Here is a 57,671-nt window from a genome sequence, read left to right as displayed (position 1 = left end):
GGCTGCGCGCCCAGCCAGGTGACGTCGGCATCGGTTGGCGTCGGCTCGTCGGCGACGACGACCACGCGTGCGTGGATCTGGTGGGCGCTTTCATCATCGGCCGCGTCGATGAAGAGCAGGCTGGCCGCCATCCCGGCACGCAGCGGTGTCGTCGGCTCGATGCGCTCGACGCTCATGCCCGCGGCACGCAGGTACTGTTCCAGCGCGCTGGCGGTCGGGGCGGATGCCAGCCGCACGACGGCGTGCCGGCCGTGCAGGCTGGCGGGCGCGTCGGTGGCGCGCTCCGCCACGGGCAGCCGCAACTGCACAGTGACGGTCGTGCCCACGCCTTCCTCGCTGCGCAGCTCGATGTTGCCATCCATCAGTTGCACGAGCTGTTGGCAGATGGCCAGTCCGAGCCCGGTGCCGCCGTAGCGGCGGCTGGTCCAGGTTTCGGCCTGGGCGAACGGCTTGAACAGGGTGTCCTGCTTGTCCTTCGCGATACCGATGCCGGTATCGGTGACGCTCAGCGCGAGATGCTGTTGCGCGCCGTTGTCGCCCAGCACGTTCAGCGTGGCGCTGACACTGCCGCGATCGGTGAACTTGATGGCGTTGTTGAGCAGGTTGATCAAAATCTGCCGCAGGCGCTGGCCGTCACCACGAAGCTGGCCTGCCACCGCCGCATCCGTGGCAAGGCGAAGATCCAGCCCCTTCGCGCGTGCCGCCACCGCCATCGTGGCGACCGCGCCATCCAGCCACTGGCGTGCATCGAACGGTGCCGCGTCGAGCCGCAGGTCGCCTGCCTCGAGCTTGGAGAAATCCAGGATGTCGTTGAGGATCTGCAGCAACGCGCTGGCGGATTCGTCTACCGCGCGCAGCAGCTCGCGCTGTTCACCGTTCACCGGTGTGCGGCCCAGCAATTCCAGCATGCCGATGACGCCGTTCATGGGCGTGCGGATCTCATGGCTCATGGCGGCAAGGAAATCCGCCTTCGCCTTGGAGGCGCGTTCGGCGACGTCGCGGGCGATGCGCAGCGCTTCGCTGCGCAGGTTCTGCTCAGTGGTGTCGATGAAATAACCCATCAGGCCCAGGCTGCCGTCCGCCATGCGGCGGCTGGCGAAGGTGGCGTGCACCCAGCGCAGGCCATCGAGGCCGAACGCGCGGAAGTCCACCGCGCGCGTGGCCGCTGAGTCGTCGCCGGGTGACAGCAGGGGCGACAACGCCGGCCAGTCGTCAGGGTGGATGCGCTCGCGCAAGGCATCGAGCCGGAAGGCATCGTCGGGATCGCGCAGCTCGCCCGCGTCGATGTTGAATAGCGCACGTGCATCGCCCGCCAGGAACGCGACCTGCGCGGCGCCCGGCGAGGCGATGCGCATTGCGATCACCACTACTGGCATGCGCTGCGCCATGTCACCCAGGCGTTGCTCGGTCTGCCGCGCGGCCTGTTCGGCGTCGCGGAATTCGCTGACGTCCAGCAGCGTGCTGGCGTAGCCGCGCGCCTGCCCGCGCTCGTCGCGCAGAGCGTGTATCCACAGCTGCGACGCGTGCGTTTCGCCATCGGGTGTGACGATGTCCAGGTCGTGCCGCAGCGTTTCGCCTTGCAGCACCTGGTCTTTGCGCGCGATGAACACCGTGCTGCGGATCGGATCGGCGACGGCCTCGTTGCGCGCGGCCACCGCACGCCCGGGCGGGTTGGCGGCGACTGCCTGTCCGTCTATCCCATGCAGCATGACGGGGAACGGCAGCGCATCGAGCGTGGCTTGCTGGAGCGCCTGTTGCGCCTGCAACTGCGCCTTCAGCTGCCGGTTTCGCCGTACCTGCGCCTGCAGCAGCCACGTCAGCACAAAGGCCAGCACGGCCGTTGCCATCAGCAGGATGGTGACGACCACGGCGACCGGCGAAAGCGCGGTGGCCTCGTTGCTGAACCAGGGCATGGCCAGCACGCCCAGGGCTGGAGCATGGCGGCATGGCTTGGCGGTGGCAGGCCCTGGATCCGGGCTGGAACGAACGACGGTAAGCATCGCGCTGGCCCGGTCGGCAGGAAAATCCATGCGGCTGAATGGTTGGGCGTTCATGCTACCTTTGAAGCAGGGCAGCCACAAACGGCAGTCATCATCAAGCCGGACATTGCATCAAAGATCGTCAGGTATGTGCTGTTTGCAGTGGAAGGATATGTAGGAGCGAAGGGTGCGGGTCATAATCGCCGATGATCATCCGGTCGTCCTGATCGGGCTGAAGACCTCGCTTCGCGACTACGGCAACGGGCTGGAGGTCGTCGGCGAGGCACGCAATGGCCAGGAGCTGTTGGAGCGGCTGGCGCGAACCCCCTGCGACCTGCTGATCACCGACTTTTCCATGCCAGCGGACATCGAAGGCTACGACGGCCTGTCCCTGCTGCAGCGCGTGCGCGAACTCCATCCGGGGCTGCCCATCCTGGTGCTCACCATGCTGCGCAATCCGGCGCTGGTGCAGAACATGGTGGGCATGGGCGTGCGTGGCGTGGTGGACAAGATGGCGATGGCCAAGGAGCTGATGCTGGCCATCGACATGATCCGTGCGGGGCGAAGCTACCTCAGCGAGCGCATGCGGCGGCAGATCGAAGGCATGTACCCGACCGGTGGCGAGCCCGTCATGTCGCGTCGCGAGGTCGAGGTGATCCGTTTCCTTGCGCAGGGGCTTACCGTGTCGGAAATCGCTCGACGGCTGGAACGCAGCGTGAAGACCATCAGCCAGCAGAAGCGCGATGCCATGCGCAAGCTGAATCTCGAGAGCGATAAGCAGCTGTACGACTACGCCCGGTCCATTGGCTTGCTCTAAGCGGCTGATCAGAATCCAGCTCCAGCTCCAGCTCCAGCTCCAGCTCCAGCATCCAGCTCCCAGCTCCCCTCACCGTCATTCCCGCGAAAGCGGGAATCCAGTGCCTTTTTCCCGTGGTGCCCAAAGGCTCAAGGCACTGGATTCCCGCTTTCGCGGGAATGACGGTGAGGAAATTTGAGAGGCGAGGGTGATCGTGAACAGATGCCATACCCAGGGCCCTTGTCCCGCGCAAAATGACCCGAGTAGGAATGTTCTGATTCCGCCCGCGCGTCGCACATCGTCCAATGCCCCCCACGAACATGGGGTTTACCGCTCGCCGCGCGACGCGATTCCCATGGGGGTTTCCCGCATGTCATGGATGACATGTGTCGGTGAGTACGCCGGCGACAAACCGCGCCACCCCTGATCGGTTTGTCGGGATCTTAGGTAAGGGCCGCCCGTTGTCCACGGCCTGCATTCACTGGAATGCAGGCCGTGGCCCGGCAGCCTCTGCGCCCTTGCGGAACGTCGCGAGGGCCGCGCTGCGCGCGCCACGAGGCGCCGCGTACAGTCCATGTCACGGGAGAGGTCGATCTATGGCGGAACACAGTCTGCTGGTGTGGCTCATCATCGGCGCGCTGGCCGGTTGGTTTGCGGGCCTGATGGTGAAGGGCAGCGGCTATGGCCTGTTCATCGACATTCTCATCGGCGTACTCGGCGCCTGCCTTGGCGGGTGGGCTGCCCACGTCGCTGGCTTCGCCGTGGGTGGCGGTTTCGTCATCTCCCTGGTGGTGGCGACGCTGGGCGCGGTGGTGTTGCTGGTGATGCTGCGCATGCTCAAGCAGTGGATGCACTGACGTCTTCGCCGTGCACCGGCCGTGAGGGATAAGCCGACAGTGGCGCTGCGCCGCCAGAGCGTCTTCGTGCCACGCGAACCCGGCGAGGTGTTCGCGCTGGTGGACGACGTGGCGTCGATGCATCGATGGCTGGATCGCTGCATCCGGGTGCAGAAGTACCACGGTGGCGAGAACGCCGTGGGCGACGCCCTGCGCTGCGTTTACCAGGGCGTGACACGCCATGGCGTGCTGACCGGCGCCATCGTCGCGCGCGAGCCCCGGCGCAGCCTTGCCTGTGAATATGCGGGCCGCTTCATCCACGTGGCGCTCGATTTTTCCCTGTCGCCGCGTGGCGAAGGAACCTACCTCACGCACACGGTGCAGGTCACGCCCACCAGTTGGCTCGCGCGATGGTCGCTGCCGCTGATCCGTCGCCTGCTGGATCGCCATGTGGCCGGGACCGTGCACGCACTGCGACGCTGCCTGCTGGCCGCGCCGGAGGATTTGGTGGTCATGTCCCCTCGGTAGGACTTTTCTGATTCCCGCCTGACGTCTCCTTGAGCAAGATCTTCCCTGGGCAATCAGCAGGGCGCCTCCCGGCTCACCGCGCGTCCCCAGTCTTCACACCACGGTGTTCCTGTCGCGCCTCCGCGCCTGCCCGTCGTCCCCCGCATGGACGCTCCGCCGGAGCGTGGCCGTGCTTCGGGTGGACCCGCTGGAGAAGTGAGATGGTCAAGCGAAGTTTCAAATGGCAGACCCGCTGGTCCCGCGGCTCACGCAGGGCGGCTGCCCTGATGCGTTCGCGCAGGCACGCCATTCGTGCGCAGGCGAAGCGTCGCCATGGGCCGCAGCCGGTGTACATCGGCGCCCCTTCCCTCAAACTGCGCGCGGAGCGTGGCCAGGGATCCGCGCCGGAACATTTCGACGCCAGCATGTTGATCGGTCCGCTGGCCGCCTCGTTGCAGGCCTTGTACGACGCCGTGCCCGTGGCCCTGGGCGTGATTGATCGCGATGGCTGCTATGTGGGCGCCAATGGGGCTTACGCGGCGGTGCTTGGACTGACGCCGGCAGACATCATCGGGCGCCGGGTCGGCGAGTATCTGCCCGGTGCGGAGGAGCAGCTGCGCAGGGACATCGCCAGCTTCGATGCAGGCTTCGACGTGACGGAGCGCGAGGTGGCCTGCCATGGCCGGTATTTCCTCGTCGCCCTGCAGGCCGTGCGCGGCGAGGATGGCGGCGTGCTCGGCGTCACTTCCGCGCTCGTCGACATCACGGTGCGCAAACGCATGGAGGAGGCCTCCGAGCAGGCGCGCCGCCACTGGCAATTCCACGCCAGCCATGACCATCTCACCGGACTGGCCAATCGTCGCCGCCTGGACGATGCCATCGCGGCGGAAGCGACGCGGTGCATGCGCAACGGCGCGGCCCTGTCGCTGCTGATGATGGATGTCGACTGCTTCAAGTCCTACAACGACCACGTGGGCCATCAGCGCGGCGACGAATGCCTGCGCGCCATCGCGACGCGGCTGCGGGGCTGCATCCGCCGTCAGGGCGACCTGGTCGGCCGCTATGGTGGCGAGGAGTTCATCGCCATCCTGCCGGATACCGATGCAGCCGGCGCACAGGTCGTGGCCGGGCACATCCTGCAGGCAATACGCGAGCTCGCCATCTGGCATCCGGGCAGCCCGTACCAGCGCGTGACGATGAGCATCGGCGTGGCGAGCCTGGAGGATCTTCCGCCGTCCCGCCTGGGCAGTCGCGAAGCCCTGCTGCATTGCGCGGATCGCGCGCTGTACGCGGCGAAGGCGGCGGGACGTAATACCGTCTGCGTGTATCCAGCGATGCCCTGAACGACAAAGGCCGCCCGAGGGCGGCCTTTGTGCGGTCGATGGCGCGCGGTGATCAGCGCTTCATCGAGTTGAAGAACTCGTCGTTGGACTTGGTGTTCTTCATCTTGTCGAGCATGAACTCCATCGCGGCCAGCTCGTCCATCGGATGCAGCAGCTTGCGCAGGATCCAGATCTTGGAGAGCAGGTCCGGCTCGATCAGCAGATCCTCGCGGCGGGTGCCGGAGCGGTTGATGTCGATGGCCGGGTACACACGCTTCTCGGCGATGCGGCGGGACAGGTGCACTTCCATGTTGCCGGTGCCCTTGAACTCTTCGTAGATCACCTCGTCCATCTTGCTGCCGGTGTCGGTCAGCGCGGTGGCGATGATGGTCAGGCTGCCGCCTTCTTCCACGTTACGCGCGGCGCCGAAGAAGCGCTTGGGGCGCTGCAGGGCGTTGGCGTCCACACCACCGGTGAGCACCTTGCCGGAGCTGGGCACCACGGTGTTGTAGGCACGGGCCAGGCGCGTGATGGAGTCCAGCAGGATCACCACGTCCTTCTTGTGCTCGACCAGGCGCTTGGCGCGCTCGATCACCATTTCGGCCACCTGCACGTGGCGCACGGCCGGCTCGTCGAAGGTCGAGGAGATCACTTCCGCACGCACCGTGCGGGCGATTTCCGTCACTTCTTCCGGGCGCTCATCGATCAGCAGCATGATCAGATGGACGTCCGGATGGTTGTACTGGATGGCCTGCGCGATGTTCTGCAGCATCATCGTCTTACCGGATTTCGGCTGGGAGACGATGAGGCCACGCTGGCCGCGGCCGATCGGCGCGACGAGGTCAAGGATGCGGCCGGTGATGTCTTCGGTCGAACCATTGCCGCGCTCGAGCTTGAACGCCTTGCGCGGGAACAGCGGCGTCAGGTTCTCGAACAGCATCTTGTTCTTCGACGCCTCCGGCGGATCGCCGTTGATGTCGTCGACCTTGAGCATCGCGAAGTAACGCTCGCCTTCCTTCGGATGGCGCACGCGTCCGGTGATGTAGTCGCCGGTACGCAGGTTGAAGCGGCGGATCTGGCTGGGCGACACGTAGATGTCGTCCGGGCCGGCCAGGTAGGACTCATCCGCCGAGCGCAGGAAGCCGAAGCCGTCCTGCAGGATTTCCAGCACGCCCTCCGCCCAGATGCCGCCGCCGGAGCGGGCGTGCGCCTTGAGGATGGAGAAGATCACGTCCTGCTTGCGCGCGCGCGCCACGCCTTCCTGGATGCCGAGCGATTCGGCGAACTCCACCAGCTGGATCGCATTTTTGCGCTTGAGCTCGGTGAGGTTGATCAGGCGGTCGCTGCTGCCGGCATCGGCGTAGTCGTCGTCCACCGGCAGGCCATTGTTGTTGCGCGGGTGCTGCGGATTGTTGCCGCCACCGCCACCGCCGCCCTGGCCACGCTGCTGGTTGCGCTCGTGACGACGGCGGCGACCACGACCGTCACGGTCATTGCGGTCGTTGCGGTTGTTGAAATTCGGGTTGCCACCGTTCTGCTGGCCGCCCTGCTGCTGGCCACCCTCACGGGCTTCCTGCGGCTGGCGCTGGCCACCGTCGTTCTGCGGCGCCGATTCGGCGGCCGGGGCAGGGGCAGGCTCGGCCGGTGCGGCGCGCTCGATCGGCGGCAGCGGCGGCATGTCGAGCTGCGGCTGCTTGTCGGCCTTTTCGGCAGCAGCCGCGGCAGCTGCAGCGGATTTGCGCGGCGCGCGCGTGCGGGTTTCAGCCACAGGCTTGGCTTCGGCGCCCTTGGCGTCGTTGGTTTCTTTGCTTTCGATATCAGACACGGGCAAACCTCTGCGGGGCGCCGTTGAAAAAGGAGGGAAGGTTGCGTTGCGCGGACGGCGCGGGGGACAGGACTGTCCCAGCGGACGCATGAAATCTAGCACCGGGTCCGCGGCGGCGTAAAGCGCCGCGGCCGGCAAAATTCAGAAAAGTTTTTCCGGAGCGGAAATTTCTGAGACGGCCTTAGATGGCCTTGTCGATCATCTGGGTCAGCGCGCCCTTGCTGACGGCGCCGATCTGGGTGGCCTCGACCTTGCCGTTCTTGAACACCATCAGGGTCGGGATGCCGCGCACGCCATAGTTGCGGGGCGTCTTCTGGTTGTGGTCGATGTTGATCTTCGCGATGCGCAGCTTGCCCTGGTACTGCTGGGCCAGCTCATCGAGGATCGGGGCGATGGCCTTGCACGGGCCGCACCACTCCGCCCAGAAGTCCAGCAGGACAGGGGTATCGGAATTGAGCACTTCCTGCTCAAAGGCGTCATCGCTCACATGGGTAATCAGGTCGCTCACCGGGGTCTCCGAAGGTAAGGCGGGTAAGGGTTTCACGACCGCGCGCCCAGCATCGGCTACACTGGGGCGCCCATGAAGCGCGGGGTCGTACCGGAAGGAAGTCTTTTGGCCGTTGCGGCAGGCCTCCATTCCAACGTAACTCGGGGCACGATTCAAGCGATTCAAGGGAGGCTGTAGGCGCATTCTGCATATTGAATGCGCCGGTCTCCTACAGGTGGCCAGGGATGGTTCCGTTGACATAGGTGAAAGGGTTTTCCTTGATTGTCAGTGGCTTAGCCATTGCAGTCCTTTGACCTATGCCAGCGGAGCCGTCGCACGCCGCCGCTCCCGCCGGCCCAGCCAAGGACACGTGCCGCGGGCATGCGCGATCCGATCCGGATCCCGCCTGCCGCCACGTCCCGGCCGCGCCGACCATCCACCCGTTCCTTGTTTGCGTCTCACCGGCAAGGAGCCAGGCGGCCGCCCCTGGGGCGCTGTCTGCACCAAGACACCCAATAGCAATGTCTCAGACTGTTCTCACTGATACTTTTTTCACCAACTTCGACCTCCATCCGCTGCTCCAGAAAGGCCTCGACGAGGCGGGTTTCACCCGCTGCACGCCGATCCAGGCGCTGACCCTGCCGGTCGCGCTGACGGGTCGCGACGTCGCCGGCCAGGCACAGACGGGCACGGGCAAGACCTGCGCCTTCCTGGTGGCGATGATGAATCGCCTGCTGACCACGCCGGCCGTAGCCGAGCGCAAGGACAGCGACCCGCGCGCCCTGGTCATTGCGCCGACCCGCGAGCTGGCCATCCAGATCGAGAAGGACGCCAAGTCCATCGGCCGCCACACCGGCCTGCGCACGGCGCTTATCTATGGCGGCGTGGACTATGACAAGCAGCGCCAGCAGCTCAAGGACGGCTGCGACATCATCATCGCCACGCCGGGCCGCCTGCTCGACTACTACAAACAGCACGTGTTCGGCTTCGAAGGCGTGGAAGTGATGGTGATCGACGAGGCGGACCGCATGTTCGACCTTGGCTTCATCAAGGACGTGCGCTTCATCTTCCGCCGCCTGCCGACGCGTGAGCAGCGCCAGGTGCTGCTGTTCTCCGCCACGCTCAGCCACCGCGTGCTGGAGCTGGCCTACGAGCACATGCACAACGCCGAGAAGCTGGAAGTGGAGACGGACAACGTCACCGCTGACCGCGTGCGCCAGGTCGTCTACTTCCCGGCCAAGGAAGAGAAGATGCCGCTGCTGCTCAACCTGCTTGAGCGCACCACGCCCACGCGCAGCATCATCTTCGTCAACACCAAGGCCGCCGCGGAAAAGATCACCGACCGCCTGAAGCGCCAGGGTTACCGCGTGGGTGCACTGTCGGGCGATGTGCCGCAGCTCAAGCGCCAGAAGCTCTTGCAGCGCTTCCAGGAAGGCCAGCTGGACATCCTGGTGTGCACTGACGTTGCCGCGCGCGGCCTGCACATCCCGGCGGTCAGCCACGTGTTCAACTACGACCTGCCGCAGGATGCCGAAGACTACGTGCACCGCATCGGCCGTACCGCGCGCCTCGGCGCGGAGGGCGACGCGATCAGCTTCGCCTGCGACCTGTATGCGATGAGCCTGCCGGATATCGAAACCTATATTGGCCAGCGCATCCCGGTGGCCAATATCGAGGCCGACATGCTGGTGATGCCCAAGCCGCGCGAGCAGGACGCCCAGTACATGGCCGACGTTGCCGCCGACAGCGCGGCCTTTGGCGACAAGGTCGAGCAGCGCGAGAAAGACGGCTCGCCGCGCAAGGGTTCGCGCAGCGGCGGTGGCCGCGGTGGCGATCGTCCGCGCAGCGATAAGCCGCGTGAGCCGCGGAAGCCGCGTGCCGACGCTCCCGCTGAGGGTGCGGAAGCCCCGGTGAAAACCGAGGCTGCCCCGGTCCCCGCACCGGGCGAGTCGGCCGATGGCGTGGAGCGCAAGCGCCGCCGCCGTCGTGGTGGCCGCAACCGTCGCCGCGAAGGCGGCGAGGCACCGGCCGCCCAAGGCGCTGGCAGCAACACCGCGAACGAGGGTCAGCGCGAGCCGCGCGGTGAGCGTCGTCCGCCGCGTGAGCGTGGCAACGGCGACAACAACCATGCCCGTCCCTCGCGCCACGTGGCCATCACCTCGACCAAGCCGGCCGAACAGCCGGCGCCGGAGAAGCTCGGCTTCTTCCGTCGCGTGAGCCGCTTCTTCTTCGGGCACTGATGCTCGGGGAATGGAGCGCCACGGCGCGCTCTTGATCGTCGTCCCGGCGCAAGCCGGGACCCAGCGCCCCGGTCCAGTGAAAAGGCGATGAGATCCATCGCCTGACTGAAGGCTGACGCCACTGGATGACCAGCTTCGCTGTTGAGAAGCTCTTCCGGCCTGCGACGCAAAGCTAGTCCCCGCGGGGCGCCGGAATGACGGCTTCGATGAGGCGCGTTCGGGCGCTGCTTCTCCGAGCATGGAGCGCCACGGCCCGCTCTTGATCGTCGTCCCGGCGCAGGCCGGGACCCAGCGCCCCGGTCCAGTGAAAAGGCGATGAGATCCATCGCCTCACTGAAGGCTGACGCTACTGGATTCCGGCCTGCGCCGGAATGACGGCTTCGATGAGGCGCGTTCGGGCGCTGCTTCTCCGAGCATGGAGCGCCACAGCACGCTCTTGATCGTCGTCCCGGCGCAGGCCGGGACCCAGCGCCCCGGTCCAGTGAAAAGGCGATGAGATCCATCGCCCGACTGAAGGTTGACGCCACTGGCTTCCGGCCTTCGACGCAAAGCTAGTCCCCGTGGGGCGCCGGAATGACGGCTTCGATGAAGCGAGCTGCTCCCGGGCTGAATCCTCCCCAGCATGGCGACATAAACCAACTGACCTTCACGCGTGCATCCCTTATCCTTCCGTCATCCAGGATCGGGGACACGCGGTGATCCGCTTCGACCAAGTCAGCAAACGCTATGAAGGTGGCCACGAGGCCCTGTCGCAACTCTCTTTCGAGGTGGCAGCAGGTGAGATGGCCTTCGTCACCGGCCACTCCGGTGCCGGCAAGAGCACGCTGCTCAAACTGCTGGGCCTGATCGAGCGACCCTCGCACGGCGTCGTCACGCTGGAGGGGCAGAACCTCGCCAAGGTGGGGCGCGCCGGTATTCCCAAGTTGCGCCGCCGCGTCGGCATGGTGTTCCAGGACCATCGCCTGCTGATGGATCGCACCGTGTTCGCCAACGTCGAGTTGCCGCTGATGATCGGCGGCATGGCGCCCCATGAACGCAGCAAGCGTGTGCGCGCGGCGCTGGAGAAGGTGGGCCTGCTTTCCTACGAGCGCCAGCTCCCGGCCACGTTGTCCGCCGGTGAGCAGCAGCGCGTGGGCATCGCCCGCGCCATTGTCGCCAAGCCGATGCTGCTGATCGCCGACGAACCCACCGGCAACCTCGACCCCACGCTCGCCGTGGAGATCATGGGCTTGTTCGCCGAATTCCAGGGCGTGGGCACCACCGTGCTGATCGCCAGCCACGACCTGCCGTTGATCAAGAAGATGAAGAAGCGCGTGATCGTGCTCGACCACGGCCGCCTCGTCGCCGACGTGGCCGCACAGGAGGTGCTATGAGCACGCAGCCTGAATTCCCGATGGAAAGCCCGCTGCTTTCCGACCAGTCGCGCGGTATCCGCACCAAGGCGCGCCCCGTGGCGAGCTGGCGCGAGCATCACGGCTGGAGCGCCATGGCCAGCCTGCGCCGCCTGATGTCGCGACCGGTGGGCACCCTGCTTACCGTCGCCGTCATGGCCATCGCGCTGGCCTTGCCGCTGACCTTCTATCTGGTGCTGGGCAACCTGCAGAAGATGGGTGACGCGCTGGGCCAGAACCAGACCATCAGCGTGTTCATGCAGCCGGGGCAGGGCGTGTCCTCGGCGGACATGATGGCCAAGAAGCTGCGCGAACGCAGTGAGGTCGCGGACGTCAAGGTGAAGTCCCCCGACCAGGGCATGGACGAGCTGGCGAAGATGCAGGGTTTCTCCGGTGCGCTGCACACGCTGGACGCCAATCCGCTGCCGTTCGTGCTGGAAGTGCAGCCCCGTCCGGGCGCGAGCGCCGACAGCGTCGATCATCTCGTGGCCGACATGCGCGGCATGCAGGGCGTGGACCAGGTGCAGGATGGCGGAACCTGGCGGCAGCGCCTGGAAGCCATGCTGGGCGTGGGCCAGCGCATCGTGATGATTCTGGCTGCGCTGCTGGCGGTGGCCGTGCTGCTGGTCGTGGGCAATACGGTGCGTGTGGATATCGCCAGCCGTACCGAGGAAATCGGCGTGCTCATGCTGGTGGGCGCCAGCCGCGCCTTCGTGCGCCGTCCGTATCTTTATGCCGGCATCTGGTACGGCTTGCTCAGCGGCGTGCTGGCGGTCGGCTTTGCCGTGCTGGTCGAACTGGCGCTGGCCGAACCGGTGCAGCGGCTGGGACAGGTTTACGCAGGCAAGCTGCAGGTGGACGCCTTGCCCCTGTGGTTGCTCGGTGCCGTGCCGGTGGCAGCGGCCGTGCTCGGCTGGCTGGGCGCCCGGCTGGTCAGTGCGTGGCAGCTGCGCAAAGCCGTCTGAAGCGTGCGCGGGCTCACGCCCGGCGCAACAAGGTCATGCAAGGTTTGCGCGCATGGTGCAGCATGCCGGCGCGAGGTAGCCCGGCGCCCGGAGGGGGCGTCGGCAAGGTGTCGGCAGGGAGCGTCGGCCAACACGTGGGTGATCGGGGATGAGTGGAAGTTTCAGCAGTCGAGCAGTAGGAACGGCGCCCAGGGTGCTGGTGGTGGATGGCTCCAAGGTGGTGCGCCAGCTGATCGCCCGCGTGTTGAAGAGCGAGTTGCCGGACAGTGACGTGGTGGGCGCCGGCAGCGGCGCGGAAGCCAAGGAACTGATGGACGGCGGCGCCTTCGACTTCATCACCATTGCCTTGCGCCTGCCCGACATGGATGGGCTGGAGCTTGCGCGCCACGTGCGTGAATCCGCCGCCCAGGCCTACGTGCCCATCGTGGTGGTATCGGGCGACGTGGATGGCCGCCTGCACAGCCGCACGCTGGGTGAGCACGTCACCGACTATTTCGACAAGTCGCTGGGTTTCCAGGCGTTGGCGGAGTTCATCCGCGGCTACGTCAAGCCCGCCGATTCCGCGCAGGGCGAAGTGCTCTATGTGGAAGACAGCCGCGTGGTGGCGCTGGCGACCCGCCGCATCCTGGAAAAACACGGCCTCACCGTGCACCACGTGGTCAGCGTGGAGGACGCGCTGGTCCTGCTCGACAAGGCGAAGGACGCCTCCAGGGTCGGCGCGGACATCGTGCTCACCGACGTTAGCCTGAAGGGCGAGCTCACCGGCGGCGACCTGCTGGAACGCATCCGGCGCGAATACGGTTATGGCAAGGGCCGGTTGCCGGTGCTGGTGATGACCGGCGACGAGAACCCGGCTAACCAGGCCGCGCTGCTGCGCGCCGGTGCCAACGACCTGGTCGAGAAACCCATCGAGGAAAAACTGCTGATGACCAAGCTGCTGTTCCAGCTGCGCGTTTCCCAGCACCTGCGCGAGCGGGGCGAGGCGGCGTGACCGAGGATCGGATCAAGCTGGAGCCTTCGTGGAAGGCCCGCATCGGTGACTACCTGGCCCGACCCGACATGAAGTCCCTGTCGGACTTCCTCCGCAACGAAAAGCATGCCGGCAAGGTGATCTACCCGCCGGGCCCGGAGATCTTCGCCGCTTTCGATCACACCCCGTTCGACGCCGTGCGGGTGGTGATCCTGGGGCAGGACCCGTACCACGGCCCGAATCAGGCCCATGGGCTGTGCTTCTCGGTGCGGCCGGGCGTGCAGACGCCGCCGTCGCTGCAGAACATCTTCAAGGAAATTCACCGGGACCTGGGCTACAAGGCCCCCGACCACGGCTGCCTGACCCCCTGGGCAGACCGGGGCGTGCTGCTGCTCAACGCCACGCTCACCGTCCAGCAGGGCATGGCCGGCTCCCATCAGGGCAAGGGCTGGGAAGGGTTTACCGATGCCGCCATCGATGCCCTCAACCGGGAGCGGGAGGGGCTGGTGTTCATGCTCTGGGGTTCCTATGCCCAGAAAAAGGGCCAGCTGATCGATGGCCGCCGGCATTGCATTTTGCGGTCCGTGCACCCATCTCCTTTGTCAGCGCACCGCGGTTTCATCGGCTGCGGGCACTTCTCGGCGGCTAACCAATACCTGGAGAGCCGAGGGGTGGCACCGGTGGACTGGTCCCTGCCCATGCGCTCGGAACTCGCCTGAAACCGGCCTTTCACGGCCGCTGAACCGACAGGGCGGCATAGTGGCACCTCCCCTGGGGTGCCTCGCTGGACAGTTGCCCCAAATTCCTGTACTATTCAGTTCATCAAAGGTCCCGGAACCTTTCGGGGCCTTTAGCACTCTCACTACCCGAGTGCTAAGCTGATCCCCTATTCAGGAGGTTCCAACATGTCTCAAGCTTTGGTGACCGCCAACCTGCCGGTGCCGAGTGTCGTCGGCAGTCTGGATGCCTATATCTCGGCGGTCCATCGGATTCCGGTGCTCAGCCAGGACGAGGAGCAGACGCTGTCGCGTCGCTACAACGAAAAAGAAGACCTGGAGTCGGCCCGCAAGCTGGTGATGTCCCACCTGCGCTTCGTGGTGCACGTGGCTCGCGGCTACAGCGGCTACGGCCTGCAGATGGCCGACCTGATCCAGGAAGGCAACATTGGCCTGATGAAGGCCGTCAAGCGTTTCAACCCCGATCAGGGCGTGCGCCTGGTGAGCTTCGCCGTGCACTGGATCCGTGCCGAAATGCACGAGTTCATCCTGCGCAACTGGCGCATCGTGAAGGTCGCCACGACCAAGGCGCAGCGCAAGCTGTTCTTCAACCTGCGCAAGAGCAAGAAGCGCCTGGGCTGGATGAACGCCGAGGAAGTGCGCATGGTCGCCCAGGATCTGGGCGTGCCGGAAGCGACCGTTCGCGAGATGGAATCGCGCCTGTCGGGCCGTGACATCGGCTTCGAAGCCCCGGCGGATGCCGAGGACGATGCCAAGCCGGCGCCGGAAGCGTTCCTGATCGACGAAGGCGCGGACCCGTACGACAACGTGGCCGATGCCGACCAGGCCGACAACCAGCTCGACACGCTGTCCACGGCGCTGCGGAACCTGGACGAGCGCTCGCGCGACATCATCCAGCGCCGCTGGCTCAACGAAGAAAAGGCCACGCTGCAGGATCTTGCGGACGAATACGGCGTCTCCGCCGAGCGCATCCGCCAGGTCGAGGCCAACGCGATGAAGAAGATGCGCGGCCTTTTCGCCGCCTGATCTTCGACGTCAGCGTAAGATGACAAACGGCCCCCATCGGGGCCGTTTGGCTTTGCGGGGACATGGCTGACTCCGCGCTCCCGCCACTGGATCCACGGTGTTATGGCTGCCATGCCCCAAGTGCTGGTCATCGAAGACGACGAAACCACCGCGCGCGAGATCGTCGCGGAACTCAGTGCGCACGGCATGCAGGCCGACTGGGTTGCGAACGGTCGCGACGGCCTGGCGCATGCCACGCAGCGCGAGTACGACCTGATTACACTCGATCGCATGCTGCCAGGCATGGACGGCATCGACGTGGTGGCCGAGCTGCGCCGCGCGGGACGCGACACGCCGGTGCTGATGATCAGCGCGCTGAGCGATGTCGACGAGCGCGTGCGTGGATTGCGCGCCGGTGGCGATGACTACCTCACCAAGCCTTTCGCGCCGGATGAAATGTCCGCACGCGCCGAAGTGCTGTTACGCCGACGCCAGCCGCAGGCCGTGGTGCAGCGCCTTCGCGTGGCCGATCTTGAGCTGGACCTGGTGAGCCACGTGGCCTATCGCGGCGGCCAGCCGCTGACGCTGTTGCCCACCGAATATCGCCTGCTCGAATTCCTGATGCGCAATTCCGGACAGGTGCTCACCCGCACGATGATCTTCGAGACGGTGTGGGGCTTCCATTTCGACCCGGGCACCAATGTGATCGATGTGCACATCGCGCGCTTGCGGCGGAAGATCGACGGCGCCGGGCAGCCGGCGTTGATCCACACGGTGCGTGGCACCGGCTACATGATCGCGGCCGCCAACGAAGCCGCCACGGTGGTGTCATGAACGGACGTCCAAACAGCTGGCACTCGACCACCTCGCGGCTGATCCTGATCTACGGATCGCTGTTCGTCGTGTGGGGCGCGGTGCTCGTCGGGGTGATCCAGTGGGAAACCACGCGTTACCTCAATACGGTCATCGACCAGATGTTGCAGCAGCGCATGCACTACATCGCCTCCACCGAGCCGTCCCGGCTGGCGACGACGGTGGATGCCGCGGCGGCGATCGACCCGCACGGCATCATGTCGGTGGGGCTGTTCGACAAGGATCACCAGCCGGTAGCGGGCAATATCGACCATCTGCCGGCCTCGCTGCTGCGTGACGGCCAGGTGCATTTGCTGAGACACGGCTTGCCACGACCCGACCGCGATGCGGAGCGCGTGCGCGCGCGCGGCCTGGCGACCACGCTGCCCAACGGCGACATCCTCGTCATCGCCAAGGACATCAGCACCATCGATGGCATCGGCGCGATCATCCGTCGTGCGCTGCTGTGGGGGCTTTCGCTCACCATCATCCCCGGCCTGCTCGGCGGCTTCCTGTTGCGTCGCGGCCCGGAAAAACGCATCCGCGAGCTGCAGGCGGCGACCGATCCCATCCGCCAGGGCGACCTGTCCAAGCGCTTGCCGGTGAGCCGGCGCGGCGATGAACTCGACCAGCTGGCCGGCATCGTCAACACGATGCTGGGCGAAATCGAGCGCCTGATGAATGAAGTGAAGGGCGTATGCGACAACATCGCGCACGACCTGCGCACGCCGCTGACGCGCCTGCGCGCACGGCTCTATCGCACGCAGCAGCAGCTGGACGGCGAGCCGGAAGCCGCGCTGGTGGAGTCGTGCATCGTCGATATCGACGAAGTGCTGACGCGCTTCCGCGCGCTGTTGCGCGTGTCGGAGCTGGAGGATCGCCACCGCGCGGCCTGCTTCGACGAAGTGGACGTGGGGCAGGTGCTGCGCCAGGTGCACGAGTTCTATGCACCGGTGGCGGAGGATCGCGGTCAGGCGTTCGAGCTGGATATCCAGCCACTTACTCCCGTGCGTGCCGATGCGCACCTGTTGTTCGAGGCGCTAGCCAATCTTGTCGGCAACGCGATCAAGTTCACGCCGTCGGGCGGCAAGGTGAGCCTGCGCGCCAGTATGGACAAGCGCGGCCCGCGCGTGGACGTGATCGACAGCGGCCCGGGCATTCCCGCCGACGAGCGGGACGCGGTGACGCGGCGTTTCTATCGCGGCGACAATAGCCGCACCACGGGCGGTTCGGGCCTGGGCCTGAGCATCGTCAGCGCCATCGTGCGCCTGCACGGCTATGCGCTCGATATCGGCGACACCGGCAGCAGCGGGGCGCGCCTCACCTTGTACTGCTACACGCTGGGGCCGGACGACAAGGTGGGCACCTGCCTGTCGCGCTCTGTGCCAGAGGTCACGCCGATGACGGTGTGACGTGCGCAGAGGAGCCTGCGCCTCGGGCTCGCGCGACGTCTTACACCCCTCATCATCCCTAATCCCACACCGGCATTCCGGCGAGGATTGGAATGATGGTGAGGGGTAGCGGGGCATGAAGTCGGGAGCACGTCAGGCATGCACCACATGAAGATTTCTTCATCCGTGCCCGTACCGCGCTTTCATTAAACAACATGAAATTATCTTCATCCGCTGGCCCCTCCTTGCGCCAGCGGGCCCGTGCGAAAATTTGTGGCGACGCATCATTTCGCGCACGGAAATCCCCCGCATGCTTGGCATCGTCCGGATCGCGCTTACGCGGCCCTATACGTTTGTTGTACTCGCGCTGACCATTCTCATCTTTGGTGTGATGTCGGCCGTACGCACGCCCACCGACATTTTCCCGGAGATCAACATTCCGGTGATTGCGGTGGCCTGGCAATTCACCGGCATGACGCCCGACCAGATGGCCGGACGCATGAACACCCCGTTCGAGCGCGTGCTCACCACGACCGTCAACGACATCGAGCACATCGAGTCGGAGTCGCTCAATGGCATGGGCATCACCAAGATCTACTTCCAGCCGGGCGTGAACATCGCCACCGCGAACGCGCAGGTGACGGCGGTGGCGCAGACCTTGCTCAAGCAGATGCCGCCCGGCGCGACGCCGCCATTGATCGTCAACTACAACGCGTCGACGGTGCCGATCCTGCAGCTGGCACTGTCGGGCAAGGGCCTGTCCGAGCAGCAGCTGGGCGACCTTGGCCTCAACCAGTTGCGCCCGCAGCTGGTGACGGTGCCGGGTGCGGCCATCCCTTACCCGTTCGGCGGCAAGACGCGCCAGATCCAGCTGGACGTGGACCCCGAGGCTTTGCAGGCGCGCGGCCTGTCCACGCAGGACATCGCCAATGCCCTGGCCAACCAGCAGCAGATCAGCCCGATCGGCACGCAGAAGATCGGCAAGTACGAATACGTGATGGAGCTGAACAACGCGGCCACGCACGTGCAGGAACTGGAAGACCTGCCGGTCAAGCAGGTCAATGGCACGACGATCTACGTGCGCGACGTGGCCCATGTGCGTGACGGCAACCCGCCGCAGACCAATATCGTGCATGTCGATGGCGTGCGTTCCACGCTGCTGTCGATCCTGAAGAACGGTTCGACCTCCACGCTGGCCATCGTGGCCGGTGCGCGCGACAAGGTCGCGCAGATGAAGGACGCGTTGCCCGACAATCTGACGGTAACGCCGATCGGTGACCAGTCGCTGTTCGTACGCGCGTCGATCGACGGCGTGGTGCGCGAGGGCATCATCGCCGCCGCGCTCACCAGCCTGATGATCCTGTTGTTCCTGGGCAGCTGGCGCTCCACGCTGATCATCACCACGTCGATTCCACTCGCCGTGCTGGGCTCGGTGTTCACGCTGTCGGCCATCGGCCAGACGCTCAACATCATGACCCTGGGTGGTCTGGCGCTGGCGGTGGGCATCCTGGTGGACGAAGCCACGGTGACCATCGAGAACATCAACTGGCACCTGGAGCAGGGCAAGGACGTCATCACGGCGATCGTGGACGGTTCGGCGCAGATCATCGTGCCGGCATTCGTGTCGCTGTGCTGCATCTGCATCGTGTTCGTGCCGATGTTCTTCCTGCCGGGCGTGGCGCGCTACCTGTTCGTGCCGATGGCGGAAGCGGTGATCTTCGCCATGATCTTCTCCTTCATCCTGTCGCGCACGCTCGTGCTGACGATGGCGAAGTATCTGCTGCACGAACACCCACCGACCGTGGATGAGCACGGCCAGCATCTGCCCCTGCCGCCGCCGACCTCGGCCCTGGGCCGGTTCCAGCGCGGTTTTGTGGATCGCTTTGAAACCTTCCGCGCCGGCTACAGCGGCTTGCTCAACCTGGCGTTGCAGCACCGCAAGGTGTTCGTGACGGGGTTCCTGTGCTTCGTGGTGCTTTCGTTTGCCTTGATTCCGGGCCTGGGTCGCAACTTCTTCCCGGACGTGGATGGCGGCCAGATCCTCGTGCACGTGCGTGCGCCAGTCGGTACCCGCGTGGAGGTGACGGCGGCGGAATTCGCGGACATCCAGAAGGCGATTCGCCAGGTCATTCCGCCGAACGACATCGAGGCCATGGTCGACAACATCGGCCAGTACGCCAGCTCGATCAATACGATCTACAACAACACCGGCGAAATCGGCGAACAGGATGGCGACATCCAGATTTCGCTGAAGGAAGGCCACCGCCCGAGTGCGGAATACGTGAAGATCCTGCGTGAGAAGCTGCCGCGACAGTTCCCCGGTTCGACGTTCTCGTTCCCGCCAGCGGACATCGTCAGCCAGATCCTCAACTTTGGTTCACCGGCACCGATCGACCTGCAGATTCGCGGTTTCCATCTGGACAAGAACTTCGCGTACGCGAACGAACTGCTCAACAAGATCCGCCAGATCCCGGGCGTGGCGGACGCACGCATCCAGCAGTCGCAGGCCCAGCCGACGTTCCGCATCGACGTGGACCGCACGCGCGCCCAATTGCTCGGGCTGACGGAGGCGGATGTCACCAGTAGCCTGGTGGCGGACCTGTCGGGTACGTCGCAGGTCGCGCCGACCTTCTGGCTCAATCCCGACAACAACGTGACGTATCCCATCTCGGCCCAGGTGCCGCAGTACCAGCTCGATTCGCTGGCGCAACTGAGCAACTTGCCGATCACCGCCAAGAGCGGCGGCAATCCGCAGGTGCTGGGCGCGCTCGCCGACATCACGCGTACGCATCGCAACACCATCGTCAGCCAGTACAACATCCAGTCGATGGTGGAGATCTTCGCGACCACCCAGGGGCGTGACCTTGGCGCCGTGGCCGGCGACATCCGGCAGGTGCTCAGCGACACCGAGAAAGACAAGCCCAAGGGCGCGAACATCGCGCTGCTCGGCCAGGTGCAGACCATGCACGATGCCTACTCAGGCTTGCTGTTCGGCCTGCTGGGCTCGGGCGTGCTGGTGTACCTGCTCATCGTGGTGAACTTCCAGTCGTGGACCGATCCGTTCGTGATCATCACGGCCCTTCCCGCCGCGCTCGCCGGTATCGTGTGGATGCTCTTCGTCACGCACACCACGCTGTCGGTGCCGGCGTTGACGGGCGCGATCATGTGCATGGGCGTGGCCACGGCCAACTCGGTGCTGGTGGTGAGCTTCTGCCGCGAGCGCCTGGCCGTGCACGGCGATGCCGTGCTGGCGGCGCGCGAAGCGGGCTTCGTGCGCTTCCGCCCGGTGTTGATGACCGCCCTGGCCATGATCATCGGCATGGTGCCGATGGCGCTTGGCCTGGGCGATGGCGGCGAGCAGAACGCGCCGCTGGGTCGCGCGGTGATCGGTGGCCTGCTGTTCGCCACCACGGCCACGCTGATCTTTGTTCCCGTCGTCTTCTCCATTGTCCATGCGCGTTACAAGCGCACGGTTGATTCCGATTCGGCTGACCATGCCGGAGTACCTGCCCATGTCTGAGCACCTGCATACACTCCCTGAGTCCACGCCCTCGCCGCGCCGGCTTCGCCTGGCCGCCGTGATCGGCGCCGTCCTTTGTGGTTCGATCGTGGTGATCGGCGTTGCCTCCCGCCTGTCCGACGCGCGCAACTTGCGCCAGTGGACCGACGAGCAGGCCATCCCCACCGTGGTGATCTCCGAGCCGGAATCGGCCAACGGATCCTCGCCGCTGGAACTGCCGGCACAGATGGACGCGTTCACCAACGCGCCGATCTACGCCCGTACCAGCGGCTACCTGAAGTCCTGGGACAAGGACATCGGTGCGCCGGTGAAGGCCGGCGACGTGCTCGGCATCATCGACACGCCCGACCTCGACCAGCAGCTGCTGCAGGCCCAGGCGGACCTCGCCACGGCCAAGGCCAATGCTGCCTTGGCCGCCACCACCGCCAAGCGCTGGCAGGTGCTGCGCCAGACCGATCCCGATTCGGTGTCGCAGCAGTCGGTGGATCAGTACAACGGTGATCTCGCTGCCAAACAGGCACAGACCAGCGCCGCGCAGGCCAACGTCGAGCGGCTGAAGGCACTCAAGTCGTATGCCAGGCTGGTGGCGCCGTTCGATGGCCGCGTGACCGCACGCAATACCGACGTCGGTGCGTTGATCACGGCAGACAGCAGCGGCACCGGCACACCGCTGTTCACCGTGTCCGACACCAGCAAGCTGCGCGTGTATGTCCGCGTGCCGCAGGTATACGCCCCCGCCATCCATCGCAACGACGAAGCCACGCTTACCGTGCCTGAGTATCCGGGCAAGTCGTTTACCGCGAAGGTCGAAGCCGATGCGCGTTCGATCACGCCGACCTCCGGTACGACCTTGGTGCAGCTGCTGGTCGACAATCCGGACGGCAAGCTGCTACCGAGCAGCTATGCGAGCGTGAAGTTCAAGATCGGTTCGGGCGCGCTGGGCCTGCGCGTGCCGGCCGAGGCGCTGATCTTCGACGACAAGGGCCTGCACGTGGCCACGCTGGATGCGAACGATCATGTGCACTTCAAGCCGGTGACCATTCGCCGCGATTACGGCAAGACCATTGAAGTGGGTTCGGGCCTGGCGCCGAACGATCGGGTGGTGATCAACCCGCCGGACGGCCTCGCCAACGGCGACGAAGTGCGCATCGCGAAGAACCCGCAGGCGGGCAAGCCCCATGACAAAGCCTAAGCATCTGGCGGCGGTCATCGCGGCGGCGCTCCTGCTGGGCGCATGCTCGATGGCGCCGACGTACAAGGCGCCAGAGGCGCCGGTCGCCGGGCAATTCCAGCCGGCCGGTCCCTGGACGACGGCACAGCCGGCCGACCAGTTGCCGCGCGAAGGCTGGTGGAAGCTGTACGGCGACGAGCGCCTGAATGGCCTTGAGCAGCAGCTGATCGACCACAACGCCGATCTCGCCGTGGCGCTGGCGAGCTACCGGCAGTCACGCGACGTACTGGCGCAAGTGCGCGCCGACCTGTTTCCGCAGGTGTCGGCAGGGGCGGGCGCGACCCGTAACCGGGTATCGCTCAATTCGCCGCTGCACGGTGCAAGCGCGCCCGAGTACTACGACCTGTACTCGGCCTCGGCGCAGGCATCGTACGAAGTGGACCTGTGGGGCCGCGTGCGCGACAACGTGGCGGCCGGTCGCGCGGAAATGCAGGCATCGGCCGCTGACCTGGCATCGACGCGCCTGAGCCTGGAAGCAACCCTGGCCGATACCTACCTGCAGCTCGTTGGCGCGGACCGGCAGGTCGACCTGTTGCAGAAAACCGTCGATGCCTACCAGCGTGCGCTGCAGCTCACCACGACCCTGCATGCGGGTGGAGCGGTGTCCGGCCTGGACGTGGATCGCGCGCAGACGCAGCTGTCGTCTGCCAAATCGCAACTCTCGCAGACCAAGGCGCAGCGCGAAGTGTTGCAGCACGCGATCGCCGTGCTGGTCGGGCAGTCTGCTTCAACGTTCACCATCGATGCGAAGACCGATCTTCCGACCCTGCCGGTGATCCCGGTAGGTGTGCCTTCAACCTTGCTGCAGCGTCGGCCTGACATCGCTGCCGCCGAGCGGCGCACCGCGGAGGCGAACGCGCAGATCGGCGTTGCGCGCGCGGCATTCTTCCCTTCGCTGACGCTGAGCGCGGGTGGTGGCTACCAGAGCGGTGCCTGGGGCAACCTGCTTACCGCTCCGAGTGCGGTGTGGGCGCTGGGCCCGAATCTGTTGCTGGATGTGTTCGATGGCGGACGTCGTCGCGCCAAGGTGGCGCAGGCGCACGCGGCGTTCGACCAGGCCAGCGCGCAGTATCGCGGCACGGTGCTCACGGCGTTCCAGCAGGTGGAAGACAACCAGTCGTTGATCAACAACTACGGCAATGCGCTGGTGGACCAGAAGGATGCGACGGCCGCGGCCGATCGCTCGCTCAGGCTTTCCACCGCGCTGTACAAGCAAGGTGCTGACAGTTACCTCGACGTGGTGACGGCGCAGGTGGATTCGCTCAATGCGAACCTGAGTCTGCTGTCGCTGCAGACGAATCAGCTGCGGGCGAGTGTGCAGTTGGTGCGTGCGTTGGGTGGTGGGTGGCAGGTGGATGATGTTTCGGTGTCGCATCTGGCGGAGGATGCGAAGGCGCGTGGGTTGAAGTGAGGCGTTGATCTGGCCTCGCCTTTTCATCAGAGCCGTCATCCCGGCGCAGGATGGCCTCAAAAGAGCCGTCATCCCGGCGCAGGCCGGGATCCAGTTTCTGTCGTGGTCGGTCGTCGCTTCAGGCCTTCCCGCGATCGGGCCGCCTACGCAGCGGGCGTTTCGACCTTCTGCCGAAGGCCGAGTCACTTTTCTTTTGCTGGCCCAAAAGAAAAGTAACCCAAAGAAAATGGCCTAAAGAGCCAGAGCTGGCAGCATTCTGTGGGGATAAGCCCGAACGCCTGAGGGAAGTCGTTGCTTGGCCACCTCCGCCTCTACACAGCAGGTACTTCCAAGCGCTTCGCAACGCGCCCTGGCGATGAGGACTTAAAGCGGCGCCTCGCTGCGCTTCGGCGTCGACGGAACCCGCACGGTCGCCCGCTTTTCTCTTTTCTGTGGGAGCGCACCCTGTGCGCGACAACCTAACGGAGCGGTGACCACGAGACGCCGCGGTCGCGCACAGGGTGCGCTCCCACAAGGGACTCGCCTCTTTGGATGCTTCGCCAACGGCTCGGGTTCTTGCTTCGGCTTTTGGCTTTGGCTTTGGCTTTTGACCTACCGGGTCCCCGTATGACGCGGCGGGCGGGTGGAGATCAAGCCCCGCAGGGGTGCCAGGGAGGGATCCCTGGCACTTTTCGTCGGGGCAGGAGCCCCGTCGAAAAGCCCGGAACCCGTCCGCGCACCTGGAGGGCGAAGCCCGGAAGGCGCGTCATCCGGGGGGCCCTTTCTTTGGGTTACTTTCGACGCGAAGCTAGTCCCCGTGGGATCTTTACTCCGGGCATCCTGCCCTCCGCCCTTCGGGCCGGCTTCGCCGTTCGCATGCGCTCCTGCGCATGCGTGGGCAAGCAAAGAAAAGTGACCCGCCCTCCGGCAGGAGGGCGGAAGCCCGCGGCAGGCGAGCCAGGTCGCGGAATCGCTAGAACCAAGCCGTGTTGCCTAAGGCGACGACCGACCACGACAGAAACTGGATGACCAGCCATGCGGCTGTTGAAAAGCGCTTCCGGCCCTTGCCCCCTTTTTGGGGTGCGCCGGGATGACGGCTGAAGGACGAGGCGGTGAGGCAAGGTGGCAGCCCTCACCTCAACCCTTTCCCCTCTCCCCAAAACCGCGGCCATGGATGGCTGCCCCGGCATGCCTCAAGGGAAGCAAGAGCCACCACAAGCCAGCCAGCTCGCATCAGCCCAACCACGACGCGATAGAAAAAGGGCCGGCTAACGCCGGCCCCTCTAACCCTTTACAACTTCTCCGTCAGCAGCTTCTCCAGCTTCCGCTGGTCCACCGCAAACTTGCGGATGCCATCGGCCAACTTGTCCGTCGCCATGGCGTCTTCGTTATGGCCCCAGCGGAATTCCGCCTCGGTGATCGGCCTGGGCTTGGCCTTGGTGGCGTCGGTGTCATTCAACGCGCGCGGCAGCGGCGAAGCGTCCTGGTCGAGCTTTTCGAGCAGGTCCGGGCTGATGGTGAGGCGATCGCAGCCGGCAAGGGCCTGGATCTGGCCGATGTTGCGGAAGCTGGCGCCCATCACCACGGTCGGGAAGCCGTGTTCCTTGTACCAGGCGTAGATGCGGCGCACCGACTTCACGCCCGGGTCTTCTTCCGGCGCGTAGCTCTTGGTGCCGGTGTTGGCGACATACCAGTCCATGATGCGGCCGACGAACGGCGAGATCAGGAACACGCCGGCCTCGGCGCACGCCACGGCCTGTTCGAAGGAGAACAGCAGGGTGAGGTTGCAGTTGATGCCGCGCTTCTCCAGCTGTTCCGCCGCGCGGATGCCTTCCCAGGTGGAGGCCAGCTTGATCAGGATGCGGTCGCGCGTCACGCCGGCGTCGGCGTAAAGCTGCACCAGGCGCTCGGCCTTGGCGATGGAGGCGTTGATGTCGAAGGACAGGCGCGCGTCCACTTCGGTGGACACGCGGCCCGGCACGAGTTCGACGATCTTGCGGCCCACGGCCACGGCGAGGTGGTCGCTGGCGTCCACCAGCTGTTGCTCGCGCGAGTTGCTCCTGCCCTTGGCCCACGCCACGGACTCCTCGATCACCGGTGCGAACGACGGATTCTCAATGGCCTTGAGCAGCAGCGACGGGTTGGTGGTGGCATCCACCGGGCGCCAGCGGGCGATGGCGTCGATGTCGCCGGTGTCGGCGACAACGGTGGTGTATTGGCGCAGCTGTTCGAGTTGGGAAGACACGGCGTTGTCCGATATGGAAAGCCGTAATTGTCCACCCTAGGCGTCCCGGGGCAAAGTCGTTTGTGCGTCGCTCCGTTCATCGATACCAGTGACGATGCGGGCGTGGCGCTGGTAGGTCCAGTACGCCCAGGCCCAGTCCAGCATCACCACCATGCGGTTGCGGAAGCCGATCAGGAAGGCGATGTGGACGATCAGCCAGACCCACCAGGCGAGAATGCCGGATAGCTTCAGACGTCCAAACTGCGCGACGGCGGCCATGCGGCCGATGGTGGCGAGCGCGCCGTCGTCCCTGTAAGCAAAGGGTTTGATGTCCGTCTGCCCGCGCCAGCGTGCCTTGAGCAGCGCGGCCACGTAGCGTCCCATCTGCTTGGCGGCGGGTGCGACGCCGGGAACCGGTTTGCCATTGGCCTGGGTGACGGCGGCGAGGTCGCCGATGACAAAGACGTCCGGGTGTCCGGGCAGGCTGAGATCGGGTTCCACCAGCACGCGGCCCGCGCGATCCACGGGAGCACCGAGCTTGCGGCCCAGGGGCGAGGCGGCGACGCCCGCCGCCCACAGCACGGTGCGTGCGGCGTAGGGCGTGCCGGCCAGCATCACGCCGTCTGCGTCGATGGCGGTCACGGCCGTGTCCAGGCGCACCTGCACGCCAAGCTTTTCAAGCTGCCGGTGCGCCTTGTCCGAAAGGTCCGGGTCGAGTGCGGGCAGCAGTCGCGGCCCTGCTTCCACCAGCAGGACATTGGCGCGGCGCGGGTCGGCGCGGCGGAATTCGCGCGGAAGAGTATGGCGAGCGATTTCCGCCACGGTGCCGGCCAGCTCCACGCCGGTGGCACCGCCGCCGACGATGACGAAGTTGAGCCAGGCCTGGCGTTGCGCCGGGTCTTCCTCGCGCTCGGCTCGCTCGAAGGCGACGAGCACGCGCCGGCGGATGGCGAACGCGTCTTCCAGGGTTTTCAGGCCTGGCGCATGGTTTTCCCATTCATCGTGGCCGAAGTACGCGTGCGTGGCGCCGGTGGCCACCACCAGCGCGTCGTAGGGCATGTCGCCGCGCGCCAGTTTCACCACCTTGTGGTCAAGGTCGACATCCCGCGCTTCGTCCATCAACACGGTGACGTTGGCGTGCTTGCGCAGGATCTGCCGCAGCGGTGCGGCGATGGACGGCGCGGAAAGTCCCGCCGTGGCCACCTGGTACAGCAGGGGCTGGAAGAGATGGTGGTTGCGCCGGTCGATCAGGGTGATGCGCGCCTTCGTGTCCGCCAGGTCGTGCGCCACGGCGAGGCCGCCGAAGCCGCCGCCGAGGATGACGACATGGGGACGGGTGTCTGACGATGCGTTGCCTTCCATGTGATGCCTCTTGCGAAGTTAAGAGAATCATCGGAGGTCTCGCGTCGTCCCGGCTCAGTAGAGGTCGATGGGATCGACGTCGAGCGACCATCGCACGCGACGCGCCGAGGGCAGCGTCGACAGCGATGGGTACCAAGGTCTCAGCGCGCTGTGCAGCGCGCTGCGTGTTTCCGCTTCGATCAGCAGCTGGCCGCGATGGCGCCCCGCGCGCAACGGCATGGGCGCGGGCATCGGGCCGGCGAGCTGCAAGGGTGCGCCACCCAGCGCATGCGCGGCGTCAGCAAGGAAGGCGTCGACGTGCTCGCGCTGGTGCGCGTCGGCACGCAGCAACACCTGATGGCCGAACGGCGGCAGCTGCACGCTGCGCCGTTCTTCCAGCAGCGTGGCGGCGGAGGGGCCATAACCCTGGGCCAGCAACTGGCGCAGCAGCGGATGCTCGGGATGGTGGGTCTGCAGCAGCACGCGGCCGGGCTTCTTCGCGCGGCCGGCGCGGCCGGCCACTTGCACGACCAGTTGGGCGAGCCGCTCGCTCGCGCGGAAATCCACGCTGTGCAGCCCTTCGTCGACGCCCACGATGGCGACCAGCGTGAGATTCGGCAGGTCATGGCCCTTCGCCAGCATCTGCGTGCCGATCAGGATGGCAGGGCGATCCTCGTGCAGGCCTTCCAGCAATTGCTCGAAGGCGTCGCGGCGACGCGTGGTTTCACGGTCGATGCGCAATACGGGCACATCGGGGAAGTGCACGGTGAGCGCTTCTTCCAGCCGCTCGGTGCCTTGCCCCTGCGGTTTCAGTTCCGGGGAGAAGCAGGACGGGCATTGTCCCGGCATGCGCGTGGTGTAGTCGCAGTGATGACAGACCAGGGCGCGGCGTCCGGCGTGCAAGGTCATCGGGTGTTCGCAACGCGGACACTCCGCGTGCCAGCCGCAGCTGTAGCACAGCAGCACGGGCGCGTAGCCGCGGCGGTTGCGGAATACCAGCGCCTGTTCGCCGCGTACCACGGTGTCGCCGACGGCGGCGAGCAGGGCGGGCGAGAGGCCGTGTTCAAGGCGTTGGGCACGCATGTCCACGATCTGCACCTGCGGCGGGCGGATCGCGCCGGGCCGCGCGCGCAGGTGCAGGGCGCGATAGCGGCCGGCCTGCACGTTCGCCAGCGACTCCAGCGACGGCGTGGCCGAGCCGAGCACCACCGGCACGTCGAGCGCGCGTCCGCGCAGGATGGCGAGGTCGCGCGCGTGGTAGCGGAAGCCCTCCTGCTGCTTGTAGGCGCTGTCGTGCTCCTCGTCCACCACGATCAGGCCGGCCTGCGGCAGCGGGGTGAAGATGGCCGAGCGCGTGCCAAGGATGACTTTCGCCTCGCCGGACCGCGCGCGCAGCCAGGCGCGTGCGCGGTCGCCTTCGGCCAGGTTGGAATGCAGTACCTGCACGGCGACACCGAGGCGCTCGCGCAGGCGGCGCACGGTTTGCGGCGCCAGGCCGATCTCGGGCACCAGCAGTAGGGCTTGCTTGCCCTGGGCGATGACTTTCTCGATCAGCGCGAGATAGACCTCGGTCTTGCCGCTGCCGGTGACGCCGTCGAGGAGGAAGGGCTGGAAACGGCCAAGCCCTTCGCCGATCACCTCCACGGCCTGCCGTTGCTCATCGCTCAGGGCGGGCGCGGCGGTGACCGGTGCCGGCTCGGCGGTGTGGGCGCGCGTGCGTTCGATCAGGCCGGCCTCGTCGAGCCGTCGCGCCGCGTCGCGCCAGCCGGGCAGCATCTCGTGCAGCAAGTCGGCGGTCTGGGCGCCGCGCGCCAGCGCTTCGAGCAAGGCGCGGCTGCCCCCGCGCCGGCTGCCGGCGTCCAGCGCGCTGCGCCCCGCGGCCGTCAGCGCCCAGGCTTCTTCGTGCAGGTCGGGGAGCGGGCGGTCTTCGCGCAGGGCCAGGGGCAGGGCGTTGGCGTAGGCCTCGCCCGGGGCGCCCAGCCAGTAGTCGGCGGCGCGGGCGAGGGTGGCCATCAGTTCGGCGTCGAGCAGGGGGGCGTCATCCAATACGCGGAGCACGCGCTTGAGTCGGGCGTTGCCGACGGCCGATTCCACCCCGGCCTCCACCACTACGCCCACCGCCTTCTTGCCCTTGCCGAACGGCACCAGCACCCGGCTGCCCGCGACCGCTTCGCCCGTGGCCGGCGGCAGGTAGTCGAACAGGGTTGGCAGGGGTACCGGCAGGGCAACGCGAAGGACAGCGGGCATGAATACCTCTCGGCCATGCAGTGTAACCGGGCCGTTGCACCGGGCGGAATTCCAGCCGGGTGAAACGCATCGACCGGCCGATGGGCGGATTGGCGACGGCTTGCGGGGGCTTGCTGCCCCGTCATCTAGAAAGGGCAGCTAAGTGACTATCGGCAGGGGGCTTTTCCCGTTATCCACAGCCTCTGTGGATAAGTCTGTGGATGGGACGTTGAGGGAGGCCCCCAGGGCGCATGAAAACGGCCTTCCGTACTCGCTGTTCAAGTTTTAGCCAGCATATAAAATTCAATAAATACAGCATCTTGCATTTATCGATTGGCCGTGGTTCATGCAACTGCCATAGGCACGGGACTTGCCTTGACAGCCGTGTGACGCTGTGCAAAACCCCGCTCGAAAGCACTTTTGGGGTACCGCCAAACCGCGCGGCTGCGCGGTTTGTGTGTGATTTGTGTCACAGATAAATCGCAAGTTCTGCGATCAGTTCGTCATGCCCAGCACGGCGGCGAAAGCGAATGCGACGGCGGCCATGATGGAGTAGCACCAGCCGATAAACAGGTATTTCACCGTGGTCATGAACCGGCCCTGCCGGTAGACACGCTTCTGCATGAGGAACAGGTAGGCGAGGGACCAGATCACCAGCGCCCAGCCGAGCAGCCGCAAGGGCAGGCCAAGCCAGGCGGCGTGGGGTACGGCCCAGCCGTACAACCCATAGAGCAGCATGCCCAGCAGCAGGGACAGGAACAGGAAGGCGTGGCTGTGCAGCGCCACGATCAGGTGCTCCATATAGAGCCGGCGCTTGAAGAGGTAGGTGAACTTCAACAGCAAGGCGAACAGCGGCATCAGCACGAACAGGGTCTGCGGCAGCGCATGGAACACGGAGCCGATCACGCGCTCTTCCGCCACCTTGGCGCGATCACCGCCAGTGCGCATCTCCTGCACGTTGGCCACGAATCGCGCCCTCGAGCGGTCCAAGCTCTGGTTGATGGCGGCGGGCAGCCACGGGATGTTGATCGTCATCGAGGTCATGTCGTCGTCCATCAGGACTTCGGGCATGGGCGGCGCGTGAAGCTCGACCAGCCGATGGTTGGCATGGTCGCGCTCGGCGGTGATCAGCTGGTTGTAGCGTTTCCCCTTCTGATCGCCTTGTCCCTTGGACTTCTCGATGTCCTGGCGCATTTGTTCGAAATGCGCGTGCACCGCCTCCGCCGTGTTGTCCTGGCCGAAAGCGCCCGTGCCGGCGCTGGACTCGTTGCCAAAGTGCAGCGGGTCGTAGTTGCCCACCGCCAGATGGCACGCGAAGAACGCCAGCAGGGCCAGCACGAACATCAGGCGGAATGGCGCCACATAACGCTGGCGGCGGCCGGCGAAGTATTCCAGGGTGAGGAAGCCGGGCTTGAGGAACAGTGGCGGCAGGGTGTGGATCACGCGGCCGTCCACGTGCAGCACCATGTCCAGCGTGTCCTCCACCATGTGGTGCATGGGACGCAGCACGGTGTGGATGGACTGGCCGCACTCATGGCAGAACTCTCCCTGCATGGGCGCGCTGCAGTTGGCGCAGTGCACACCCTCGAACGACACGATGTCCTTCTTCATGCCCCCTCCCCGGGAATAATCAGCCGACGATCTTGGCACAAGCGGGTTTCGCTGACAGCTGCCGTGGTCTTTTGTCTGCCATGCGTGCAGGCAAGGCTGGCGACAGGAGTGGGTTAGACTGTCCGTCCAGGAGTCCCCATATGCTGTCTTTCCGCCCCGATCGCGCCAGGGTGGCGCACGAGGTCGGCGCCACGGTGCGCCTTGCCCTTCCCCTGATCGCCGCGCAGCTTGCCGCGGTGGGTCCCAACTTCGTCGATGCCGTGCTTGCGGGGCATCTGAGCGCGCACGTGCAGGCCGCCGTCACCACGGCGGTGAGCATCTGGGCACTCGCGCTGGTCTGCGGCCTGGGCATGATGATGGCGGTGCCGCCGTCGGTGGCGCAGCTCGATGGCGCTGGCCGTCGCCATGAAGTGGGTGCGGTGTTCGTGCAGGCACTGTGGCTGGCCTGGGGCATGGGCATCGTGCTGTGGTTCCTGGTGCGCCACGCGACGCCATTGCTCGACTGGATCGGCGTGGTGCCGACCTTGCGCACCGACGTCATGCACTTCCTGCACGCCATCAGCTGGGCGGCGCCGGCGATGACCAGCTACTTCGCCATCCGTGGCCTGTCCGAAGGCCTGTCGCTGACGCGCCCGTCGATGTATTTCGGTTTTGGCGGCCTGCTGGTGCTGGCACCGCTGGGCTATGTGCTGATGTACGGCAAGTTCGGTCTGCCGGCGCTGGGCTCGCTGGGCAGTGGCATCGCCACCGCCACGGTGCTGTGGCTGGAGATGCTGGCCTTCCTGTGGTTCGTGATCAAACACCCGGCCTACAGCGAGGCGAACCTGCGCGGCGGGCTGGCCTGGCCCCAGCCCCGGATGATCTTCGAGCTGCTGAAGGTCGGCGGCCCGATGTCGATCACGTTGCTGGCCGAAGGCGGGCTGTTCGTGGCCGTGGCGCTGGCCATCGCGACGCTGGGCGAAACGGTGGTGGCGAGCCACCAGGTGGCGCTGAGCGTGGCGACCATCGCCTTCATGATTCCGCTGGGCCTGTCGATGGCGATCACCGTGCGCGTCGGCAACGCGGTCGGCCGTGGCGACGGGCGGGGCGTGCGTTACGCCGGCCTGTGCGGCGTCGGGCTGGCCTTGTGCATCCAGGCGGTCTCATCGACGGTGATGTTGACCCTGCCGCATGTGCTGGCGCGTGCCTACACGCACGATGCCGGGGTGATCGCGCTGGCCGCGCAGCTGATGGTGCTGGCGGGGCTGTTCCAGTTCTCCGACGGTATCCAGGTGACCTCCAACGGTGCGCTGCGCGGCCTCAAGGACACCCGCGTGCCGATGGTGATCACCCTGTTCGCCTATTGGGGCGTGGGCATGCCGGTGGGCTGGTGGCTGGCGTTCCGGCACGACATGGGCGCGCGCGGCATGTGGATCGGCCTGATCGCCGGCCTGACCATGGCGGCCATCCTGTTGTTCACGCGCTTTTGTCGCAACGCCTTCCGGGAACGCTGGCAGCGTCCCGGTTGAGCTGCCGGGTACCCCGCGCCCGACCCCTGCAGGGCGTTGGGCGGCGGGCGGCGCCATGTGCCGCTTGCCCTACATGACCTTCGTCCCGCGAACAGCTACGCTGTCGCCGACCTCTTGAGGAACCAAGCAATGGCGGAGCCCCGTTCCAACGGTTTTTGGGCCTTTCTCTGCGTCCTCGGGCGCGGCATCAACATCGTCAGGCTGACCATCCTCAACCTGATCTTCTTCGCCTTCCTGTTCGTGTTCCTGCTGGTGCTGATTGTCGGCTTTGCCGGCACCCGCGCCGACCACGCCATCCAGAGCGACAGCGTGCTGGTCATCAAGCCCAAGGGCGACCTGGTCGAGCAGTACAGCATCGATCCGATGCAGCGCGCGCTGGCCAGCCTGTCGGGCAACCCGCCCAAGCAGATCCAGCTGCGCGACCTGGTCGGCGCCATCGACGCGGCCGCCAAGGACGCGCGCATCACCCGCATCCTGCTCGAACCCGGCGAACTGCAGGGCGGCGGCTTCGCCGCGCTGCGCGAAGTGGGCGCGGCGCTCGATCGTTTCCGCGCCGCCGGCAAGCCGGTTGTCGTGTGGGCGCCAAGCCTGGACCAGGGCCAGTACTACCTCGCCGCGCATGCGGATCGCGTGCTGGTCGATCCGCAGGGCGGCGTGATGATCACCGGCCTGGCCAACTACCGCCTGTTCTACAAGGATCTGCTCGACAAGCTGGGCGTGGACGTCCACCTGTTCCGCGTCGGGCAGTTCAAGAGCGCCGCCGAGCCATACATCCTCGACCACGCCTCGCCCGAGGCGAAGGAAGCCGACAGTTTCTGGATGGGTGGCCTGTGGGACAGCTACATCAACGAAGTGGCCAAGCTGCGCAAGCTCGATCCCGCCACGCTGCGTTCGGACATCGACACGCTGCCGGAGAAGATCGCCACCGCCAAGGGTGACCTCGGCCAGCTTTCGCTGGAACAGCATCTGGTGGACGGCGTCGCCACGCCGGCCGAACTGGACGCCATGATGCGCAAGGAAGGCGTGCCCGCCGGCAAGAAGGGCGAGGGCTTCCGCCAGGTGTCGCTCCAGCGCTATGCCGGTACGTTGAGCGAGGATGTGTCGACCTCGCCGGGCGTATCCGTGGTGGTGGCCGAAGGCGAGATCACCGGCGGCAAGCAGCCGCAGGGTTCGGTGGGCGGCGATTCCACCGCGGCGCTGATTCGTGCGGCGCGCGAAGACAAGCGCACCAAGGCGCTGGTGCTGCGCGTGAACTCGCCGGGTGGCGAAGTCTATGCCGCCGAGCAGATCCGTCGCGAAGTGGCGTTGACGCGCGAGGCGGGCATTCCGGTCGTGGTATCGATGGGCAACGTCGCGGCCAGCGGCGGCTACTGGATCTCGATGAATGCCGACCGCATCTACGCCGAGCCCAACACCATCACCGGCTCCATCGGCATCTTCGGCATGGTGATGACCGTGCCGGGCACGCTGGACAAGCTGGGCGTGAAGAGCGACGGCGTCGGCACCAGCCCGCTGGCTGGCGCGTTCGACATCACCCGTCCGCTCGATCCCAAGGTGGGCACCGTCATCCAGGCGACCATCGAAAAGGGTTATCGCGATTTCGTCGGCCAGGTGGCCAAGGCACGCGGCAAGCCGTACGACGCCATCGACACCATTGCGCAGGGCCGTGTGTGGACCGGGTCGCAGGCGCATGAACGCGGTCTGGTCGACCAGCTCGGTGGCCTCGGTGAAGCCGTGGCCGACGCCGCCCAGCGCGCGAAGCTGGGCAAGGACGCGCCGGTGCGGTACGTGGAAGAGCCGATGGGCGGATTCGAGCAGTTCCTGATCAGCCTCAACGAGAACGCCATGGTGCAAGTGGCCGAGTCGTATGGCGTGCACTTGCCCTCGTGGGTCGCGCACATCGACACGATGGCGCCGGAGCTGAAGCTGCTGCGCACCGCGCAGGCCGGACGGCCGAACGTCTACGCGTACTGCTTCTGTTCGCCGCGCTGAACCCTTCGCGCAACGGATGAACAAAGGCCCTGGTTTCCGCCGGGGCCTTTGTTTTTCACGATGGCCTATGCGATGGCCGCGCTGAAATAATCACCGTGGCGCTCCACGCACACGGGCATGCCGAAGGTCGCGGAGAGCAGGGGGCCGGTCAGCACATCGGGCTTGGCGCCTTGCCGCAGCAGGCGTCCATCACGCAACAGCACAACCTGCTGGATCTCGGGAAGAATCTCCTCCACGTGATGCGTCACCAGCAGCAAGGTGGTGCCGTGTCGCGCAAGGCCGCGCAGGTTTTCCAGGAAGCGGCGACGGCTGGCCATGTCCAGCCCGGCGCAAGGCTCGTCGAGCAGCAACGCACGCGGCCGGTGTACCAGGGCGCGTGCAATGAGCACGCGCCTCGCCTCGCCGGTGGAAAGGCTGGCCATGCTGCGTCCGAGCAGGTGCGTGGCACCGGCCTGTTCGAGCGCTTCGGCCGCGCGCTCGCGCATGGCTGGCGTCACACGATGATCCAGACCCAACCGCTGCGCGGCAAAGAAACTCGACAACACAGCTTCGGCAACCTCCAGCGTCGCATCGCTGGTGCAGTCGTGCTGCAGCGAGGGCGACACGATGCCCAATAACCCGCGCAGATCGGAGACATGCCAGCGATCGCGCCCGAACACGCGCATCGCGGTGCGGCCATGCCCCGGTGCGAGCGGATAATGCTCACGCGTGATCAGGCGCACCAGCGTGGATTTGCCCGCGCCATTGGCCCCGAGGATGGCGGTGTGCTGGCCGGCATCGATGCGCAGGCTGAAACGATCGAGGATCAGGCGGTCGCCCCGCATGACGCTGGCATCGTCGATGTCCAGCAGCGGGGCGCTGGCGAGTGCATCTTGATGGACGTTCATGCCGGACAAGATGCACGTCCGGACGTCCATTTGCCAAGTCCCGCGGCGCCGGGCGATTTACTGCTGCGTCGCCTCGAGCTGCTGTTGCTGCTTCTTGGCCTGTTCTTCGCTTGCCTTCTGCACATCAGCGGCGCGCTGCTTGTCCTTTTCCATGCTGTCCCACGGCGTGGCGACGCGCGAGGTGCTGGCAGCGGCCGGCGTGGACTCGGGGGCAGGGGGCTTGCCGGAGCAGGCCGTCAGGGTGAGCAGGCAAAGCAGGGGAACAAGCCGTTTCATGGTGGACCTCGCCGGTGGATGGAAGCCATGCTACTTCGCGCATGGTAGCCGGTGGCGCTTGGCGTGGAACGTGGACAGGTTCTAAGCTCAACGCATGAACGCACGCATCGACGCCTGGCAGTTGCAGGGACACACCGCCTTGATCACCGGTGCCAGCAAGGGCATCGGCTACGCCACCGCCCGCGAACTGGCCGGGCTCGGCGCCAACCTGCTCCTGGTGGCCCGCGACGGCGATTACCTGGAGCAGGTGCGCGTGGAGTTGCTGGATGACTTCCCCGGCATCGAAGTGCTCGCCTTCGATGCGGACCTGGGTGAACAGGAAGATCGCCTTGCCGTGTTCGACTGGGTGGCCGATCTCGGTGCACCGCTTTCGCTGTTGGTGAACAACGCTGGCGGCAACCGTCCGGCGCCGACGCTGGCGTATCGCGAGGAGGAATACCGCGCGATTTTCGAGCAGAACCTGTTTTCGGCTTTCGAGATGTGCCGCCTGGCGCACCCGCAACTCGTGCAGCACGCCAACGCGGCCATCGTGAACGTGGGTTCGGTATCGGGCGTGACGCATGTGCGCACGGGGTCGCCCTATGGCATGACCAAGGCCGCTTTGCATCAGCTTACGCGCAATCTTGCCGTGGAATGGGCGGCGGATGGCATCCGCGTCAATGCGGTGGCGCCCTGGTATATCCGCACGCAACGCTCGGAACCGGCGTTGGCCAACGATGAGTACCTGGATGAGGTGCTCGACCGCACGCCGTTGCGGCGGATTGGCGAGCCGGAGGAGGTGGCGGCGGCGATTGCGTTTCTCTGCCTGCCGGCGGCGAGTTATGTGACGGGGCAGGTGTTGGCGGTGGATGGCGGGTTTTTGAATTACGGGTTTTGAGTGGTGCGTGATGCGCGTTGCTGGTGTGGGTGGGAGTGGTTTTGGGTTTGCGCGTTTGGCGTCGTTTTTCCCGCGGGGCGTGCGGGTGGCGGATCTGGATAGCCGTCGCTTGGAGTGGCATGGGGAAGTTGAGGTGTGGGGCCAATCTCGCCTCCTTCCTCCTACCCGTCGTCCCGGCGCATCTAGCAAAAGAGCAAAGGCCGGAGTGCCCCCTCGGCGTTTCATTCTTTAGCCGTCATCCCGGCGTACCCCGAAAAGGGGGCAAGGGCTGGAGGCGCTTTTCAACAGCCGTATGGCTGGTCATCCAGTGACTTTGCTCTTGGCCTCCGGTTGCCGTGATTCCGCGACCTGGCCGCTTACGCAGCGGGCGTTTCGACCTTCTGCCGAAGGCCGAGTCACTTTTCTTTTGCTGGCCCAAAAGAAAAGTAACCCAAAGAAAATGGCCTGAAGAGCTGGCAGCATGTCGATGGGATAAGCCCGAACGCGTGAGACAGGTCGTTGCTTGGCGACCTTCGCCTCTACACAGCGGATACTTCCAAGCGCTTCGCAACGCGCCTTGGCGATGAGGACTTAAAGCGGCGCCCTGCTTCGCTTCGGCGTTGATGGAACCCGTACGATCGCCCGCTTTTCTCTTTTCTGTGGGAGCGCACCCTGTGCGCGACAACCTAACGGAGCGGCGACTACGAGACGCCGCTGTCGCGCACAGGGTGCGCTCCCACAAGGGACTCGCCTCTTTGGAAGCTTCGCCAACGGCTCGGCTTCTTGCTTCGGCTTTTAGCTTTTAGCTTTTAGCTTTTAGCTTTGGCTTTTGCCTTTGGCTTTTGGCTTTTGACCTACCGGGTCCCCGCATGACGCGGCGGGCCGGTGGAGATTAGGCCCCGCAGGGGTGCCAGGGATGGATCCCTGGCACTTTTCGTCGGGGCAGGATGCCCCGTCGAAAAGCCCGGAACCCGACCGCGAACCTTCCGGGCAACGCCCGGAAGGCGCGTCATCCGGGGGGGGCCTTTCTTTTGGTTACTTTTCTTTGGGCAAGCAAAGAAAAGTGACCCGGCCTCCGGCAGGAGGTCGGAAGCCCGCGGCAGGCGAGCCAGGTCGCGGAATCGTCCGAGGCGACGACCGACCACGACAGAAATTGGATGACCAGCCATGCGGCTGTTGAAAGGCGCTTCCGGCCCTTGCCCCCTTTTCGGGGTACGCCGGGATGACGGCTAAAGAACGAAGCAATGAGGCCAGTCTGCTCCACTCACACCAACCCTCTCCTTGCTCCCCATCACCTCTTTTGCCGTGCACGGCTGAAAGCGTCGGAGGAGCAAAAGCAAGCGAGCCACATCACGCCAAAGCGGCCACTGCATCACTCGATACAAAGCCCGCGACATCCACGTTTTCCACAGCACATGTGGATTCCACCGTGACAACCCTGTGGATAGACCACGCAAGTCCCCGCCACTACAAACCTTTCATCATCATGCGCAATGTCTCGGCACCCTTGCCGCGTTTTCCACAGCACATGTGGAATGCCATGGGGCAAGCCTGTGGACAGATCGCGCAAGTTCGCGTCAGTACGAGAGTTTCACCATCGTGCGCAGATTTTCGACAACACCTCGCGCGGATGACGCAAGGTGTTTTCCACAGCACATGTGGAATGCCATGGGGCAAGCCTGTGGACAGATCGCGCAAGTGCACGCCAGTACGAGAGTTTCATCATCGTGCGCAGACTTTCGACAACACCTCACGCGGACAGCGCAAGGTGTTTTCCACAGCACATGTGGAATGCCATGGGGCAAGCCTGTGGACAGATCGCGCAAGTGCGCGTCAGTACGAGAGTTTCACCATCGTGCGCAGACTTTCGACAACACCTCACGCGGACAGCGCGAGGTGTTTTCCACAGCACATGTGGAATGCCATGGGGCAAGCCTGTGGACAGATCGCGCAAGTGCGCGCCAGTACGAGAGTTTCATCATCGTGCGCAGACTTTCGACAGCACCTCATGCGGACGACGCAAGGTGTTTTCCACAGCACATGTGGAATGCCGTGGGGCAAGCCTGTGGACAGATCGCGCAAGTGCATGCCAGTACGAGAGTTTCATCATCGTGCGCAGACTTTCGACAACACCTCGCGCGGACAGCGCGAGGTGTTGTCCACAGCGACTGGGGAAACCCTGGTGGCAAGCCTGTGGACAACCGGCGATGCGCCTTGCGTAGCGCGCACTTGCATGACATTGCGCAAGATTTGAGCAGCCCGCTCTCAACAGTTGCGCAGTTGTGCGCGCAAGGTCTGCTCGCGCTGCTCCAGGGGAGGCTGGTCACTCTTGAAGGCGCGGCGCAGTTTTTCCTCGTTGTCGTCGAAGGCGTCGCGCAGCGCGCGGCAGGTTTCGGCACGCGTCAGTTCGCGGCATTGATCCTGCACCCATACATAGTGGTTGGCGACGAGGCCGGGTGTTATGCGTCCGCGATTGAGCTCGGGCGCCGAGGCGCCCGCGGCGCCGGGGCCTCCGTACACCTGTGAGAGCGGCAGCTGCGTGGCGCCAAGGATGCCGTAGGGAACCTGGTAGGGCTGGGGTTCGCCGTTGTCGCTGGTGTAGGTCTTGCCATCGGTGGCGCGCACGCAGGCGTACATCACAGGCAGTGGGGCGGATGGCTGGGGAGCCGGAGCCGGTGGCGCGGCGGTTTCGAATACGGGGCTGTTCGAGGTGTCTGGCGGAGGTGTCGCGATGGGCTGGGTATCATCCAGGTGCAGCATCTGCTGACGCTGGGCTCCTCCGCAGGGTTTGTCCTGGAAGGACACCTTGCCGCTCGCATCCGTGCACTGGTAGGCCGTGCCTGCCACGGCGGGCGAGCCCAGCAGGGCGAGCGCGACAAGCAAAGACAGGCGGATCATGCGAACCCTCCTGATGGCTCCTGCTCTCAGAACTCGGCCACGTGCTCCTCGGCGGCAAAGCCGAGCGTCACCGCGCCCTCGCCCACGTTGACCATGCCGGTGATGCTCATCGGCGCTTCCAGCAGCTCTACGCCGCACTCCTCGCAGGCGGCGCGCAGGCGGTCGTAGCCGGGCAGTTGGGGCAGGTCGGCGAGGTCGCCGCCGTAGCTCACGCAGACCGCCGGCACCAGCAGGCCGGCGCGGACGCGCTGTGCCGTGTAGTTGAACAGCGTCTCCGCGCCGTGTTCGAAACCGCGCACCTTGCCGACCGGCCCGGTTTCACCGCGATAGCCGCGCAACAGAGGCTTGATGTCCAGCGCCGAACCGAGCATCGCGCTGACCAGGCCCACGCTGCGATCACCTTTTTTCTTGGCGCGGGCGCGCAGGTAGTACAGGTCGCGCGGCAGCATGTAGCCGTAGGAGTTGTTGGCGATATAGGAAAGGCGTTCGCGGATGGCGGCCGGCTGCTCGCCCGCAGCGATCAGGCGTGCGGCTTCGACGACGGCCGGTCCAGAGCCGGCGAACAGGGTGCGCGTGTCGATCACGCGCATCAGGAACGGGCCGCTCAGGTTGTGCTTTTCGCGTGCTTCGCGGTAGTGCTTGAGCACGGCGAAGCTGGCCTTGTTCACATGCTCGTTGATCGCGCTGCGTGTGGCGGTGATGGTGAGGCAGAACACGCAGTCGTGCTCCAGCACCAGCTTTCCGAGGAACAGCTGCTGCACGTCCTCGACGGAACAGGGGATGGTCTCCGCCGAATGGCTGCGGCTGCCGAGCTTGCGGTCCAGGAAGCGGTGCAGCTCGACCTGGTTGCGGTTGTCCATGAACACTTCATCATCGACCTGGATGGTGATGGGCATCACCGCGATGTTGTGTTCTTGCAGGAATGCCTGCGGCAGATCGCAGGCCGCATCGATGGCTAGACCCATCCGCATGTTTGTGACTCCCCAGTGACAAGCATGGGCAACATAACACGCACCCCCGCATGTGCGGACCCCGACTGTTGGGTCATGTTGCCCCGGGCTTTTCGCACCACGGGGCGAGGCCGGCGGGTCAGCGCAGCGCGAGGTAGGCGTCGGGGTCGAAAGTGTCCACCTGCACGACCGCGTTGCGCGCCTCGTCGGCCTCACTGAGCGCGTCGTACTCGTCCTGCGTGATGATGCCTGCGGCCAGGGCATGCCGGCTCAGTTCGTCACCCAGGGCGCGATCCAGTTGGCCGGCGCGGATGGCGTCGCGCAGTTTCGTTTCCACCGGCAGCGCACGCACGGCCTTGTCCAGCGCGGCCTCCAGCTGGCCCAACCCGGGCTCTTGCGGGCCGGGGACGTGGATGTCTTCGGTGAGATGGATGCGGGCTTCGCGATCTTCCAGGATGGCCCGCGCGGCGCGTTGCCCCAACCGGTCCGATGGCGGACGGAAGCGGGCACCCAGCGGAAACACCAGCCATCGTGCCAGGCCGGCGGCAAGGCCCGACGGCAGGTTGTCCAGTACGCCGCGCAACGCTTCCTGCGTGCGATACAGCGCCAATGCCACGCCCCAGCGGGCGAGGTCGAAGTTGGAGGCGAGCTTGGGTTCGTCGTGATAGCGCTTGAGCGTTGCCGCGGCGAGGTACTGCCAGGCCAGTGCGTCAGCGAGGCGGCCGGAGATCTTCTCGCGGCGCTTCAGCGAGCCGCCCAGCGTGGCCATGCAGGTGTCGGAAATGAAGGCGAAGGCGGAAGCAAAACGCGTCAGGTGTTGGTAATACCGCGCCAGCTCGCTGTCGGGCGCCCTGGCCAGACGCGAGCCGGTGAGTGCCAGCAGCAGCGCGCGCATGCCGCGGGTGAACACGAAGTTGATATAGCCGAAGGTGCAGGTGTCGAGGGCGTCCCGGTCTTTCAGTGCGATGGCGTCGATCAGTTTCTCCACCCACGGGTGGCAGCGGATGGCGCCCTGGCCATAGATGATCATCGAGCGCGTGAGGATGTTCGCGCCCTCCACCGTGATGCCGATGGGCACCGAGACCCACATATGCGACAGCGCGTTGCGCGGCCCGCGCTGGATGGCGGCGCCGGCACGGATATCCATGGCGTCGCTGACCACTTCGCGCATGGCGTCGGTAAGGTAGGCCTTGGCGATCGAACCGAGCACGGCCGGCTTCTCGCCCGCGTCGAGCGCGCCGCAGGTGAGCGTGCGCGTCGCGGTCATCAGGTAGGTCAGGCCGGCGATGCGCGCCAGCGGTTCCTCGATACCTTCGAAACGGCCGATGGGCGTATCGAACTGTTCGCGCACCGTGGCGTAGGCACCGCAGATGCGCGTGGCCATCTGCGCGGCACCCACGGCGAGCGCGGGCAACGAGATGGAGCGTCCCGCCGCAAGGCTTTCCATCAACATGCGCCAGCCATGCCCCGCTTCGGCCAGGCCGCCAATGATGGCGTCGAGGGGTACGAATACATCGTGTCCCTCGATGGGGCCGTTGGCGAACGGCACGCCCATGGGGTCGTGGTGCTTGCCGATGACGACGCCGGGGAGGTCGCGGGCAATCAGCGCGCAGGTGATGCCGCGGTCGATCGGGCCGCCGAGCAGGCCGTTGGGATCCTTCAGGCGGAAGGCCAGGCCGATCAAGGTGGCGACTGGGGCGAGCGTGATGTAGCGCTTGTTCCAGTTCAGGCGCAGGCCGATCACGTCCTCGCCCTGCCATCGGCCCCATTCGACGATGCCTTCCGATTGCGTGGCCGCGGCATCGGAACCGGCCTCCGGCCCGGTGAGCGCGAAGCAGGGGATCTCGCGACCGTCGGCCAGGCGGGGCAGGTAGTGGCGCTTCTGCTCCTCGGTGCCGTAATGCAGCAGCAGTTCGCCCGGGCCCAGCGAGTTGGGCACCATCACGGTAACGGCCGCGGCCACCGAGCGGGTGGCGATGCGCGTGACCACGCGCGAGTGGCCGATCTCGGACATGCCCAAGCCGCCGTAGGTTTCTGGCAGCACCATGCCGAAGAAACGCTCGCGCTTGATGAAGTCCCATACCTCCGGCGGCAGGTCGCGCTGCTGCTGTATCTGCCAGTCGTCGAGCATGGCGCACAACCGGGTAACCGGGCCGTCCATGAAGGCCTGTTCGCGTGCGCTCAGCGGTTTGCATTCAAAGCGGAGCAGCGACTCCCAGTCGGGGGTGCCGGAAAAGATCTGCGCATCCCACCACACCGTGCCTGCCTCGAGCGCGATGCGTTCGGTTTCGCCGAGCCGCGGCATGACCCGGGACAGCACCGGCAACAGGGATCGGGCGAACAGGGCCCGGCGCAGGGGGACGAAACCAGTTGCCAGTGCAACCAATGCGCTCGCAAATAGCAGTCCATATAAAAGGAGTGGCGAGTCGACGCCGCACGTCATCCAGGTGAGGAACAGCACGGCCAGCCCCAGTACCCACGCCAGCCAGCCGCGTCCCGCGAAGGCGAAACCGAGGAAGACGGTCAGGGCGACGATCCATCCGGTCAGCAGCATGGCGTACTCCTTGGGCGGAGAACCCATCGTGGGAGGGCGTGGTTCAAGAAAATGACAACGAACCGTCGAGCCCGGGCCCGTCACACGCTAAGATGCCCCGACTGATCTGGCATCGTGCCGGCGTGGCGTCGCCGGTAATGCGCAACGGAAGCCCTGTTGCGCCGACCTTATGGGGTCTCAATGAAGGACAAGCAGGAGATCGTCTCCAACTGGCTGCCGCGCTATACCGGCACGCCTGTGGAGCAGTTCGGCCAGCACATTCTGCTGACCAATTTCGGGCACTACGTGGAACTCTTTGCCGAATGGCATGGCGTGGAAGTGCAGGGGCGCGACCGCCCGATGCCCAACGCCACCGCCGATGGCATCACCCTCATCAATTTCGGCATGGGCAGCCCCAACGCGGCCACCGTGATGGATCTGCTCAGCGCCATCCACCCCAAGGCAGCCCTGTTCCTGGGCAAGTGCGGCGGCCTGAAGAAGAAAAACGCCATCGGCGACCTGGTCCTGCCCATCGCGGCCATCCGCGGCGAGGGCACGTCCAACGACTATCTGCCGCCGGAGGTGCCCGCGCTGCCGGCCTTCCAGTTGCAGCGCGGTGTGTCCACCATGATCCGCGACCTGGGCTACGACTACTGGACCGGTACGGTTTACACCACCAACCGCCGCGTCTGGGAGCACGACGAAACGTTCAAGGAATACCTGCGGCGCACCCGCTGCATGGCGATCGACATGGAGACCGCGACCATCTTCGCGGCAGGCTTTGCTAACAAAATTCCGTGTGGAGCGCTGTTGCTGGTGTCCGATCAGCCGATGATTCCGGAGGGCGTTAAGACGGAATTAAGCGACCGCACCGTGACCGCGCAATTTGTTGAACGCCACATACGCATTGGTATCGAAGCCCTCAAATTGGTGCGGCGCAAGGGGCGCAGCGTCAAGCACCTGCGTTTCGAGGACGACGGAAGCTCTGATTGATTTCCACGGAAATCAGCGGCCTGGTGTGGCATGAAAAGCCGCATCAGGCCGTTTTCACTATGGTTTCACCGCATTGCAACGATCGTCGATGCACCGCAGCGGACGCGGGCGCATCAGAGGGGCTCTTATTCCGACCAGGCAAATTCGCAAATTAATGCGATAACTGTCGCGACAAGGCAAATTCTTGCCGTATAGATTTTATTGACTATCTGTAAGTAAAGCGTGATAAATGCCCAGCGCTGTGGGCCGCCCACCGAGGGGGTCTGCACCTACGAAGTTTGGGTCACTAGGGCGCGGGTTTGAGGCGGGGAAATCTTTCAAACCCAGTCAATATAAATAACGGGAGGGTGTTCTCATGAAGTTCGGGGAAAATAAACTGTGCACGTCGGTGCGCCTGGCACTGTCGCTGGGTATGCTCGCAGCGAGCGCCTACGGCACTGCAGCTTTCGCGCAGGACGCGCAGTCCAATACCACGCCGCCGCCGGATCAGGCTAAGAGCAAAACGCTCGAGACCGTGACCGTGACCGGTTCGCTGATTCGCCGCGTGGACGTCGAGACGGCCAGCCCGGTCGTGACCATTGACCGCGCCGCCATCCAGGCGACCGGCAAGCAGACCCTCGGCGACCTCGTCCAGCAGCTGCCGGCGATGACCGGTGGCAACGTCAACCCGCAGACCAACAACGGTGGCGGTAGCGGTAACTCCTCCATCAACCTGCGCGGTCTGGGTTCCCGCCGTACGTTGATCCTGATCGACGGCCAGCGCCTGCTCAGCAAGGATCCGAACGCGATCCCGGCTGATGCCATCGAGCGCATCGAAGTGCTGCCGACCGGTGCGTCGGCCACCTACGGTTCGGACGCCATCGGCGGCGTCGTGAACTTCATCCTGCGCAAGAACTACCAGGGTGCGACCTTCACCGCCAACGTCGGCACGTCCGACCGCAACGACGGTGACCAGAGCGGCTATACGTTCACCTTCGGCCAGACGTCCGACAAGGGCAGCATCATGGCCGGCATCAACTACAACAAGCAGGACGGCGTTCTGTCGTCGCATCGCGACTTCTCGAAGAACGCGCTGAGCTTGTCCGGCACCTCGGTCTCGGTGGGCGGTTCGTCCAGCACGCCGTACGGCCACATCCAGCTGCCGTCCGCCATGCGCAGCCTGTTCCCCGGCGGTTGCGGCCCCTCGGGCTATGTGACCCTCAACCCGGGTGGCAACAGCCAGGTCGTCTCGCCGGCGAACTACCACTGCTACGGCAACGCCGACAAGTACAACTACGCGTCGGTCAACCTGATCATGACCCCGCAGGAACGCACCGGCGGCTTCGTCAACGGTGACTACCACCTGGGCGATCACGTCACGGCCTACATGGAAGCGGTGTACGAGAAGACCTCGTCCAACTTCCAGCTCGCTCCGGCGGTCTACGGCACCGGTACCGGCGTCGTGGTGGCCAGCGACAACGCGTTCAACCCGTTTGGCGCCACCTTCCAGACCCCGCAGGTCCCGACCGATCGCAAGTTCGGTTCGCGCCTGGTGACCGCTGGCTTCCGTGACACCTTCTCGGGCCGTTACAGCACCCAGATCAACACCGGCTTCAAGGGTGACTTCACGGTCTTCGACAAGAACTGGAACTGGGACGTCGGCTTCAACTACGGCCACGAGAGCCAGACCATCACGACCACCGGTCTGGCCGACCAGAACAAGCTGTACACCGGTTCGTCCACGCTCAACGCCAACGGCACGGCAACATGCCCGGCTGGCGTCGATCCGGTGGCCTGCCAGTTCAACCCGTTCGACATCCACTCCGCTGGCAGCGTCGCGGCCCTGAAGGCTGCTTCCACCGCCGCGCCGTCGAACCTCTACACCATCCAGAGGACCTGGCACGCGGGCCTGAGTGGCGAGCTGTTCAGCCTGCCGGCCGGTGCCGTGCAGCTGGCCGTTGGCTTCGAAGACCGCAAGGACTACGAGCACTCCGTCCCGTCGCCGCAGCTGGTGATCGACCCGACCACGGGTAGCTGCCAGCTGGGCAGCGAGTGCATCAGCGCGGTGCAGGGCGGTTACACCACCAAGGATCTGTACGCGGAAGCGTTCATCCCCGTCCTCGCCGGCCTGCCGGGCGTGCAGTCGCTGAACCTGACCATCGGTGACCGCTACTCGCGCATCGAAGGCTTCGGCAGCACGAACAACTTCAAGTTCGCGCTGGAATACAAGCCGTTCGACGACCTGCTGATCCGTGGCACCATGGAAGACGTCTTCCGTGCCCCGTCGCTGACCGAGCTGTACTCGTCCGGTTCCGACGCTCCGCTGATCCACACCGACCCGTGTACCGGTTACAAGGGTGCGCCGGCCGGTTCGCCGCTGGCTCTGGCCTGCGTGAACGTGCCGACCGATGGTTCGTTCCAGAACATCAACATCGTGGACCGTACCCAGGCCGGTACGATCATCCAGGGTGCTCGCGTGGCGAACGTGCCGATCAAGCCGGAACACGGCAAGTCGTATGACTTCGGCGCGGTCTACAGCCCGTCCTACCTGCCGGGCTTCTCGACCACGATCGACTTCTGGCGCGTGAACCTCAACGACACCATCACCACGGTGGGTCTGCAGAGCCTGCTGAACGTCTGCGCCGCCGGTGCCACGCAGTACTGCTCGTTCATCCAGCGTGACGCCACCGGCCAGATCTCGCCGACCACGATCGAGCCGTTCGCGAACCTGGGCTCGCTCAACACCGCCGGTATCGACTGGTCCGCCAACTACAAGCTGCCGAAGTTCAGCGTCGGCGGGATGGACATTGGCCAGTTCAACGTCGGTGTCAACGCAACCTACCTGAAGTACTACAACCAGGATACGGCGCCGGGCGTGTACGCCGCAGACGTCTATCATGACGCTGGTCACTTCCTGCCGTACGGTTCGGGCGCTTCGGCGGCCTGCCCGGATAACTCCGGTATCTGCTTGTTCCCGCGCTGGCGCGCCCAGGGCTTCGTGAACTGGCAGGCCGGTGGCTGGAGTGCCGAGTGGCGCATGCGCTACATCGGTCGCTTCCAGAACGGTGGTCCGGCCGGTTCGTCGATGGACAGCTACCCGGATGGCAATTCGGGCACGGTCCTGAAGTACGGCTCGACCGTCTACAACGATCTGTCGATCGGCTACAACCTGGCCATGATCAACACTCGTCTGGACTTCGGCGTGAACAACATCTTCGACAAGCAGCCGCCGCTGCTGTATGCGAACAACACACTCAATGCCAACACCGACCCGAGCGACTTCGACCTGATGGGCCGCTACTACTGGGCTCGCGTGACGGTCAAGTTCTAAGTCGAAGGTATAAGGCGTTAACCTTGGGGCCGCGTGATCATCACGCGGCCCTTTTTTCTGACGGTATGTCCCCAGTGCAAACCCAACAGATCGTCGCCGCCATCCAGGCGGGCGACCTCGGCCGTGCGGAACAACTGAGCCGCACCGCGCTCGATGCATCGCCCAGCGATGAAAACCTTCTGCTTCTGCTGGCGATCAGCCTGCATATGCAGGGACGCCCGCAGGACGCCGCACCGGTCTATGCGGAGCTGACCCGCGTGCAACCCCTCAGCAGTGAATACTGGAACAACTACGCAACGGCGCTGGTGGGTTCCGGTGATCTGAAGGCTGCCGCGGACGCCTATGCCAAAGCGCTCGACCTTGATCCCGCAAACGCCACCGCCAGGAGCCAGCTTGGCGCGACGCTGATTCAGATGCACGAGTATCTGGCGGCACGCGACCTGTTGCTCGACGCGGTGGAGAAGCAACCCGAATCCCTGCGCGCGCGCGTGGAAGCGGCGCGCGCCTGCTGTCGTTGCCAGGATTACGAGGGAGCCACGGACCTGTTGCGTCACTGGCGCCTGAGCGTGCCGGTCAACGACGATGCGCTGCAACTGGAACTGGCCGAAGTACTGACCCAGAACAACGAGATACCGGGCGCCACCGAACTCCTTGAAGACTTGTTGGCACGCCACCCGGATCATCATGAGGCGCGCGTGCAGCTGGCGCATCTCTACGAACGGCGCAATCGCCTGGATGCTGCTCATGCGGTTCTCGCACCGGTGATGCAGGCCGGCTCCGGCAGCTCCGAACTCCAGCGCATCCGAGGGCTCCACGTCGAAGCCACGCTTGCCATGCGCGGTAAGGATGCAGCGGCGGCGCGCGACCTGCTGGTGCAGGCGGGGCCGGAGTCCGACACCGATTACAACCACTATTTCCAGCTCGCCTCGGCCTACGACAAGCTGGGCGACACCAGCGAAGCGATGGATGCCCTGCGCGTGGCGCACGAGCGGGAAGCGGACGAGCGCCGTTACGACTCGCCGGAGTTCTACGCGCCCGGCGCGCCCGCCATGCCGATGGATGCGCCGCGCGTCTCGGCGGAGCAGTTCGCGCGCTGGCCGAAGTACATCGCGCCGGAGATGCGTGATTCACCGGTCTTCGTGGTGGGTTTCCCGCGTTCGGGAACGACCCTGCTCGAGCAGATGCTGGATGCGCATCCCGCGCTGCAGTCCATGGACGAAAACCCATTCTTCAATCGCCTGGCGGGTATCCTGGGCCAGCACGACCGACGCATCCTGGATGACCTCAGCGTCCTGCGGCAGTTCGATTGCGACGAGCTGCGCAAGCGCTACAACACGATGGTGGGCGAGCGCATCGAGCGGAACTGGGATCTGCGGCTGGTCGACAAGAATCCGTTGAACATGCTCTGGCTGCCGATGATGGTCAGGCTGTTTCCCGAGTCGAAGTTCATCCTGGCCGTGCGCCATCCCTGCGATGTGATCCTCAGCTGCTACATGCAGAACTTCCGTGCCAGCACCCTCGCGGCGGCGTGCAGCACGCTGGAGCGTCTGGCGCGTGCCTACGCGGAAACCATGCAGCGTTGGCTGGACGATGTGCAGGTTTTCAAGCCGTCCGTGATGGTGTCGCGCTATGAAGACCTGGTCGATGATTTTCCCGCGCAGGTGTCGCGCATTGCCGCGTTCCTCGAACTCGACGATGTCGCGCCCATGCTGCAGTTCGACCGGCATGCGCGCGGCAAGGCGTATATCGCCACACCCAGTTACTCGCAGGTGATCGAGCCGGTGAACCGCCGTGGCGTGGGGCGCTGGCAGCGGTATCGCGAGTACTTCGAACCGGTGCTGCCGGTGCTCGAACCGATGTTGCGGCACTGGGGCTACGCAGGCTCCTGAACCGCAGTGGCTTAGGAGCGGGGCAGGGCAAGCAGCTCGGGAAGATAAGGGGCGTAGTTCTGCCAGCGTCCCGCCGAGCTCGTATATACCGCCTGCCGCGCCTGCCAGGCGCTGGCGGTGGCAATGCTTTCCTGCGCTGCCTGTCGGGCGGGCGCTGGCGGCGCTGTGATACCCAGCCATTGCGCCATGGCATCCAGCGTTTCCTCGGGGGCGCCGACGAACTGCTCGTAGGAGATGCTCAGGAACGATGCCGGGTAGCGCTTGCGCCAGTGTGCCGCGAGGCGCCGGCAGTCGCCGATGACGGCGGCGATGTCACCCATGTCGTAGGCGTAATCGTGGGCCGGGTCGTGGAACGATTGCGACCATAGCGACAAGGCCGTGTCGCGCGCATCGCGCTCGCAGTGGATGAACCGTGCGTTCGGCCACAGGGCCATGGCCAGGTCCACGCGAAGCAGGTTCAGCGGTTGCTTGTCGATGTACCAGCGCGCGCTGCCATCGTCCTGCCGCAGCTGGCGCTCGTACTGGGCCGCGGCTTCCTCCCGTTGCCGGCGCGATGGCGAGGCCGACGAGAGCCGCTGCTCCCAGAACTCCAGCCAGCCCAGCTCGCCACGGTTTTTCACGTCCGGATAGCGGGCCAGATGTTGCGCCAGCAGCGTGGTGCCCGAGCGGGGGGCGCCGACGATGAAGACGGGCGTCCAGTCCTGTGGATGCGGCAGCGTCACTGCATGCGCGGGTGCGGCGAGGCGTGCCTCGATGCTCCGCTTCCACCGCTTGCGCGACCAGTTGGCGGCAGCGTGGGCCATGGCATTGGCGTGCCGCAGGTAATCCGCCGCCGTCGCGAAGTCGCCCAGGTCGTCGTGCGCCTTGCCCAGCGCGAACAGGATGCCGCGCCGTGTGTCGTCGCGAAGGCCCTGGCGCTCCAGCGTGGCATGGAAGAAAGCGAAATCGGGATGCCCTGCACTGGCGTAGCGCTGCAGCCCGGCCAGTCCCAGGGGGATGTTCCAGTCCACGGCATCCGGTGTCTGCGCCAGCGCGCGCATGTAATGCGCGCGCGTCTGCTCGAAGCGCCCCAGCTGGATGCCCAGCATGCCGGCATAAGCGTGCAGGCGCGGATCATCCGCGCCACCGTCGATGGCCCTCTCGCAGATGGCGAGCGCATCACCCTGGCGACCATAGTCGTCAAGCATCTCCACCGCGCGGATCACCGTGTCGACATCATGCATGGCATGTTCGAACACCGTGCGCAGCGTGCTGCCGACGGCCGCGAGACGCCCCTGCTCGCGCAGCAGCGAAGCGAGCAGGAAGGCTGTGCCGTCATCCCCGGGGTGTGTCTGCAGCCTGGCACTCAGCAGGGCTTCTGCGCGCTTGACCTGTCCCGTCTGCCAGAGCAGCCCCGCAAGTCCGAGAAGGATGTCGGCCGAATCGGGAAACCGCACCGCTGCTGCCTCGAACACGGCGAGCGCGCCGGCAACATCGCCGTGCAAGGCGAGGGTGCGTCCCTGCACCAGCCATTCGGCCTGCGGCGAGGAGGTTAGCGCAGTCAGAAGGGCAGGCACATTCCCCGGGGGCGTTGTGCCAAGTGTCATTCGCTGAAGGCCGGTAAGCCCAGCGCCGCGCGCAGCGGGTTGAGCAGCGCACCGTAGCGATGCGAGCGAGCCGTGTCTTTGCGCATGGGCTGGCGTACCTGGGTGGCGCTGGGCGAGCGCACCACGCGCCGGTTCTCGTGGAAGTTCAGGCAGGCTTCTTCGAACGGCAAGCCGCAGAACGCCAGCAACTCGCGGATCTGCGTTTCCGGGTCGGTCACCATGGCTTCGTAACTGTGCTCGCGGACGTGGCCCGGATGCAGCGCCGCACCGCGCGACACGCTGCGGTCGAAGTCGCGCCAGAAGCTGGCCAGGTCGTCAAAGCTGCGGCTGTATCCGTTGGCCGCATCCAGCGGTTGGCGATAGCAGGAGAAGCAGGTCTCCAGTGGATCGCGCCGCACGGCAATGACACGCGCGCCGGGGAGCATGGCGCGGATGGCGCCGATGTAGATCCAGTTGTTGGGCAGCTTGTCGGTAAACACCGGACGTTCGCGGCGCCAGTGCGCGGTGCGGTCGAGATAACGCTGGCCCAGCCGCTGCCAGTCTTCTGGCGTGGCCTCGCGCGCCCACTGTGGAATGGGCTTGCCGCCCAGTCGCTGCGTTTCCTCCGCAAGCACGCGCGGCAGGTCCGGCAATTCGCCCGCGCCCTCCACGGAAGAGTGCGAGGCGAGAATCTGTTCGACCAGCGTGGAGCCCGAACGCGGCAGGCTGGTGATGAAGATGACCTCGCTGCCCAGCGCGGCCTTGCTGCCGGCAGGTGGTGGATCGAATGCATCGGCGACCGACGCAACGCCGGTGGAGAAGAGCGGCGCATCCCAGGCCTGGTAGCGGCGTGCGGTGGCGTTGGCGCGCGCCAGTGCATCGAGCGAACGGGCGTATTGACCCTCGTCGTCGAAAGCCCGGGCGAGGGCGAAGCCGATCGCTATGCGGTCGTTCTCGGTGGCATCGGGACGTTCCAGCGCGGCCTGCATCTGCGCCACGTCTTGGGCATCGAAACGCTGCGTGCGCAGGTCGGCCAAGCCCCACCAGGCCAGGCCGAAGCTGGGGCGCAGCGCAATGATGCGGCGATATTCCGCCGCCGCTTCATCCACATGGCCGCGCGTACGCAGCAGGTTTGCCAGCAGCGCGCGTGCGGCGACGTGGCCGGGCTCCCGTTTCAGCGCCTGCTGCAGCGCCTCGGTGGCCTCTTCGTTGCGCACCGACTTGGTAAGCATGACGCCGAGGTTGTACCAGGCCATGGCCAGCCCGGGTTCGAGTTCGCAAGTGCGGCTCAGGGCGCCGATGGCTCCTTCATAGTCGCCCGCTGCGCCGAGCAGGGAGCCCAGCGTATTGTGGTAAAGCGCGTCCTGCGGACGCTGCGCCAGAGCCCGCCGCATCAGTTGCACGGCGTCGTTGTGCCGACCGCGCAGGCTGTGGATGCCGGCCTTCATGCGCAACACTTCGGGATGATCGGGGTAGGCCGCGAGCACGCGCTCCAGCTGGCGGTCGGCTTCGTCGGCGCGCCCGGCATCGAGTGCCTGGGCGGCGGTCATCACTTGTTGGGTGGCCGATGGCCCTAACCCTTGCAGTCGCGAATTCATCAATGGCCCGATCCAGGAAGTGACTTCCGCGGCGTCGCTTCCCGCTGGTGAAAAAAGCGCGTGCGGCCCGTCAAAACGCGTCTATTATGCCCACATGCGCCGTGGTGGGGACCCCGGCGTTCCATGAAAAGCATGATGTAGCAAGCGGTGGGAGCAACGATGAATACCGGGGTGGGAGTGGCAGCGTCGGCGCTGCGGGAAATGGCGCTCAACGGACTGAAGCAGGGCGATGCGGCGCTGGCGGAGCAATACTTCGCGCGCCTGCTCGAGCAGGTGCCCGATGATGCCGAGGCTCTGCAGTTCGTGGCCGCCCGCCATGTGTCCAGGGGCGATGCGAACCGGGCACTGGCCATGCTGCAGGCGGCGGTGAAGGCGCGCCCGGATCATCCCGACCTGTGGCACCAGCTGGGCGTGGTGCAGTCGATGACGGGTGACCTGCAGGGGGCGGCCGAAAGCCTGCGATGCTGCCTGGACCTTGCGCCGCACATGTTCGTCGCGCGCCTGCGCCTGGGCATGGCGCTGGAGCAACTGGGGGATACCCATCACGCCCTGCTGGCGTACTTCGGCGCGGTCAATTCGGCGCAGGCCGAGGGGCGCTGGATGAGTGACGCCACCACCGCGCCGGGACTGCGGCAGCCGGTGCAGCACGCCATGCGTTTCATCGACGCCGGTCGCCGGCGCACCTTCGATGCCGTGCTGGAACCGCTGCGCGAGCGCTACGGCCGGGCATCCCTGGCGCGCGTGGAGGAATGCCTGGCCATCTATCTGGGCGAGCGCCCGGCCAGCCTGCCCGATCCGCGACAAAAGCCCAAGTTCCTGTATTTCCCGGGCGTGCCGAGCCAGGCGTACTACGGCAGGGAGCGCTTCCCCTGGCAGGCGGCACTCGAGGACGCCACCGACATCATTCGCGAGGAACTGCGTGACGTGCTCGCGGAGAACCAGCCGCTGGAGCCGTTCCTGGGCAATCAGACCGTCGAGGAACTCAGCGGCCACCTCAGCGCTTCCGGGGTGCAGCCGGCGGCATGGGACGCGTATTTCTTCTACCGCCACGGCGATCGCTTCGACGATCACCACCGGCGTTGCCCACGCACCTCGGCCGTGCTGGAGCGCATCCCGCTGGTGCGCATCCGCGACCATGCGCCGGAAACCCTGTTCTCGGTGCTGCGTCCGGGTACCCACATCCTGCCGCATCGCGGCGTCACCAATACGCGCCTGGTCACGCACCTGCCGTTGATCGTGCCGCCTGACTGCGCGATCAATGTCGGCGGCGAGTTGCACGAGTGGCAGGAAGGCCGCTGTGTCACCTTCGACGACACCTTCGAGCACGAGGCCTGGAACCGCAGCGACAGGACGCGCGTGGTGGTGATCCTGGATAGCTGGAACCCCGACCTCACCGAGGTGGAGCGCCTGGCGGTGACCGATCTGGTCGAGACCATCGGCGATTTCAACCGCGCCAGCGAAGTTTCGGTGCCCGGGAGCTGAGCCGGGCGTGGCTCAGCCGACGCCGGCCACCTGCATGCCGTAGGCCTTGCGCGAGCGGGATGCGGGCAGCGTGCGAATGGCGTGGCATTGCGCGCGCAGCTCATCGTAGGAGGCGAGACGGCCGAGCAGCCAGCGCTGCAGCTTGGGTCCGAACAGGCTGTCGACCTTGCGGTCGGTCTCGCGCACCTGGCCCTCGATGGCGGAGACCTTCCAGGGTTCGTCCTTCAGGTTCGCGATGGACTGGTGGCTGGCGCTCTCCAGCGGCGCTTCCGGCGGTAGTTCGAGGAAGGCGCACAGGCGCGCCCACTCGGTGTCCGGCTGGCGCACCAAGTCTTCCAGAAAGATGAAGTGATGATGGGGCCGGCCGACATGCTGGGCATGGATGTCCATGGCACGGTTCCAGCGGCGTGCCCAGTGCACGGTGCCGCCGCCGAAGGCATCGTCGTTTTCGAAGCGCAGGTAGACGTCGGCCAGCGACGCGAGCACATCCATGCCCCGGCGCACGACGTGGACAAAGCGGGCATCCGGCGCCAGCGCTTCGATTTCAGGAATGTAGAGCAGGTGATTGGGGGTTTTTTCCAGCCACATCACCCGTCCCGCGGCGATGGCGGAATGATCCAGCAACTGCAGGAACCGCCGGGACAGCGTGTGCCAGTGATACACGGCGGGAAGCGATGGCCGCGACCCGGCCAGCTGAAGCTGCAGGGCGGCAAAGGTCTGGCGCATGTCGCGGCGGGTCAAGCCCAGCGCCTGGCGCCAGCGGCGCCGGCGCGGCTGCACGCCGGCATCGCCCCAGCGCCAGGCCAGGTCCCCGTGCAATTGCTCGAAAAAGGCGGTTTCCGGCAGCGTATAGATCGCAGGGTGTCGCGCCAGCAAAGCCTGGACGATGGTGGTCCCGGAGCGTGGGCAACCCACGACAAAGGTTCGCTGCATGGTGCTGTCTCCCTGTGCAATGGCCGCGGCGGCATGGCCAGTGGGGGTGTATAACGCGTGAATTTGCGCTTCGTTGACCAAAAATACAGCTTCGCGTAAGGAAATGGCGAATGGGGTGTCACGTTTTGCCTCGCGGGCCCCGTGAATTCGCCCGGAAACCTGTCATCCTCTGCTGCCCAGCCTGGACAAGCCCATGCGCGCACTCACTTTTGACCGCTTTGGCACCGCCGACGTGCTGCGCTGGACCGAACGCCCCGATCCGATACCCCGGCCGGACCAGGTCCTGGTGCGAATGAAGAGCGTTGGGCTCAACTTCGCCGACGTTTACCGCCGTAACGGCAATTACCACCTCAGTGGCGAGGCTCCCTGGGTGCTCGGGTACGAAGGGGCGGGCGTGGTGGAGGTGGGTGACTCGCGCTTCCCTGCCGGCACCCGGGTCGGCTTCGCCGACATGGCCCATGCCAATGCGGAGCTGGTGGCGGTGGATCGCGACCGCCTGATCCCGCTGCCCGACGACATCGAATTCGACACGGCCGCGGCGGTGCTGCTGCAGGGACTGACGGCGCAGTACCTGGTCACCGACAGTTTCGTGGTGCGCCCGGGCGATGTCGCCGTGGTGCATGCCGCAGCGGGCGGCGTTGGCCTGCTGCTGGTGCAGATGCTCAAGTCACTAGGCGCGGTGGTGCTGGGCATCGCCTCCAGTGAGGTCAAGCGGGACGCCGTGATCGGCGCGGGCGCCGACGCCGCGGTGGGCTACGACGAGTGGGTGGACGCGGCACGCGTACTGACCGGCGGCCATGGCGCGAACGTCGTCTACGACTCGGTCGGACGCACCTTGGCGGACAGCCTGGCGGCAGCGCGCATCGGTGGCACCGTGGTGTTCTATGGCATGGCGGCCGGTGACCCGGCACCGGTCGATCCACGTCTGTTGATGGATCGCTCGCTGACCTTGACCGGTGGCGACCTGTGGAACGTGCTGACCGGCCCGGCGGTGCGCCGCGAACGCGCGGCGGCGCTGTTCGAGCAGATCCGCCAGGGCGTGCTCACGCCGCGCATCGCCGCGCGCTTCCCGCTGCGTGACGGTGCCCAGGCGCACGCCTACCTGGAAAGCCGCGYCTGCCATCGGCAAGGTGCTGCTGACGCTGTAATTGGCTTTGCAGCCTGTTCCCGGTCTCCTTCAAGCCCCCAAAAATTTCCTCACCGTCATTCCCGCGAACCCCGAAAAGGGGGCGAGAGCGGGAATCCAGCGTCTTTATTCAGTTGTGCTCAAAGCTTAAAGGCACTGGATTCCCGCTCTCGCCCCCTTTTCGGGGTTCGCGGGAATGACGGTCGGAGGGGCAGGGCAAGATTTTGAATAGGCTCAGGGATCGTGGGCCGGCGCTTAGGGGCGGTCAGCGTCCTCGCCCTCTTCCACCGGCAGCACGCGGTGGAACACGCCGTAGTCGATGTGGCTGACGCCTTGCTCGTCGTCGCTCACCAGGTCGATGTACCGATGGTTCCASCGCCACTCGCGCCAGCTCCACTGGTGGCGCGCGAGCATGGATTGCGAGGTGGTTTCGTCGATGCCCTCGATGCTCAGCATCAGCGTGGCCTCGAGGGTCTGCAGTGAATCCTCGTCCATGCCGTACAGCGGGCTGTTTTCGTCGATGACGTGCATCAGGCTCCAGCTCAGCATGAACACCGGGTGGCGGTCGCGGAGCAGGCAGACGTCGTGGATGCGGCGTAGGCGAAAACCTTCCGGCGAGGTCTCGCGCACCAGCAGGTGCAGTTTCGCGGAGGCTTCCACGATCGCGTTCTGGCGCGCGTTCGCCACGCGGATCATCAGCGTGGGCTTGCCGTGCACAAGGCGGATCACGGGATGGTCGGCGAACATGATCTTGGCGCGCGGACGCGAGAAGCGGGCGAACACCAGGCCCGTGACCAGCGCGATGCTCAGCATGCCGATGAAGATCTCCGCCGTGGCGACGAGATGCCCGTACACCGTCTGCGGATGCATGTCGCCGTAGCCGACTGTCGCCAGCGTTTCGACGCTGAAGAAGAATGCACCGGCGAAGTTGGCGGGAAACTGGTTGGCGATGGCGTGGTCGCCCAGCTGGTACAGCACGCCGAACAAGCCGTTGACCGCCAGGAATACCGCTGCGGCCAGCCCGAAGAAGGTGGGCCAGCGGATGGTGAGCGCGAAGTGGTAGATGTCGTCCCAGACGCGTTGCGTCAGTCCTTCACTGACGAACGGCCTTCCGCCGATCTGGATGATGCGGGGACGATTGAGCCACTGGCGAAACCACGCGGACATGAGCGCTACCGGTCGGGGAAGGGCGCGTCGATTCTATCGCGGTGAGCTTGCTTCAAGCGCTGCTTCTGGCCTGCAGATCGCGCCATGTCAGGTACAGGCGCAGGTCGAATTCCTGCTGGTGGTAGTCCGGCTGCATGTACTCGCACAGCTGGTAGAACGCCTTGTTGTGCTCGGCTTCCTTCAGGTGCGCGAGTTCGTGCACCACGATCATCTGCAGGAACTCCGGCGGCGTGTCGCGGAACAGGGACGCGATGCGGATTTCCTTGCGCGCCTTCAGGCGGCCGCCATGCACATGCGAAATGGCCGTGTGCAGGCCCAGCGCCTTGCTGATCACGTCGAGCTTGCTGTCGTACCACACACGGTCGATGCCGGGCGCGTTGCGCAGGTGCTCCTGGCGCAACGCGTTGGTATAGGCATAGAGCGCCTTGTCGCTCTGGATCTCGTGGCGGCCGGGATGGCGCTTCTGCAGATAGTCGCCCAGCTCGTCGCGGTCGATCAGCTGGCGCACCTTGTCGAGCAGGGCCGGTGGATAGCCGCCCAGGTACTTCAGCGCGGTCATGCGGCGGGCGGTTCTTCGTCGTCGAAGCCGGTGTAGTTTTCCGGGAACACTGGGGTGCCGTCTTCTTCCAGCGACTCGATGGCAGCCAGTGCCTTGCCGGCGGCGGCCTCGGCCAGCGCCTGGTCGCGGAAGCTGCGGTTTTCGCAGACCGCGAAGTACACCGGGAAGCCATGGCGCCCGCGCGGCGTGACCACGATGCAGGCGCTGTAGCGCGATCCCTCGGCTACTGCCGTGGCACGGACCGCGTAGTGGTCAAAAAGGCGTTCGGTCATGTCGGCAGTCCGCGATGGGGATGCCCATTTT

The 57,671-nt window shown here is 65.7% G+C and carries 41 protein-coding genes (1 of these 41 only partly in view); 23 read left to right on the top strand and 18 right to left on the bottom strand.

Translation table 11 applies throughout. The annotated features are described in order from the left end of the window. On the bottom strand, window positions 1-2,054 hold the 5' portion of the coding sequence (locus HY57_RS20330; RefSeq protein ID WP_081500673.1) for a hybrid sensor histidine kinase/response regulator. It extends 784 nt beyond the left edge of the window; the window shows 2,054 of its 2,838 coding nt (coding positions 1-2,054); it begins with the start codon at window positions 2,052-2,054; the stop codon falls past the left edge of the window. A 112-nt stretch (window positions 2,055-2,166) separates the two neighbouring features. On the opposite strand from HY57_RS20330, the gene HY57_RS20325 reads away from it, so the two are divergent. From HY57_RS20325 to HY57_RS20310, 4 genes are all read left to right on the top strand, one after another. After that, window positions 2,167-2,796: a response regulator transcription factor gene (locus HY57_RS20325; RefSeq protein ID WP_019465873.1), complete on the top strand. Its 630-nt coding sequence runs from the start codon at window positions 2,167-2,169 to the stop codon at window positions 2,794-2,796. A gap of 575 nt (window positions 2,797-3,371) precedes the next feature. Continuing rightward, complete coding sequence (locus HY57_RS20320; RefSeq protein ID WP_019465872.1) at window positions 3,372-3,632, top strand: GlsB/YeaQ/YmgE family stress response membrane protein; 261 nt, start codon at window positions 3,372-3,374, stop codon at window positions 3,630-3,632. 39 nt (window positions 3,633-3,671) lie between these two features. Then, entirely contained in the window at window positions 3,672-4,139 is a 468-nt protein-coding gene (locus HY57_RS20315) for an SRPBCC family protein (protein WP_019465871.1), read from the top strand. A 266-nt stretch (window positions 4,140-4,405) separates the two neighbouring features. Continuing rightward, window positions 4,406-5,461 carry a GGDEF domain-containing protein gene (locus HY57_RS20310; RefSeq protein WP_158407938.1) on the top strand — a complete coding sequence of 352 codons (1,056 nt, stop codon included), beginning with the start codon at window positions 4,406-4,408 and terminating at the stop codon, window positions 5,459-5,461. Between the two features lie 52 nt (window positions 5,462-5,513). On the opposite strand, the gene rho is transcribed toward HY57_RS20310, so the two are convergent. After that, window positions 5,514-7,265, bottom strand: coding sequence for a transcription termination factor Rho (gene rho / locus HY57_RS20305; RefSeq protein WP_019465869.1), 1,752 nt, complete (start codon window positions 7,263-7,265; stop codon window positions 5,514-5,516). 181 nt (window positions 7,266-7,446) lie between these two features. Next, window positions 7,447-7,773 (bottom strand): thioredoxin TrxA, encoded by a 327-nt coding sequence (gene trxA, locus HY57_RS20300; RefSeq protein ID WP_019465868.1) that lies wholly within the window; start codon window positions 7,771-7,773, stop codon window positions 7,447-7,449. Between the two features lie 500 nt (window positions 7,774-8,273). On the opposite strand from trxA, the gene HY57_RS20295 reads away from it, so the two are divergent. The 11 genes from HY57_RS20295 to HY57_RS20245 all read left to right on the top strand — a co-directional run bounded on the left by HY57_RS20295 (window position 8,274) and on the right by HY57_RS20245 (window position 23,465). Then, complete coding sequence (locus tag HY57_RS20295) at window positions 8,274-9,992, top strand: DEAD/DEAH box helicase (RefSeq protein ID WP_019465867.1); 1,719 nt, start codon at window positions 8,274-8,276, stop codon at window positions 9,990-9,992. A gap of 695 nt (window positions 9,993-10,687) precedes the next feature. Further along, a complete protein-coding gene (ftsE, locus tag HY57_RS20290) occupies window positions 10,688-11,365 on the top strand; it encodes a cell division ATP-binding protein FtsE (protein WP_019465866.1) in 678 nt (225 codons plus the stop codon). After that, the gene (ftsX, locus tag HY57_RS20285; RefSeq protein ID WP_019465865.1) at window positions 11,362-12,348 is read left to right on the top strand and encodes a permease-like cell division protein FtsX; all 987 of its coding nucleotides are present in this window, start codon (window positions 11,362-11,364) and stop codon (window positions 12,346-12,348) included. The genes ftsE and ftsX overlap by 4 nt, the downstream gene beginning before the upstream one ends. Window positions 12,349-12,496: 148 nt before the next feature. Beyond that, window positions 12,497-13,339 (top strand): response regulator, encoded by an 843-nt coding sequence (locus HY57_RS20280; RefSeq protein ID WP_038580155.1) that lies wholly within the window; start codon window positions 12,497-12,499, stop codon window positions 13,337-13,339. Continuing rightward, complete coding sequence (gene ung, locus HY57_RS20275; RefSeq protein ID WP_019465863.1) at window positions 13,336-14,037, top strand: uracil-DNA glycosylase; 702 nt, start codon at window positions 13,336-13,338, stop codon at window positions 14,035-14,037. Before HY57_RS20280 ends, ung begins: the two co-directional genes overlap by 4 nt. 186 nt (window positions 14,038-14,223) lie before the next feature. Next, window positions 14,224-15,081 (top strand): RNA polymerase sigma factor RpoH, encoded by an 858-nt coding sequence (gene rpoH, locus HY57_RS20270; protein ID WP_026034029.1) that lies wholly within the window; start codon window positions 14,224-14,226, stop codon window positions 15,079-15,081. 111 nt (window positions 15,082-15,192) lie between these two features. Further along, window positions 15,193-15,894 (top strand): response regulator transcription factor, encoded by a 702-nt coding sequence (locus tag HY57_RS20265; protein WP_026034028.1) that lies wholly within the window; start codon window positions 15,193-15,195, stop codon window positions 15,892-15,894. Next, window positions 15,891-17,324, top strand: a complete 1,434-nt coding sequence (locus tag HY57_RS20260) for a sensor histidine kinase (RefSeq protein WP_019465860.1) — start codon at window positions 15,891-15,893, stop codon at window positions 17,322-17,324. Before HY57_RS20265 ends, HY57_RS20260 begins: the two co-directional genes overlap by 4 nt. Window positions 17,325-17,613: 289 nt before the next feature. Further along, window positions 17,614-20,823 (top strand): efflux RND transporter permease subunit, encoded by a 3,210-nt coding sequence (locus HY57_RS20255; protein WP_019465859.1) that lies wholly within the window; start codon window positions 17,614-17,616, stop codon window positions 20,821-20,823. Next, a complete protein-coding gene (locus HY57_RS20250; RefSeq protein ID WP_038581494.1) occupies window positions 20,816-22,015 on the top strand; it encodes an efflux RND transporter periplasmic adaptor subunit in 1,200 nt (399 codons plus the stop codon). The genes HY57_RS20255 and HY57_RS20250 overlap by 8 nt, the downstream gene beginning before the upstream one ends. After that, window positions 22,002-23,465, top strand: coding sequence for an efflux transporter outer membrane subunit (locus HY57_RS20245; protein WP_019465857.1), 1,464 nt, complete (start codon window positions 22,002-22,004; stop codon window positions 23,463-23,465). Before HY57_RS20250 ends, HY57_RS20245 begins: the two co-directional genes overlap by 14 nt. 1,270 nt (window positions 23,466-24,735) lie before the next feature. On the opposite strand, the gene tal is transcribed toward HY57_RS20245, so the two are convergent. From tal to HY57_RS20225, 4 genes are all read right to left on the bottom strand, one after another. Beyond that, complete coding sequence (tal, locus tag HY57_RS20240) at window positions 24,736-25,689, bottom strand: transaldolase (protein ID WP_019463826.1); 954 nt, start codon at window positions 25,687-25,689, stop codon at window positions 24,736-24,738. A 36-nt stretch (window positions 25,690-25,725) separates the two neighbouring features. After that, window positions 25,726-27,030, bottom strand: a complete 1,305-nt coding sequence (locus tag HY57_RS20235) for an NAD(P)/FAD-dependent oxidoreductase (protein ID WP_019463825.1) — start codon at window positions 27,028-27,030, stop codon at window positions 25,726-25,728. 54 nt (window positions 27,031-27,084) lie between these two features. After that, entirely contained in the window at window positions 27,085-29,256 is a 2,172-nt protein-coding gene (locus HY57_RS20230; RefSeq protein ID WP_019463824.1) for a primosomal protein N', read from the bottom strand. A gap of 474 nt (window positions 29,257-29,730) precedes the next feature. After that, window positions 29,731-30,846 carry a DUF3667 domain-containing protein gene (locus HY57_RS20225; protein ID WP_019463823.1) on the bottom strand — a complete coding sequence of 372 codons (1,116 nt, stop codon included), beginning with the start codon at window positions 30,844-30,846 and terminating at the stop codon, window positions 29,731-29,733. A 140-nt stretch (window positions 30,847-30,986) separates the two neighbouring features. On the opposite strand from HY57_RS20225, the gene HY57_RS20220 reads away from it, so the two are divergent. Then, window positions 30,987-32,354, top strand: coding sequence for an MATE family efflux transporter (locus tag HY57_RS20220; protein WP_019463822.1), 1,368 nt, complete (start codon window positions 30,987-30,989; stop codon window positions 32,352-32,354). 129 nt (window positions 32,355-32,483) lie between these two features. Further along, the gene (gene sppA, locus HY57_RS20215) at window positions 32,484-34,346 is read left to right on the top strand and encodes a signal peptide peptidase SppA (protein WP_019463821.1); all 1,863 of its coding nucleotides are present in this window, start codon (window positions 32,484-32,486) and stop codon (window positions 34,344-34,346) included. A 65-nt stretch (window positions 34,347-34,411) separates the two neighbouring features. Here the strand turns inward: sppA and HY57_RS20210 are convergent, their stop codons facing one another. After that, entirely contained in the window at window positions 34,412-35,233 is an 822-nt protein-coding gene (locus HY57_RS20210; RefSeq protein ID WP_019463820.1) for an ABC transporter ATP-binding protein, read from the bottom strand. 57 nt (window positions 35,234-35,290) lie between these two features. Then, window positions 35,291-35,509: a hypothetical protein gene (locus HY57_RS20205; RefSeq protein ID WP_019463819.1), complete on the bottom strand. Its 219-nt coding sequence runs from the start codon at window positions 35,507-35,509 to the stop codon at window positions 35,291-35,293. Between the two features lie 94 nt (window positions 35,510-35,603). On the opposite strand from HY57_RS20205, the gene HY57_RS20200 reads away from it, so the two are divergent. After that, window positions 35,604-36,386, top strand: coding sequence for an SDR family oxidoreductase (locus HY57_RS20200; protein ID WP_019463818.1), 783 nt, complete (start codon window positions 35,604-35,606; stop codon window positions 36,384-36,386). Between the two features lie 2,244 nt (window positions 36,387-38,630). Here the strand turns inward: HY57_RS20200 and HY57_RS20195 are convergent. From HY57_RS20195 to HY57_RS20185, 3 genes are all read right to left on the bottom strand, one after another. Beyond that, window positions 38,631-39,263, bottom strand: a complete 633-nt coding sequence (locus HY57_RS20195) for a DUF4124 domain-containing protein (RefSeq protein WP_019465250.1) — start codon at window positions 39,261-39,263, stop codon at window positions 38,631-38,633. Window positions 39,264-39,289: 26 nt separating this feature from the next. Next, window positions 39,290-40,234, bottom strand: a complete 945-nt coding sequence (locus HY57_RS20190; RefSeq protein ID WP_026033921.1) for a DegV family protein — start codon at window positions 40,232-40,234, stop codon at window positions 39,290-39,292. A gap of 118 nt (window positions 40,235-40,352) precedes the next feature. Continuing rightward, entirely contained in the window at window positions 40,353-42,767 is a 2,415-nt protein-coding gene (locus HY57_RS20185; protein WP_019465248.1) for an acyl-CoA dehydrogenase, read from the bottom strand. A 180-nt stretch (window positions 42,768-42,947) separates the two neighbouring features. Here HY57_RS20185 and HY57_RS20180 point away from each other — a divergent pair, with 180 nt between their 5' ends. The 3 genes from HY57_RS20180 to HY57_RS20170 all read left to right on the top strand — a co-directional run bounded on the left by HY57_RS20180 (window position 42,948) and on the right by HY57_RS20170 (window position 48,938). Then, entirely contained in the window at window positions 42,948-43,739 is a 792-nt protein-coding gene (locus HY57_RS20180; protein WP_019465247.1) for an AMP nucleosidase, read from the top strand. Between the two features lie 355 nt (window positions 43,740-44,094). Beyond that, entirely contained in the window at window positions 44,095-47,049 is a 2,955-nt protein-coding gene (locus tag HY57_RS20175) for a TonB-dependent receptor plug domain-containing protein (protein ID WP_019465246.1), read from the top strand. Between the two features lie 74 nt (window positions 47,050-47,123). Further along, complete coding sequence (locus tag HY57_RS20170; RefSeq protein ID WP_019465245.1) at window positions 47,124-48,938, top strand: tetratricopeptide repeat-containing sulfotransferase family protein; 1,815 nt, start codon at window positions 47,124-47,126, stop codon at window positions 48,936-48,938. A gap of 11 nt (window positions 48,939-48,949) precedes the next feature. Here HY57_RS20170 and HY57_RS20165 read toward each other — a convergent pair whose 3' ends face one another. After that, window positions 48,950-50,494 (bottom strand): tetratricopeptide repeat-containing sulfotransferase family protein, encoded by a 1,545-nt coding sequence (locus tag HY57_RS20165; RefSeq protein WP_050997907.1) that lies wholly within the window; start codon window positions 50,492-50,494, stop codon window positions 48,950-48,952. A gap of 26 nt (window positions 50,495-50,520) precedes the next feature. Next, the gene (locus HY57_RS20160; RefSeq protein ID WP_026033919.1) at window positions 50,521-52,101 is read right to left on the bottom strand and encodes a tetratricopeptide repeat-containing sulfotransferase family protein; all 1,581 of its coding nucleotides are present in this window, start codon (window positions 52,099-52,101) and stop codon (window positions 50,521-50,523) included. A gap of 159 nt (window positions 52,102-52,260) precedes the next feature. Between HY57_RS20160 and HY57_RS20155 the strand changes: the two genes are divergently transcribed. Next, complete coding sequence (locus tag HY57_RS20155; protein WP_026033918.1) at window positions 52,261-53,583, top strand: aspartyl/asparaginyl beta-hydroxylase domain-containing protein; 1,323 nt, start codon at window positions 52,261-52,263, stop codon at window positions 53,581-53,583. Window positions 53,584-53,595: 12 nt separating this feature from the next. Here the strand turns inward: HY57_RS20155 and HY57_RS20150 are convergent, their stop codons facing one another. Beyond that, window positions 53,596-54,597, bottom strand: coding sequence for a sulfotransferase family protein (locus HY57_RS20150; RefSeq protein WP_144240861.1), 1,002 nt, complete (start codon window positions 54,595-54,597; stop codon window positions 53,596-53,598). A gap of 112 nt (window positions 54,598-54,709) precedes the next feature. Between HY57_RS20150 and HY57_RS20145 the strand changes: the two genes are divergently transcribed. Further along, window positions 54,710-55,870, top strand: coding sequence for a quinone oxidoreductase family protein (locus HY57_RS20145; protein ID WP_200873891.1), 1,161 nt, complete (start codon window positions 54,710-54,712; stop codon window positions 55,868-55,870). Between the two features lie 27 nt (window positions 55,871-55,897). Here HY57_RS20145 and HY57_RS20140 read toward each other — a convergent pair whose 3' ends face one another. The 3 genes from HY57_RS20140 to HY57_RS20130 are packed head-to-tail and all read right to left on the bottom strand — an operon-like array spanning window position 55,898 to window position 57,640. Beyond that, window positions 55,898-56,809 carry an ion channel gene (locus tag HY57_RS20140; RefSeq protein WP_019465239.1) on the bottom strand — a complete coding sequence of 304 codons (912 nt, stop codon included), beginning with the start codon at window positions 56,807-56,809 and terminating at the stop codon, window positions 55,898-55,900. Between the two features lie 52 nt (window positions 56,810-56,861). Beyond that, window positions 56,862-57,368, bottom strand: a complete 507-nt coding sequence (locus tag HY57_RS20135) for a M48 metallopeptidase family protein (protein ID WP_019465238.1) — start codon at window positions 57,366-57,368, stop codon at window positions 56,862-56,864. Then, window positions 57,365-57,640 (bottom strand): hypothetical protein, encoded by a 276-nt coding sequence (locus tag HY57_RS20130; RefSeq protein WP_019465237.1) that lies wholly within the window; start codon window positions 57,638-57,640, stop codon window positions 57,365-57,367. The genes HY57_RS20135 and HY57_RS20130 overlap by 4 nt, the downstream gene beginning before the upstream one ends. Window positions 57,641-57,671: the final 31 nt, after the last annotated feature.

This window comes from Dyella japonica A8 (genome assembly GCF_000725385.1).
GTDB classification, from domain to species: domain Bacteria; phylum Pseudomonadota; class Gammaproteobacteria; order Xanthomonadales; family Rhodanobacteraceae; genus Dyella; species Dyella japonica_C.
Note: the sequence above shows the minus strand (reverse complement) of the source record. Positions and strands in the feature narration are given on the sequence as shown.

Bases quoted from the DNA above. Each gene is read 5' to 3' on its own strand.
- HY57_RS20200 (WP_019463818.1), top strand. From the start codon at position 35,604: ATGAACGCACGCATCGACGCCTGGCAGTTGCAGGGACACACCGCCTTG.
- sppA (WP_019463821.1), top strand. From the start codon at position 32,484: ATGGCGGAGCCCCGTTCCAACGGTTTTTGGGCCTTTCTCTGCGTCCTC.
- HY57_RS20280 (WP_038580155.1), top strand. From the start codon at position 12,497: ATGAGTGGAAGTTTCAGCAGTCGAGCAGTAGGAACGGCGCCCAGGGTG.
- HY57_RS20250 (WP_038581494.1), top strand. From the start codon at position 20,816: ATGTCTGAGCACCTGCATACACTCCCTGAGTCCACGCCCTCGCCGCGC.
- HY57_RS20220 (WP_019463822.1), top strand. From the start codon at position 30,987: ATGCTGTCTTTCCGCCCCGATCGCGCCAGGGTGGCGCACGAGGTCGGC.
- HY57_RS20265 (WP_026034028.1), top strand. From the start codon at position 15,193: ATGCCCCAAGTGCTGGTCATCGAAGACGACGAAACCACCGCGCGCGAG.
- HY57_RS20255 (WP_019465859.1), top strand. From the start codon at position 17,614: ATGCTTGGCATCGTCCGGATCGCGCTTACGCGGCCCTATACGTTTGTT.
- HY57_RS20160 (WP_026033919.1), bottom strand. From the start codon at position 52,101: ATGAATTCGCGACTGCAAGGGTTAGGGCCATCGGCCACCCAACAAGTG.
- ftsX (WP_019465865.1), top strand. From the start codon at position 11,362: ATGAGCACGCAGCCTGAATTCCCGATGGAAAGCCCGCTGCTTTCCGAC.
- HY57_RS20190 (WP_026033921.1), bottom strand. From the start codon at position 40,234: ATGCGGATGGGTCTAGCCATCGATGCGGCCTGCGATCTGCCGCAGGCA.
- rpoH (WP_026034029.1), top strand. From the start codon at position 14,224: ATGTCTCAAGCTTTGGTGACCGCCAACCTGCCGGTGCCGAGTGTCGTC.
- HY57_RS20185 (WP_019465248.1), bottom strand. From the start codon at position 42,767: ATGCTGCTGACCGGATGGATCGTCGCCCTGACCGTCTTCCTCGGTTTC.
- HY57_RS20245 (WP_019465857.1), top strand. From the start codon at position 22,002: ATGACAAAGCCTAAGCATCTGGCGGCGGTCATCGCGGCGGCGCTCCTG.
- HY57_RS20310 (WP_158407938.1), top strand. From the start codon at position 4,406: ATGCGTTCGCGCAGGCACGCCATTCGTGCGCAGGCGAAGCGTCGCCAT.
- HY57_RS20295 (WP_019465867.1), top strand. From the start codon at position 8,274: ATGTCTCAGACTGTTCTCACTGATACTTTTTTCACCAACTTCGACCTC.
- HY57_RS20205 (WP_019463819.1), bottom strand. From the start codon at position 35,509: ATGAAACGGCTTGTTCCCCTGCTTTGCCTGCTCACCCTGACGGCCTGC.
- HY57_RS20195 (WP_019465250.1), bottom strand. From the start codon at position 39,263: ATGATCCGCCTGTCTTTGCTTGTCGCGCTCGCCCTGCTGGGCTCGCCC.
- HY57_RS20230 (WP_019463824.1), bottom strand. From the start codon at position 29,256: ATGCCCGCTGTCCTTCGCGTTGCCCTGCCGGTACCCCTGCCAACCCTG.
- HY57_RS20155 (WP_026033918.1), top strand. From the start codon at position 52,261: ATGAATACCGGGGTGGGAGTGGCAGCGTCGGCGCTGCGGGAAATGGCG.
- HY57_RS20130 (WP_019465237.1), bottom strand. From the start codon at position 57,640: ATGACCGAACGCCTTTTTGACCACTACGCGGTCCGTGCCACGGCAGTA.
- HY57_RS20135 (WP_019465238.1), bottom strand. From the start codon at position 57,368: ATGACCGCGCTGAAGTACCTGGGCGGCTATCCACCGGCCCTGCTCGAC.
- HY57_RS20235 (WP_019463825.1), bottom strand. From the start codon at position 27,030: ATGGAAGGCAACGCATCGTCAGACACCCGTCCCCATGTCGTCATCCTC.
- HY57_RS20225 (WP_019463823.1), bottom strand. From the start codon at position 30,846: ATGAAGAAGGACATCGTGTCGTTCGAGGGTGTGCACTGCGCCAACTGC.
- HY57_RS20260 (WP_019465860.1), top strand. From the start codon at position 15,891: ATGAACGGACGTCCAAACAGCTGGCACTCGACCACCTCGCGGCTGATC.
- HY57_RS20180 (WP_019465247.1), top strand. From the start codon at position 42,948: ATGAAGGACAAGCAGGAGATCGTCTCCAACTGGCTGCCGCGCTATACC.
- HY57_RS20175 (WP_019465246.1), top strand. From the start codon at position 44,095: ATGAAGTTCGGGGAAAATAAACTGTGCACGTCGGTGCGCCTGGCACTG.
- HY57_RS20320 (WP_019465872.1), top strand. From the start codon at position 3,372: ATGGCGGAACACAGTCTGCTGGTGTGGCTCATCATCGGCGCGCTGGCC.
- HY57_RS20210 (WP_019463820.1), bottom strand. From the start codon at position 35,233: ATGAACGTCCATCAAGATGCACTCGCCAGCGCCCCGCTGCTGGACATC.